This is a genomic window from Argonema antarcticum A004/B2 (assembly GCF_023333585.1).
In the GTDB taxonomy this organism is placed as follows: Bacteria; Cyanobacteriota; Cyanobacteriia; order Cyanobacteriales; family Aerosakkonemataceae; genus Argonema; species Argonema antarcticum.
Genome location: NZ_JAIQZN010000012.1, coordinates 1 through 57,188, shown reverse-complemented (window position 1 = coordinate 57,188; position 57,188 = coordinate 1). Strand labels below are relative to the sequence as shown.

Here is a 57,188-nt window from a genome sequence, read left to right as displayed (position 1 = left end):
TGTTTTTCTTCGATACAATAAACAGAAATTTTAAATCAAAATTTGTGATGATTTGGCTGATGGAAAATATCTTGCGTGAAATTAAACAAGGCGTTCACGATTGGAGAAAGTTCATTAAACCAGAGGAACTTACCGATTTAATGAAGGAACGGGGTTTTACGGATATAGATATCAAAGGTTTTGATATGTTTGGTGAAGCTTTAAAGCTTAATTGGGCTAGCTATAAAGAATTCAAAAGCACAGGAGTAGTAAAAGTAAAAATTAATGATGATACTTCAGTGATGTATATCGGCAAAGCAGTGAAACAGTGCTTTTTGAGTGCTGAGTGCTGAGTGCTGAGTGAAGATTCTGACTCAGCACTGAAGAAGTGCTGTTTTGTAAGAGAGATGCGATCGCTTTTATGGTAAACTGAAAATCATGTTTGCCAATTTTCTCCCGTATTTAGTCGAGCAACTGACAGAACCCGCATCAATTGCTCTTGCTCAGAACATCCAGCGTCAGGCAGTAGCAACTCCTTTGAGCGAAGAATCGATCGCAACCACCTACGTTCGTCAGGGTGACGGCGAAGGGCCGATCGTGTTACTCCACGGCTTCGATAGTTCGATATTCGAGTTTCGCCGCCTGCTGCCGCTTCTAGCCGCCAATAACGAAACTTGGGCGATCGATCTCCTGGGTTTTGGGTTTACGGAAAGGGTTGCTGGATTGCCGTTTAGCCCAAGTGCGATCGCGACTCATCTATACTATTTCTGGAAAACGCTGATTGAGCAGCCGATTATTTTAGTTGGGACTTCGATGGGAGGCGCAGCTGCAATTGATTTCGCCCTTACTTACCCACAAGTAGTCAAAAAGTTGATACTAATTGATAGTGCTGGCTTTGCTAAGCCGCCTGCTATTGGGAAGTTTCTGTTACCGCCTCTCGGTTATCTGGCTACCTCCTTTTTGCGTAACCCCAAAGTCCGTCAAAAAATTAGTATAAACGCTTACCATGATGAAAAATTGGCTTCTTTAGATGCTCAACTGTGTGCGGCATTACATTTAGAAATGCCCCTGTGGAGTGAAGCTTTGATTGCTTTTACTAGAAGTGGCGGTTACGGATATTTTGGCGATAAACTGGCACAAATTGTGCCGCCAACCCTGATTTTGTGGGGGGAACGCGATCGCATTTTGGGTACTGCTGATGCGGGGAAGTTTGAGAAGGCGATCGCAAATAGTAAATTAATCTGGATCGAAGATTGCGGGCACGTCCCTCACCTGGAAAAGCCCCAAATCACCGCCCAGCACATTTTAGACTTCAGATAGGTAACCAGGCATTTCAGGGAAATTACTGAGGAAACGATAAGAAATTGAGGAAAAGTGGGTAACTTTGATGTAATAACCGGAAGTCGAATCTGCGTATATTACCCAAAATCCTCAAAATTTCACCCCAGTACCCAGGTAGCGAATTATGAGTACAGTTCTAGTTGTGGAAGACTCTCGCAGCCAGCGGGAGTGCATCTCGCACCAACTAGCGTGGAGTGGACTCGACGTTATCCAGGCGTCTGATGGTGTCGAAGCACTGAAGAAAATTCAGAAAAACAGTCCCGATCTAGTTTTACTAGATGTCGTGATGCCCCGGATAGATGGCTACAATGTTTGCCGTCTGCTCAAAGCCAACCCCCAAACCAGAAATATACCTGTAGTATTTTTAACAGTAAAGGTGCAACAGTTGGCTCTTTACGGAGGTATAAAACTTGCAGAAGCATACATTGGCAAACCTTGGCAGCCGAGAGAACTAATTGGCACGGTAAAACGAGTGTTACTGGGCGCTAAAAATTGGGCTGACAGCGCCTCTGCGGATGCCTGGACTGAATACGGTGTTTTAAACCTAAATTTGATTAAACTATACGAATGCCGTGCCGATGCCTGGACAAAATACGGTTTACAAATTACCATGTTTTACGAAGATGCTCTTGCTGCTTTTGAGCAAGCATTGCAGATTAATGCAAATCACTCGGATGCGACTAAATACCGGGCTAATCTTGAAAAGGACTGGGCTATTTTGCTGCAAAAGTTAGACCAAACTAAGCCTTGTCACGTTTGTCACTATTACTATGGTAAGGACGGGATAAACTGTGCCTTATATCCATTCGGCCCTCCTGAAGAAATGTGTCGCGATTGGGATTTTAAGTAAGTTGCTAGTAAGAAGCATTAATTAAACCCCTGCGAACTAAACCAGAACAATCGATTCCGAATTTGTTCTCGCCACCCCAAACATATTTAGTTCCTTCGTAGTAATTGAGTTCTTGTACGTAGGCTTCGCGCAGAGTGCTTCCCTTGACCTCGTAACCGGGCAAGATAGTTATGCCGCTAACGATCGAAGCTAGGCAAATGCAGCATAATCTAATAACTTTTCGATTCCAGAATAAAAATATAGCTCCTAGCCAAAGGAAAAAACCAAGTATGACAATTGCTAATCGAAAAATGCCATAGCCGATCGGGTACAGAAGTAATATGATGAACAGAAACAAAGCCCAATTCCACAAGACGAATACGTAACGCCGCTTGACTTTTGTAAATAGCATTTCTGCTGCTCCAGTATTCTATTAAACCCTTGTCATCAATGTCCTAGAGCTAAGCGCCGTTTCATATTCGACTTTGCAAATGAGTATTATTAATCACCTAAATGTTCAACACTTGAGCTGTTCGCACATCCGCTGCTCTAACCGTTCTAACAATGTATTCACATCCGTGGCAGCTTGCTCAAAGCAAACTGGTGGTGGGGGTTCCGGTTCAAACTGAACTAGCTTGATTTGAGCGTTTCCTATGCCGATAAGGAGAACTTCTTGTTTGGGATTATGAGCATCCAAAATTCCCAAGATCTCCTGAAGCTGGTTATCAACTTTGTGATTGAGTGCTTCAATAGCTGGTCTGGCACAATAGATAAAATGCGGCTTTGGTTCGAGATCGATCCCCAGAGTATTATTGTCGCTCTCTCCTCGTTGCACAAATAATCCCCAAGCTAAAGCAGCCAATTCTTGCTGATTTGCTTTGACGAATTCGTTTAACTGGCTTCGCCAGCTATTTTCACCCCGATCTGACTGGGTAGTACTAAACATTACCATTGTCTGCTTTCCGTCGTTGCCAATATCATTTCAAACCCGACTGCACTCGCCACAAGCTAGCATAAATCCCCTGTTGCTGGAGCAGTTCTTCATGTCGTCCCGATTCTACTAATTTGCCATGTTCCATCACATAGATACTATCGGCGTTGCGGACGGTGGAGAGCCGATGGGCGATCGCGATCGTAGTCCGATTTTGGGTAATTCGTTCCAGAGATCGCTGAATAGCCGCTTCTGTCTCATTATCCACTGCCGACGTAGCCTCATCGAGTATCAGAATTGGTGGATTTTTCAAAACAGCCCGTGCGATCGCAACCCGCTGCCTTTGCCCGCCCGATAACTTCTGCCCCCGTTCACCCACAATGGTGTCATAACCTTGTGGCAGTTGCATGATAAAGTCGTGAGCTTCGGCAATTTTAGCTGCCGCTCTTATTTCTTCAAAAGTAGCATCAAAACTACCATAAGCAATATTTTCTGCCACAGTGCCATGAAATAAGAATACATCCTGGCTGACTAATCCGATACACGATCGCAAATCTTTTAGCTTTAGCTCTCGCAATTCGATGCCATCCAGGGTAATTGTTCCCGCTTGAACCTCGTAGAGCCGCAACAGTAATTTTACCAATGTACTCTTGCCAGATCCAGTGGAACCGACGATCGCGATCGTTTTCCCGGCGGGGATGTGGAGGGAAAGATGCTCCATGACTGGCTTGCGCCCATTGTAGGCAAAAGTCACATCCCGCAGCATCAACTCGCCCCGCACCTGAGCGATTGGCAAGGGTCTATCTCCAGTATCAATAGCAATTGGTGTGTCCAAAAGATTCATCACCCTATTGGTAGATGCCATTGCCCGTTGATACTGGTCAAATGTATCTCCCAATCTTGTCAAAGGCCAGAGCAAGCGCTGAATTAGGAAAACTAATACGCTGTAAGTACCCACAGACATTTTGCCGTTAACCGCTTCCATACCGCCATAAAGCAGCAATGCCGTGAATCCTGCCAGAATGATCATCCGAATTAAGGGGACAAAGGCAGCAGAAAGCGCGATCGCACGGCGATTGCTTTGCCGATAACCGTCGCTTTCCATCCCAAGACGCCTTGCTTCGTATTCCTCTGCCGTATAGCTTTTAATCGTCATCATTCCCGACAGATTATTCGCCAACCGACTGTTGAGGAGACCCACCTTTTCGCGTACATCCGCATAGCGGGGGGCAAGTAGTCCCTGATAATATACCGATCCCCAAACTATCAACGGCATGGGCAGCATTGCCATCCACGCCACGCTGGGTGCCAGGATAAAGTAAGCGCCGCCAATAATTATCACCGTTGCGGAAACTTGGATTAGGTCATTGGCTCCCACATCCAAAAAACGTTCTAGTTGGTTGATATCATCGCTGAGGATAGACATCAACCCGCCCGTACTGCGCTCTTCAAAATAGGCGATTTCCAGTTCTTGGATATGGTTATAGGCATCTAGGCGCAATTCGTGCTGTATTTTCTGAGCCAGATTCCGCCATAATCGAGCGTAAGCGTACTCAAATACCGATTCCAGTATCCAAATGATGGCCGTGAGGATGGACAGAATTAAGAATTGCCCAAAGGTATCTTTGACACCCCAACCAGCAATGATGGAATCCTTTTGGTTCACCACGACATCCACGGCAATGCCAATTAAGGCGGGTGGTGCCAAGTCGAAGATTTTATTGAGGATGGAACAGCCAGTTGCCAGCCAAATTTGCTTTTGATAGTCTTGCCCGTAATCAATTAGCCGCTTGAGGGGATGCACGGAACTGGAGCGCTTCCCCCTAGAGGATGATTTGCCAGGAGTGATAGCTTTGATAAATTGTTTGAGCTTGAGCGGAATTGACACTAGATTTAATTTGAACCTACTTTTATATTACCGTTCCTAAAAATGTGCGATCGTTTGGGCAAAGGGAAAGTGCGATCGCACACGCTTGTTGGTTGCTCCCATCGATGGAGTTGTGGAGTGACTCAGTTTATGACTCAATGTTGCGATCCAATCATACGCCCTTCAAAAGGGAGAAAGAAAGGGTTGTGAGGGAGCGATCGCACGGGTGTTGTCAACCCCATATTCCTTGTTTAAATATCTTCCTCTTCTGAGTCAAACAATTCTTTTAGATTGCGCGAATCATGCACTACCCGGAGAATTTCTAAAGTGTTAACTGACGCGCTTGGCGTAATTTTTCTTGCAACTGAGTTACCACTACCTCCCCATCAATTCCTTCCCCTCGTCTGAGTTCCTCAATGGCTACATCCACTTTTTCCCGTGTTTCTTCTACCCAAGTTCTATCCTCTCGATCTCGTCGCTCTAATAATTCTAAAGCCGCACTAATTACTTCATCAGCATTGTTATATTTACCGCTGTTGAGTTTTTGTTGGATTAACTCTGCTTGTTCTGGTTTTAAAGTGATGTTCATATTTGTTAATTCCTCGATATAATCGATAATTGTGGTAGATAGTTGAAATCAAAGCCCAGTCGAAACAGCATCTTGACACTCTCCCGTCACAGCTACGCTGTGACGGGAGATTCTTGCTTCACAGAGGATTGCTTTTTGACGCTTGCGCCACCGAGTCTTACACCCTCTCCACAAGCTTGAAATACCGATTGTCCATCGGTATTTGTTGACAGTATCCTCAAACCTTCTTCCCTGATATTCTTTGCTGCGTTCTCATCTCTATCATGGTGGTTTTGGCAATTCGGACAAACCCATTCGCGAACACTTAAGTTTAGTGAATCGTTTTTAAACTTGCAGCAATTACAAAGCTTTGTACTAGGGAAGAATCTGTCAACCTCAACTAACTTCCCTCCCTCTCTTTCCAGTTTGTAGCTCAATAAATTTAGCAACATCCCGAAACCAGCGTCCAATATTGACTTAGCTAATTTGGTACGTGCTAAACCTTTTATACAAAGGTTTTCAGCCACAATGACTTGGTTTTCGTCAACGAACTTTCGTGAGAGTTTGTGCAGGAAGTCAAGTCTAGTATTAGTGATTTTTTCATGGACTCTAGCCACCCTCTTAACTTGTTTCTTACGGTTGTTAGAGCCCAGATTTTTTCTAGACAAAGATTGTTGCCTTCGTCTTAACCGTTTGGCATATTTTCTTGTCGGTTTGATTGGATCGACTTTGTAGTACTTTTCTCCATCAAACACAGTCACAAAACTGGTTAATCCCAGGTCAATCCCTGAAATTTTACCTGTTTTGGCATTGTTAAACTCCTCAGTCTCAAACAAAATAGCGGCAAAATATTTATCTGTACTTGTTTTTGAAACAGTTACAGATTTGATTTGGCAACTTATAGTTTTGGTTAACTTAGCTTTAACAATTCCTAATTTGGGTAGCTTTACACCATTACCTTTAATTGAACAACTTTCAGGGTAACGAATTGATTGCTTGTTATGTTTGCTTTTGAATTTAGGAAATCTAGCCCGATGGTCAAAAAAGTTCTTGAATGCCGTCTCCAGATTTCTTAGTGATTGCTGTAATGTGCCAGCGGTAGCTTCTTGTAGCCATGAGTATTCATCAAGCTTCTTAAGTTGGGTTAAGTTTTTCGCCATGTCGCAGTAACTCAACCTTTTCCCCGTCTCCTGATACTGAGTGGTAGTTTTATTTAGGTAGTAATTCCAAACAAAGCGGCAACAACCAAAGTTTTTGGCTAAGGCTACTTGCTGTTCTTTGTTAGGATAAAGTCTTACCTTTAAAACGTTGAACATCAGTCAATCAAGGCTCAATTAATGCTATTATATGCTTACTGTATGTGAAAAATCAAGGTCAATCCGCATCGGATTCGCTACGCTCAATTTATTAGTAGGTCGCAATTCATCTCCCGTTACAACGAAGTTTAACGGGAGATGAATTGCTCCACTAAGATAGAAGTTAGGCAGTTACAGTAATTCTGATGTCATCAAACTTTTTGTTATACGGTGCCAACGGCTATACTGGTGCCCTGATTGCCAGACTAGCAGTACAGCGCGGACTTCGACCCATCCTAGCGGCACGAAATCCCGATAAGATTGCGCCGCTTGCAACAGAACTCAGTTTGGAATATCGCGCCTTCTCTCTGGATGATGAAGCCGCTGTAGACGAAGCTTTGGCGGATGTGCCAGCAGTACTCCACTGTGCTGGGCCATTTTCACGGACTTCTAAGCCAATGGTGGATGGATGTCTGCGGACAAAAACCCACTATCTGGATATTACTGGAGAAATCGGCGTATTTGAGGCGATCGCATCTCGCGATCCCGAAGCCAAAACCGCCGGAGTAATGCTACTCCCTGGTGTTGGTTTCGATGTCGTACCCTCAGATTGCCTAGCCGCACACCTCAAAAGACGCCTCCCAGATGCCAAGCGCCTTTCCCTCGCTTTTCAAACACAGGGAGGTGTTTCGCGGGGAACTGCCACCACAATGGTAGAAGCTCAGAATAAAGGAGGTTTGGTGAGGCGTGGCGGCGTTCTCACCCCCGTTCCCACAGCTTGGAAAACTCGCATCATAGACTTTGGAGAAGGCCCAATCGAAGCCACGACAATTCCTTGGGGCGATGTGTCCACAGCTTACTACAGCACCGGGATTCCCGACATCGAGGTCTATGCCGCATTTTCCGCTTCCACGCGCAAGGCGATGGTTCTGAGCCGCTATATTGGTTGGTTGCTAGCCTTACCCCCCGTGCAAGAATTCCAGAAGCGCCTGATTCAGAAACAACCGCCTGGGCCAAACGACTCTCAACGGACACAGGGTAGAAGCCTGCTGTGGGGAGAGGTGGAAGACAATGCTGGTAAAAAGTTAGTTTCTCGACTACAAGGCCCGGAAGGTTATACTCTAACAGCTATGACTGCTTTGGCGATCGCGCAAAATGTCCTGGCTTTCCAGGTGGATGTGGGTTTCCAGACCCCATCAAAGGTTTATGGAGCCGACTTTATCCTAGAAATCGAGGGCGTCGTGCGAGAAGATTTATAGCAAAGTGCTGAGTGATGAGTGCTTCTGGAGTGCTGAGTGAGGAGTCCTGAGTGATGAGTGATGAGTGATGAGTCCTGAGTCCTGAGTAAGAATTCTCTCTCTTCCCCTCTTCCCCTCTTCCCCTAGCCCCTTTGCCCCCTCCCCTAGCCCCTCTTTCCCTACTGTCGATCGAATTATGAGTATCTTTACACTGCAATCGGTCAAAAAAGACTTTGGTATCAAGGAAATCCTCAAAGACGCCTACTTTAGTCTCAATCCCACTGATAAAGTCGGACTGATTGGCACCAATGGTTCTGGCAAATCCACTCTCCTAAAGATGATTGCCGGTCTAGAATCGATTGACAGCGGTCAAATTTTAGTAAATTCTGGCACTCGCATTGTCTATTTGCCTCAGCAACCGGAGTTAGATGAAAATCGCACGGTTTTAGAGCAGATTTTTACTGATAGCGGCGAGCAAATGGCTTTAGTCCGCGAGTATGAGGAACTTTCCGATAAACTAGCGCACCATCAAGAAGATAGCCAACTCATGGCTCGTCTATCTGTGGTCATGCAGCGCATGGATGCTACTGGCGCTTGGGAAGTAGAAACTAATGCTAAAATTATCCTCACCAAGTTGGGGATCGAAGATTTCGACGCTCGGATTGGCAGTTTATCGGGAGGATACCGCAAGCGGATTGCACTAGCAGCTGCTTTACTTTCTGAGCCAGATGTGCTGTTGATGGATGAGCCGACAAACCATTTGGATGCGCTATCTGTCGAATGGTTGCAAAGTTACCTGAATCGTTTTCGGGGCGCGATTTTGCTAATTACGCACGATCGCTATTTTCTCGATCGCGTCACCAATCGCATCGTCGAAATTGACAGAGGCGACCTCTACACCTACGATGGTAACTATTCTTATTATCTGGAAAAGAAAGCCCTCTCTGAAGAATCTGCCGTCAGCAGTCAGCGCAAACATCAAGGCGTATTGCGTCGTGAATTGGAATGGTTGAAGCGCGGGCCAAAAGCTCGCAGCACGAAACAAAAAGCCCGCATCGAACGCATACGCGATATGCAGGGTACTGAGTTTAAACAAGTTCAAGGAAAAGTTGATATAGCTACCCCTGGACGTCGCATTGGCAAAAAAGTTATCGAGATGGTGAATATCTCTAAAGCCTACGACGGACGCACTTTGATCGACAATTTCACCTACAACTTTAATCCAGAAGACCGCATCGGTATTGTTGGTGGCAACGGTGCTGGGAAATCGACTCTAATGGATATTATTACAGGTCTAGTTCAACCTGATTCAGGTCGTGTTGAGCTTGGTTCTACAATTCTCATCGGCTATTTCGACCAGCATTCTGAAGCATTGCTCGCGGCGATGAACGAAAATCAGCGGGTAATTGACTACATCAAAGAGGAAGGAGAATTTGTCAAAATTGCCGATGGAACTCAGATTAGCGCCTCGCAAATGTTGGAGCGTTTTCTGTTTCCTGGCAATCAGCAATATGCACCCATTAATAAGCTTTCTGGCGGTGAAAAACGGCGTCTGTTTCTATTACGAGTTTTGATGAGTGCGCCTAATGTGCTGATTCTGGATGAACCTACCAATGACTTGGATGTACAGACGTTGGCGGTGTTGGAAGAATATTTGGAAGATTTCAACGGTTGCGTAATTGTAGTTTCTCACGATCGCTATTTTCTCGATCGCACTGTAGATACTATCTTTGCTTTAGAGTCGGGAGGGAATATTCGCAAATATCCCGGTAACTACTCCGTTTATCTGGATTTCAAAAAGGCAGAAGAAGACGCATCGCCCAAGCTAGAAACAAAACCTAAAGAAACTCGTTCCAAAGTTAGCGAACAGCAATCTAATAATAACAAGCCCCGCAAGCTTTCCTCTAAAGAAAAGCGCGAATTTGAGACGCTTGAAACTAAGATTGCCCAGATGGAGGCCCAAAAATCAGAGGCCCAAAAAGCGCTTTACAATGCTCCTCCAGGAGAGGTCACTAAGGTGCGCGAACTATACCAGCAGGTGGAAGCTTTGACTCTAGCTATTGATGCGGCGACTGAACGCTGGTTGGAATTGGCTGAGATGGCATCTTGACAAAACGTAAAACCTTAACTTTAACACAATCTTGCCATCCGTTCCAAAACCTACAATATACCCTTGACGCTGCGATCGAACGTTGGTTAGAACTGATTGAGGTGATATAGATCGATCGCCTCCCGCCATACTCGATCGTCGCCCCTACCATTGCCAGACATCTCTCCCAATGAGGCACTTCATTTCTTTGTGGCGATATAATACACTCAGTTATATACCGTCATCTCCCGTAAGGAGTAAAAAAGAAAAAATTACAATCTTTTAATGATTTAGAGGTCAGACAATAAGTTATCTTGTGCTTGGAGCTAAATAAAACCCAGAGGATTGAATATCAAGCTGAATTAACATGAGCGTTTATCTTTGTCAAGCTGCGAACAGCTTTGACACTTTACACTAAATCCTGGCCCTAAAATTTTCTACATAAGGAACCTCATCGTGTCCAAAGCAGCCATGTTTGATTAGGTAAAACTGTGTAAATTGCCACTTAAAAAAGTTACTCTTTACTGAGCCGTCCCAATCTGAAGCAATGCCATAATACAGGTGGACTTTTTAGCAAGCGAACATACCCAGGAGTTTGTTTGGCTTTGCCAAAATAGCCTATTTATGGAAAGATCAATTTAGACAAAAGTAAGCAAGGCACTGATGGAAATTTTTTAATCGATCCAAGGTAGATATGGTCGAGTTAGTCTTTAGATTTTGTTAAAAAATGTTTAATTAAAGGAGGAGAAATTAAATAATGTTAAGATTTTGTAAGTCTTCTAGAAGGTGTAATTTAATAAAGTTACTCTCGGCATCATAATCTAAAAAAGCGGCTGCTGTTGATTGGACATCTCCAAAAAATCTTGTAGAGACGTTTCATGAAACGTCTCTACAAGGAGCCAAGGCATTAAGTAAACGATGACATTAGAATGTAACTGTAGGATAGAAAATGGCATACTACTACAAAAACGCGGTTTTAGAAGATAAAGACCTGCAAAACGCTTTAAAAAGCCTCAATCCCAAATTTGGTGATTTTGTTACTCGCGTAGCAGGCGAAGTATGGGGTCTACCTTTGATTGACCAAAAAACCAAAGCTATAATAACGATCGCAGTTGACGTTGCCAATCAAGATCAAAAAGGCCCAGGCAATCCTTTTGGAGCCCATATAGATATGGCGCTCAAGCAAGGAGCCACCCGCGAAGAAGTCGAAGCCGTGCTTTTGTTCTTATGCGTTTATACTGGATTCAATAAAGTCGCCAGTTGTTTCGGTGCGCTCAACGAGTTTTTTGATAACGTAAATCTTCAACAATATCCACCACCAAGGACAGCAACAATGGTGAAAACGGCCAACCCGATTTTGGATAATCTAGCGCTGCAAAAAGATTTGAAAAGCGTTAACCCCCAATTGGGCGATTTCAGTATTCGGGTAGTTGGTGAAGCCTGGAGCCTACCATTAATTGACATTAAAACCAAGGCTTTAATCGCCCTCGCAGTTGATATTGCCAATCAAGATCATGTCGGCCCAAACAATCCTTTTTCACTCCATTTAGATATCGCTTTTCAAAATGGAGTAACTCGTGAAGAAATCGAAGAACTGCTTTTGTTTTTGTGCGTTTATACTGGATTCAACAAAGTCGCAGCCGCCTTCGGATCGCTTAACGAGTATTTGGCACAAAGGAGAATTTAACAAGCACTAGCATTGGACAAAGGAAAACAAGATAATGAGAAAGGCAGATTACGCCGTTCGCGATGAAAAAGGAAAAGTCGCCTTCTACGTTCTCCTGTGGAAACGAAAAGGCATCACCTTACAACTTTTCGATGACTACTGGAGAGACGTTCATGGCCCGGTCTGCGCCAGACTACCAGGACAGTACCAATACTGGCAATTTCACCTAGCACACAATCAAGGTGGTATTTGGCCGCAAAATAATGGCATAAATTACATTACTGCGGAAGAAGATCAATTTGATGGCATTGCCGAACTAACATTTGAAACAGAACAAGACCGTCAGACATGGTTTAAAGCAGCAGCTATACTGATGGACGACGAACACAACTTGTTCAGCAAAGCGATCGGCTATAACAGCAGTCCCGGTAACTCCAAAACCTACGCTGACGGCATCCCCACAGGCGATCCCAACGGTGTATTGGGGATCTTAAAGTTCCACGTCCTAGTCGCCAAAGCCGATGGCATCAGCGTCGAACAATTTCGCTCCTACATGAAAGACACTTTTGCGCCAACTGTGGTGCAAAACGAGTCAGTCCTCAAATTCCGACTCCATATATTTGATGAAGTAGACAACTCGCGTCCCGACGCGGCGGGAGTAGTTCATTACGAACCGCCTCAGAAGCAATATCAAGCCGCCTTTGAAATTGCCTTCTCTAATCCCCTGGAAATGGAAAAATTCTTTGCCTCCAAAGAGTACGCTACTGCCGTAAAAGACCAGACAAAATACGTCAAAAATATCTTCCCATTTCCAGAGCGAACAGCTTACACATTTGTCTACGACAGCAAGATGACTTTAGCCGGTCAACGCAGTTCTACTGTTGCGGATTTAATCGTAAGTATAGGCGCAACCAATCAACTGAGAGACGACATAGTTTCTCTGATGCTCGACCAAAAACTTATCCTTTCACAACCAAACGGTTCTACTAGCAGCACAACACAAACTATGCAAGCAAATCAAACCAGCAAACAACCACTGAACAAACGAGTTAATTTCTACAAAGATTTGTCAGCCGATTATTCTCGGCCTGGACTTGTTAGTTCTTATGTGGCTAAAAAACTGATCGAAGATGCCGAAAGGTTTGTGGCAATGAAAGAAAGGACATTGCCAGAACTTGGCCCTTATTATACGCTCCAACAAATCGAGCAAGAAAACAAAGATTGGTGGCCTACTCATTGCGAAGCATTGAGACAGGGACGCGGTGATATTTTAACTGGCGAATATCGCGAGGATCTCGTTTATCTCTGTCAGGATGGCCCTTATTTCGGATTGGAACAACAAAAAGAGCGCGAAAAACATTGGTGGGCGTTGATTGCTCAGCCTGGAGTAACCATGTGCTGGCCGATCGTGATGTTTCACGGTGAAGTTACGTATTTTGAATGGAAGTGCGTAGACGATGCTACCAACGAAACACTGGCCAAAGGAAATGTAACTTGGGTTCGACGCGGACACCGAGGCGGGTGCCACCTAAAAACCGAGCAGCTAACATTCTACCGCGATGTTTTTGCACCTAACGAACTAATCAGGTTGATCACCACAGGTTGAGATGACAGAGAACAAAGAATACCAAAATGCAGTTCTCGACGATCAAGAACTTCAGGCGGGTTTAAAAGGTGTCAACCTGAAGTTCGGTGACTTTGTTACTCGCGTAGCAGGCGAAGCATGGGGGCAGCCATTCATTAGCCAAAAAGCCAAAGCTCTAATTACGATCGCAGTTGATATTGTCAACCAAAATCAAAAAGGTACTGTCAATCCTTTGCGATCGCATATAGACATGGCTCTCAAGCAAGGAGCCACCCGCGCCGAAATCGAAGAACTGCTTTTTTTCTTGAGCGCTTACACTGGATTTAACAAGGTCGGAGCTGCCTCCGGTCTAGTTAAAGAATTTTTTGAGGAAACGAGCGTTCCCCAAAGTAAAACTCCAGTTAGGCAGGTTGATTATGCCAGCCGCGACGAAAAAGGAAAAGTCGCCTTCTACGTCCTCTTGTGGAAACGAAAAGGCATCACCTTAGAACTTTTCGATAACTATTGGAAAGACGTTCATGGCCCAGTGTGCGCCAGACTACCAGGACAACACCAATACTGGCAATTTCACCTAGCACACAATCAAGGTGGTATTTGGCCGCAAAGTAATAGCGTAAATTACATTACTGCGGAAGAAGATCAATTCGATGGCATTGCCGAACTAACATTTGAAACAGAACAAGACCGTCAGACATGGTTTAAAGCAGCAGCCATACTGATGGACGACGAACACAACTTGTTCAGCAAAGCGATCGGCTACAACAGCAGTCCCGGTAACTCCAAAACCTACGTTGACGGCATCCCCACAGGCGATCCCAACGGAGAAGTAGGCGTTCTCAAATTCCACGTTTTAGTCAGAAAAGCCGATCGCGCCACCGTCGAAGAATTTCAGTCTTACATGAAAAACAGCTTTGCACCAGCTGTTGTTCAAAACGAATCAGTTCTCAAATTCCGACTGCATATATTTGATGAAGTAGACAACTCGCGTCCCGAAGCGGCGGGAGTAGTTCATCACGAACCGCCCCAGAAGCAATATCAAGCCGCCTTTGAAATTGCCTTCTCCAATCCCCTGGAAATGGAAAAGTTTTTTGCCTCCAAAGAGTACGCTACTGCCATAAAAGACCAAGCAGAGTACGTTAAAGACATCTCTCCATTTCCAGAGCGAACATCTCACACATTTGTCTACGACAGCAAGATTACTCTGGCGGGACAACGCAGTTCCAGGGTGGCAGAACTGATCCTAAACATAGGCGCAACCAATCAACTGAGGGACGACGTAGTTTCTATGATGAGCGGCAACCAGAATAGTAAGAAAAGCTTAGGTCATTACTTGCAAGGAGTGCAACACTTCGGTATCACAGTTGATAATATGGCAAAAGCCATAGAATTTTACACCGAAGTGTTAGGGGGAAAAATCGCCATTAGCGGCGATGGATTTATTGGCCCAGTGGTACACAATACTCTCTTCCAGAAGGAAGATATTGAGGCAATTCAACGAGGTATCGACCCCAGAGAACTTGGCGTAGCAGACTTAAGAGATGGGACGAAAGAAGCTTTGGACGTTAGGTTCATTTCCTTTGGCAACACCGTAATAGAGGTGATACATTTCAGAGATGCTAAATTGAATGTAAATGCACCTAACGTTTACCAAAAAGTTCCTTCCTGCGTAGGTTTCGCGAACGTACCCCACATCTCTTTCCACGTAAAAGATGATGTGGATCTCAATATGTTCGCCAAAATCTTGGAAGAAGAATGTCAAAGCCGAGGGATGACAGGCGTCATTTGTAACCGAATTATTCACGTTAATTCGGAAGAAGAAAGAAGAAAAGTAGCGCTCAAATACTACGCCAACAAATTCTGGAACGAGCCTGAATATTTTATCGAAGGATACTCGGATGCAGAATTTGGCGACTTTCACGGTTGGTCGCTGTTTTATTGTAAAGGGCCAAACGGCGAACAGCTGGAATTTAACCAAGTAACTCGCAAAGCCAATCAAATGTTCCGCAGAGCGCAAAAGGAATATAACGAAGCGCACGGAACAAGCTTCCCTTGGGCTTCAGATACCATCACAAAACCCACCTCCGCTTGGCTAGGATCTCATACCATAAAAGAACCTACGATCGCAACGCAGGAAAAAGCTATGACAAGCGAAAGATTTCCCGGACAGCTGACACAGATAGTCAAGGAAATGTTCAAAGCAGGCGAATCCATGAATGTTGACAATTTCGTCAAGTTCTACACCGACGACGCCCTCTACCAATTTAGTAACTTCCCAATTGTATACGGCCCTAAAGGAATCAAAGATGCTTCAACAGCTTTCATTCAGACAGTTGAGGCTTTATATCACAAAATCAAGCATATTTGGGAAGTTGGAGCAGACACGGTAATCTGCGAAATGGAAGTTACATACATTCGTTTTGATGGCAAAGTGTTTACGCTTCCCTGCTGCGACACCATCCGCTTTAAAGGAGACAAGGTTAGCGAATTGCGGATCTATATGGACATCTCTCCTGTCTTCATGTCTTAAACTTTTCAACAACTTTCAAATCCACTCTGTAACTTTAGTTGGTAAAGTGCTACCAACATTTACACTGAAGTCTTTTAAAACCTATGCTTTACGCCACATGGAGCGCTCCTGTTAATGCCTCGCTAGAAACAATATGGAATCATTTGTTGGATAAAATGGAAAATCCCCACAAGTATATTCCATATGAAGTTGAGTTTTATAAGGTCTGGGAAAAATACCCGGATGGAGGCATTCTCCGAGAAATAAAAACCTCGGAGATGCACATGAAAGAAAGAACCTATGTGAACAAAGAAGAAGGTTCGGTAACATTCCATCTGGTAGATCACCCGATTTTTACAGGCACGATCGCTAACAAAGTAACTTCCCCTGAAGTTCACAAATCAGGGCCTGTGCCGATAGTCACTTACACCATTGACCTCAAGCCTAGCAGCAACACAGCAGAACAACACCCGGATGCTAAGTGGTTTATTGAAGCTGCCAAACCAAAAAAGATCCAAGGCGCTGTTATGCAGCTCAAAAGTATCCTAGAGGGTGAAAATACCAACAATCAAGCACCCGTTCCATCTGCATTAAGACCGCCAGCAACCACGACAGCAGGAAGTTCGGGTGAAATGTCAAATCTGGTCAGACAGCTGTTCAAAGCTGGCGAGTCGATGAATATAGACAACTTCGTCAAATTCTACGCCAATGATGGGTTGTACCAGTTCAGTAATTTTCCGATCGTATATGGCCCCCAAGGCATCCGGGAAGCTTCAGGTGAATTCATCAAAACGGTTGAGAAAGTAATCCACCACATCAAAAATATGTGGGAAATTGGAGAAGATACGGTGGTTTGCGAAATGGAGGTTACCTACATCCGCTTTGATGGCAAGGTGTTTACGCTTCCCTGCTGCGACACCATCCTCATTAAGGGCGGCAAAATTCAGGAATTGCGGATTTATATGGACATTTCTCCTGTCTTCGCGGCCTAATTACTCTAGTTAGTTGCGATCGCATTCCTCATACCAGTTTACCTCTGCACGATTCCCAAACAAACTATACAAACCTACGGAGGATTTATGTCAATAGAGAGATTTCCAGGCGTAATGTCAGAAATAGTGAGAAAAATGTTCGTCGCCGTCGAAACCAACGACGTAGACAAAACCGTCTCCTTTTTCAGTAAAGACGCATTTTATAAAGTCGCCAACAACGATCCTGTCTACGGACACCAAGGTATTAAGGACTTAGCAGGTCCTGTCATGCAAATGTTCAAGAAAGTTTCCCACGAGATCAAAGCCATGTGGGAGTTGGGAGGCGATACAGTAGTATGCGAAATGGTGCTTAGTTACACCCGCCAAGACGACAAAGTTTTTAAGCTTCCCTGCTGCGATACCATCCGATTCGACGATAACAACTTAATTCGGGAACTGCGAGCCTACCTAGACCTTAATCCTTTATTCGCCAAGGATGAAGAACCAGTTGATACGCAGTCCAACTTGGAGTTTATCAAAGGGTTGTACGCGGCATTTAAACGGGGCGAGATCCAGCCTTGGCTAGACGCTATGACAGAGGAGAGTACTTGGGAATTAATTGGCCCAACAGAAATCCCCTTGTGCGGTTTGCGTAAAGGCAAAAAGCAAATACTAGACTTCCTGCAAACGCTGGTTACTACACTTGAAGTTAAGAATTCCGTACAACACAAGTTTATCGCCGAAGGGGATACGATCATTGTCCTGGGATACGTTCACAGTATGGTGAAGGCTACTAGCATAGACTTTAAGTCCGACTACGTTCATATCCTCACCGTCAAAAATGGCGTATTGTTGAGCTATCGCGAATTCCTCGATAACGCTCAATTATTAGCAGCCTATAAGGGGCGCTAGTATAAGATGGACTAGAGGCTAGTGCCGCTACGCGGAAGTCAAAAGTCAAAAGTCAAAAGTCAAAAATCCTTTGAGTGTAAGGCATTTAACTACTTCTGAACTGGTGGATTATTTCTGCCGCGCTGCACTAGAGGCTAGAGACTAGGGGAAGAGGCAAGAGGGAAGAAACAAGGATAATACTCAGTTATTAGCAACCTATAAGCGGCGTTGATTGGTCAAAAAATGTCAAAAAAGCTTCCAGGAGACATAGCAAAAATAATCAAGCGTTGGCTGGAGGAAAGCAACTCTGCGGATGAATTCGCATCTATTTTTACTGAGGACGCAGTATACCAGTTTGGCAATACTGAACCTACAATCGGACGTTCTGGCATTCGCGATTCTTCGGTTCTTTTCCGCCAGAAAGTGAAAGCCGTATCTCACAACATCAAATCGATCTGGGAGACGGGAGACACAGCGATTTGTGAAATGGATGTCACCTACACCCGTCATGACGGTAAAGTGTTTACGCTTCCCTGCACCGATGTCATCCGTATGGAAGGCGACTTAATTCGGCAACTGAATATCTACATGGATATTACGCCGGTATTCGCCCCATAAAGGGGTGTAGCGATAAATACAAAAAGCTAAGAGTCGCGACGCAGCAAAGACCGATCGAGAAACAAATTTCTGGCGAGTCAGATTAAGAAAATGAGTGCAATTGTGACAGCCTCCCAGTTAAGTGCTTTAATATGAAATCCTACGATGCCAAATTTGTAGGGTTTTCGGTAAGCGCGTAACTTAATCCCTTGATATAAGGAGTTAGGATATCATGACAGATGAGATCAAAGGAAAAATTGGTGTAATCATTGAAGAACACTTCGATCCCACGGAATATCGCCGCTTCAATGAGTACTTTCCTCAACAAGGATATGAAGTCGAGTACATCTCTCATTTGTGGGGCAATAAAGAATTAACCTTTGGCTCCAACCCAGAGAATGACAAAGTAGAATATCATGCGACTGTCAGCACAGAAATTAACGATATTGACCCGGCTGATTATAAAGGCATTATTTGCATTGGTGCCTATGCGATGGATCGGTTGAGATATCAGGTTAATGTGAAAAAAGGTGAGAAAAGTCAAGCTCCGGCTGTAGCTTTTATTAGAAAAGCTATGAGTGCAGAAAATGTGAAAATAGGCACAATCTGTCATAGCTTGTGGCTTTTATGCGCCGATTCCGATTTACTCAAAGGTCGCCAAGTTACTTGCGCCCACAACATTATTTGCGATGTTGAAAATGCGGGTGCCGATGTTGTCTATGATGGTGACATAACTGCCGATCTGGTTATAGATGGCAACCTAATTACTGGCAAGCATCCCGGCGTTGTAGATGAATTCATGGATGCTTTTGTAGCCGAAATTGAAAAGTAGTAAGTAGCGTAGGTAACTGATAAATTTTGATGTGTTGATTAGCCGTTAACTGCTTTGTTAAAACATCCAGGAGGCAACCCCAATGGATCGCATGAGTTTTTCATTTTCGGATACGATCGGTGGGTACGTGACCCACTTTAATCGCCAAGAAAAATGTTTCGGCATTAAAACATCAGATGGACGGGAATACACGGCGTACTTGACCCCGACTGCATGGGGTCGGATTTCCCAAAATCTAGAAGAATCTTACATTGATGCTACCCAACGGCTCGGCGAATTATTAACCCCCGGTCAGCACGTATTTGCCTATGGTGTTTTCTACCCGCAGGCAGACGGACATAAGTTTGACGTCAAGTCATTTGTATTTCCGGGTGAAGCTCCTGACAAATATCGCCATGAAGAACCGGATTGGTGGCTCAACCAGATTCGATCGATCGCAGACTCTTACCTAAAGTGGCAGTTTGATTATCCTCGTGAGCCGATCGATTACCGGGAATACCGCACTTTCCTCAACCTATCTGGCGGTAAAAAGCGCGACGATTATCTGCAAGAAACTGACACCGTTTCTCGACTGGTTTATGGTTTTGCCTCAGCTTATCTGATGACGGGGGAAGACCGCTTCCTGGAAGCCGCTGAAAAAGGTACAGAATACCTGCGGGATCATATGCGATTTTATGATACCGAAGAAGATTTGATTTACTGGTATCACGGCATTAAGGTACAAGGCAATCGGGAGCTAAAACTGCTCGTCTCCGAGTTTAGCGACGACTACGACTGCATCCCAGCCTACGAACAAATCTATGCCCTAGCAGGCCCGATCCAAACTTACCGGATTACTGGCGATCCGCGCATCATCAAAGATGCGGAGATGACGATCGATTTGTTTAACAAATTCTACTTGGATAAAGAGAAAGAAGGCTATTTCTCCCACATCGACCCCATCACCCTCGACCCGCGTGCTGAGTCTTTGGGTCGCAACCAAGGCCGCAAAAACTGGAACTCAGTTGGCGACCACGCCCCAGCGTACCTGATCAACCTGTATCTGGCAACCGGCGAACAGAAATACGCCGATATGCTGGAGTACACTTTTGACACGATCGCAAAATACTTCCCAGACTACGAAAACAGCCCGTTTGTCCAAGAAAAATTCTATGAGGACTGGAGCCACGACAAAACCTGGGGTTGGCAGCAAAATCGCGCCGTCGTCGGGCATAACCTGAAAATTGCCTGGAACTTGATGCGGATGAACAGCCTGAAACCCAAAGATAACTATGTGGCTCTGGCAGAAAAAATTGCCGCTGTCACACCCGCTGCGGGTAGCGACCAGCAGCGCGGTGGTTGGTACGATGTGGTAGAAAGGGTTCTGGGCGAAGGCGAAGAACAACACCGCTTTGTTTGGCACGATCGCAAAGCTTGGTGGCAGCAAGAACAAGCGATTTTGGCCTACCTGATCCTGCACGGGATCAACAAGCAACCCGAACACTTGCGTCACGCTCGCGAGGGAGCAGCCTTCTACAACGCACACTTCCTGGATCATGACGACGGCGGCGTCTACTTCAACGTCCTGGCAAACGGACTGCCCTTCCTGATGGGTAACGAGCGTTTAAAAGGCAGCCACTCAATGAGCGGTTATCACTCAACGGAACTGTGCTACCTGGCGGCGACTTACACTAACCTGTTAATTACCAAGCAGCCGATGGACTTGTACTTCAAGCCGCAGCCTGGGGCTTTTAAGGACAATATCCTGCGAGTATCGCCAGATATACTGCCCCCCGGCAGTATAGGCATTGGCAAAGTCTGGGTAAACGAAGAAGAGTATACCGATTTTGATTCGGACGCCCTGACAGTTAAGCTGCCAGACACCCAAGAACAAGTCAAGGTTAAGGTGCAAATCGTTCCTAAATAAGTCATAGTCATTGGGCATTGGGCATTGGGCATTGGGTGACTGATGACTAATGACCAATGACTAATCAATCGTTCTGGTCAGGGAAAAAAGTAAAGCAACATGGACATCAATATAAAAACGCTTCCAGAAGAAGTAACTGTGGTTGAAATGGCTGGTGACATTGATGCCAGTACAGCATCAGCAGTGCAAGAAAAAGTTTTACCTCTGGCTCAACCAGGGAGCAAAATTATCCTGGATATGACCCAGGTTCCGTATACTTCCAGTGCTGGCTTGCGATTTTTGCTGTCGCTGTATCGGCAGGTAACTGGCAACGATGGAAAGTTGGTGCTAGTAGGTGTTTCTGAACAAATTCAGGACACCATGTCCATCACCGGATTCATCGACTTTTTTACCAGATGCGACACGCTGGATTTAGGGTTAGAAGCACTCAAGTAAGGCAAAAGGCAAAAGGCAATCAAGTAAAAGAAAGCATCTTTTTCTTTCTCTTACTTTTGACTTTTGACTTTTGACTTTTGACTTTCTCAAGGGGTAGGTAATGGTATTTGCGCGAATAGATATTCAACCCACGCATACTTACGGAGACTTCAAGCTGCGTCGTGGGCGTCCATTTCCTTTCGGAGCCACCCTGGTGCCGGGAGGCGTAAATTTCTCGATTTTTTCCTCTCATGCTAAATCCTGTACGTTAGTGCTGTTTAAAAAGCACGCTAAAGAACCGATGGCGGAAATTCCGTTCCCAGACGAGTTCAGGATTGGCAACGTTTTTTGCACGATCGTATTCGACCTGGATTACGAAAATATCGAATACGGCTACCGGATGGAAGGGCCTTTCAACCCTAAAGAAGGCCATTGGTTCGATTCCAGTAAAATTCTGATGGACCCCTACGCCAAGGTGATCGGCGGTCGGGATGTTTGGGGAGTAACTCCTGATTGGAATGACATTTATCACCATCGCGCTCGGATCGTTTTAGACGATTTCGATTGGGAAAACGATCGTCCTCTGGAAATTCCACCAGAAGATATGGTTGTTTACGAAATGCACGTCCGCAGCTTTACCCGTCATCCTTCCTCGCAGGTGAAGCATCCGGGGACGTTTGCTGCCATCCGCGACAAAATCCCCTACCTTAAAGAGTTGGGTGTCAATGCGATCGAATTGATGCCTGTCTATGAATTCGATGAATTTGAAAATTCCCGCCCCAATCCCCAAAATCCAGATGAGTTGCTGGTAAATTACTGGGGCTACAGTACGGTAGGCTTTTTTGCCCCCAAAGCTGGCTACGCCGCTACCGGAAAAATCGGGATGCAGGTTGACGAGTTAAAAACGCTGGTCAAAGAACTGCACAAAAACGGCCTTGAGGTGATTCTCGATGTCGTGTTCAACCACACCGCAGAAGGCAACGAGTACGGCCCGACAATTTCTTTTCGGGGTGTTGACAACAAGACGTACTATATGCTAACGCCGGAAGGATACTATTTTAACTTCAGCGGCTGCGGCAACACCCTGAACTGCAATAATCCGATCGTGCGTAACATCGTGCTGGATTGTTTGCGCTACTGGGCGTCAGAATATCACATCGACGGCTTCCGCTTTGACTTGGCCTCTATTTTGGGACGCGACCCTTCGGGCGCTCCCCTGGCTAATCCACCATTGCTGGAAACCCTCGCCTTTGACCCCATCTTGGCTAAGTGCAAACTGATTGCCGAAGCTTGGGATGCTGGCGGACTCTACCAAGTTGGTTCCTTCCCAGCTTTCGGACGTTGGGCGGAGTGGAACGGCAAGTACCGGGATAGCATTCGCAAGTTCATCAAAGGAGATGGCACGGTGGGCGATATAGCCCAGCGCCTCCAAGGTTCGCCGGATCTCTATGCTTGGGAGGGTCGGGGGCCAGCGACATCCATTAATTTCATCACCGCCCACGACGGTTTTACCCTACTGGATTTGGTTTCTTATAACGGGAAGCACAACGAAGCCAACGGCGAAAACAATAACGACGGCAGCAACGATAACGATAGTTGGAATTGCGGTTGGGAAGGGCCAACTGACGATGCCGGGATCAACGCTCTGCGGCGGCGGCAGATCAAAAATGCTGTGGCTATTCTGATGGTTTCCACAGGCGTGCCGATGATTCTCATGGGAGATGAAGTGGGGCGCACTCAGTATGGCAATAACAATACTTACTGCCACGACAACGAGCTAAACTGGCTGGATTGGACGCTTTTAGAACAAAACGCCGACCTGTTCCGGTTTTTCAAGAACTGCATTGCTTTCCGTAACGCTCACCCAGTACTGAGAAGTAAATATCATTTCAGTAATAGCGATTACATGGGCAGCGGTTATGCTGATATTACCTGGCACGGCACTAAGGCATGGAATGCTGACTGGTCGGCGTCTTGTCGCACGATCGCGATGATGCTCTGCGGCAAACACGCCAAGGCGGGAACGGTGGAGGATAATTATGTCTACGTGGCAATGAATATGCACTGGGAAGGTCTCTGGTTTGAAATCCCAGGTTTGCGAGACGGGATGAAGTGGCACGTTTTTGCGAATACGGGAGCTACTGCACCGAACGATATCTGGTCACCGGGTCAGGAACCTGTGCTGGAAAATCAGCATGGGATGTTGGTGGGCGATCGCTCTGTGGTTATCCTAGTCGGCAAATAACCAGGTCAGTAGTAAAGAAAAATTGACAACTGACCACTGACAATTGACTCAAAACTAAATCTTCAACTCAAAACTTTTCTAACTATGGCTTTTAACGCAACACTGGAAACAAACAACGACACCGCTACGATCACTTTGTCTGGAGAACTGGATGCGAGTACGGCACCTCAATTCAAGGCAGAAGTGGAAAAAGCAGCTACTCAAGGTGCGAAACGCCTCGTACTGATGATGCAAGACTTGGAGTATATGGCTAGTGCCGGTCTGCGGGTGCTGATATTTACTAAGCAAAAGATGGGGGCTAGTGCTGACATCTATGTTGTTGGCGCTCAGGAGATGGTGCTGGACACCATTAATAAGACTGGATTCAATCAGGGTGTAATTATCCAGGATGAGTATAGTCCGCTTTAATAGCAAACCCAGTCAGTTGTCAGTAGTCAGTATTAAAGAAAAATTGACAACTGACAACTGACAATTGACAACTGACAATTGACCACTGATTTTATTCTGTCATCTATGGAACCTCTAACTTTACGGGGCAGTTTAGACTCTTTGAGTTCGATCGCGCAATACATAATGACAGCCGCAGCCACAGCAGGATTGGACAAAAAGGCATCCTATAGGCTGCGTCTGGCGGTAGACGAAATCGCCACTAATATCATAATTCATGGTTATGAAGAGGCCAATATCCAAGGCGATTTAAACTTGCGAGCAGATCTCGACGATGATAGTCTTACCATATCGATTGAGGATTGCGGAGGAGCCTTTGACCCCTTCTCTAAATTAGCTTTAGAAGAATCAAAGCTAAATCTGCCAATGGCAGAAAAACCTATGGGGGGACTGGGAGTTTATCTCGCTATTCAAGGTGTCGATAAGTTCTTCTACGAAAGATTCGGCGCTCGCAATCGCAATACTTTTGTAGTCAATCGTCATCATTGATTGTTGATTGTTCGTTTGGTCACTAAGGACAACTAAGAACTAACAACTAACCCTAACGACTGACTAATAACTAATGACAATTAGCTATCACCAATGAACATAAAAAAAATATTTATAAGCTCTCTAGGTTTCCGCCTGACAGTCTTGATTTTGGCTTCAGTAATTCCTCCTATGCTGATAGGAATATTATTTACCAGTTACCGTGCGGAAAAGATTTTGCGCCAAGATGCTAAGGAGTTGTTAGCAGCTAAGGGTCAAGCTGTGACTAACCTGGTAAACCAGTGGGCCGATCTGTATACTATGGCTTTGCGTAACCTAAGTATACAACCTGATATTATTAGCATGGATGCCCAAAAGCAGAAACTGATTCTGACTAAAGCAGCCAGCGTCTATAAAGATATCACTATTACTACAACTGGAAAAAATGGTATTGCTGTAGCTACTAGCGATAGAATCAAAGATACTCAAAATTACAGCGATCGCGAATGGTTTAAAAGAGCAATACGCGGTCAGCTATTCACTCGCCAGACACTAATTAGTAAAACGACTCGTAAACCGCGCCTATGTATATCTACTCCAATTAGGGCTGAAAAAATACCGCAAATCGTTGGAGTAATGGTGTTGTGTAAAGATCTGGCAACAGTTGCTAACGCAGTCGGTTCAATTACTTTGGGTCAGACGGGTTATGCCTTGCTTGTAGATAACAAAGGTCAGGTGATATCTCATCCGAACCGAGAATTTATCACAGAGCTTAAGAATTTCAGTAATTATGCACCAGTAGAAGTTACCTTAAAGAAAAAACCGGGTTCGAGCGGTTATTTTTCCTTCACTGAGCAAGACGGCGTACAATGGATGTCTTATATTACTCGGCTGAAAAATGGCTGGGGTGTGGTGGTTCAGCAGCAAGAAAAAGATGTTTTACAGGAGGCAATACAGTTTGAGCGGATAGCCATCGGTATGGCAACGCTCGCGGTTTTAGGAGTTGGCGCTTTAACTTGGTGGTTAGCCAGCAGTCTGGTTCGCCAATCGCTTCAGCAATTACTTTGATGGAAACGCTTCAGGCAAGTTTAAAGCTGCATATTGGCGTAGCAGATCAGTTTGACGACATTACGATGTTAGCTGTTAGGCGGGCAAAAGATAGTTAGTAGATAGGTGATAGGTGATGGTTGATGGGTGATAGGTAAAAAATAACTGACTAATGGCTAATGACTAATGACTAATGAAAATTTCCTTAATTTACGCACCAAGAAATCTTAACAATGGAACCATTAACTGTACCAGGAACCCTAGACTCTTTGAAACCGATCGCAGAATATGTGATGGCAGCCGCCGCCGCAGCTGGCTTAGACAAAAAAGCTTCCTATAATCTCCGTCTAGCGGTAGATGAAATAGCCACGAATGTCATTATTCATGGTTATGAGGAAGCGGGGCGAGATGGCAATTTGGTCTTGCAGGCCGAGATTGACGATCGAGTCCTAAAGTTTACCGTTGAGGATACAGCTACCTTTTTCGATGCGACCCAAAAAGCAGACCCCGATGATTTGGATCTGCCCCTAGAAAAGCGGCAAATAGGCGGTTTGGGGGTGTATCTAGCTATTAAAGGTGTTGATAAGTTCCTCTATGAGCGATCGGGAGACCGGAATCGAACCATTTTTATCGTGAATCGATTCACAAGTTGAAACAGTTAGCATAAAAAGTATGAACGATCGCGATAAATCCAAAGAACAGCTGCTAGAGGAATTGGAATCCCTGCGCCTAGAGGTTGCAGAGCTAAGAACCGTCGAAGCAGCTTTCAACGTTCAAAGCGAGCTGCTGGAAAACTTGGTGACTATGGCACGAAGTTCAGCAGAAGGGCAGCTGCTAAAAGCAACCTTAAAAAATACCTTGGATGTTGCCACTAGGTTAAGTGAAGCTGAAAGGGGCAGTCTATTTTTACTAGATAGCAATGGTGCGATCGCTGCTAGTCTCCTGACGCGCAAGAATGCTACGGCGGAAGAAAGTTCTCAACTAATCGGCATTGTCCTTGACAAAGGACTGGCTGGGTGGGTTAGCCGCCACCGCCAAGTAGGTTTGATCGCCGACACGGAACAAGACGATCGCTGGCTGACACTGCCCAATCAGCCTTACGAGGTGCGATCGGCCTTAACTATTCCCATTCTCAGAGGCCAAGTATTGCAGGGCATTCTCACCCTGCTACACTCCCAACCTGGGCATTTTGGCACTAAAGAAGCCCTTCTGATGAAGGCTACTGCCGAACAGATAGCCCTAGTACTCGAAAATGCCGAACTCTACACAAAACTAGATGAATCTCACAGCGCTTTAACCAAGACTAAAGAAGCACTTCAAAATGAATTAGAAAAAGGTAAGCAAATTCAGCGAGAATTTCTGCCCGATAGCCTAGTACAGCCACCAGGGTGGGAAATTGCAGCTTGTTTCTATCCTGCTCGCGAAGTGGCTGGCGATTTCTACGATGCTTTTGAACTTCCCGGCGGCTATGTGGGGCTAGTCATTGCTGATGTCTGCGACAAAGGGGTGGGAGCCGCCCTTTTTATGGCTCTCTTCCGCAGCTTAATCCGACTTTTTTCCGGTCAAATCAGTTTGCTGGAATCAGACAACTTGCCGGAATATCTGTCTGGCGCACCGGAATATGTAGTTAAACTGCATTCCCCCAACTACTCAGCCGAAATCGACGCCCTTAGAGCTGTCGAACTCACTAATAATTACATTGCCCAAACTCACTGGCAGATGGGTATGTTTGCCACAATGTTTTTTGGCGTTCTCAATCCTGCCACCGGGTTGTTGACTTATGTTAATGGTGGCCATGAGCCTCCGATTATTATTGGCTTATCTGGAGTCAAAAAGCGTCTCCAACCCACGGGACCGGCTGTGGGTATGATGCCTAAAATGAAGTTCAAGACTCAGCAGGTTCAGCTTGAACCCGGTGACACTTTAATAACTTATACTGACGGCGTGCCTGAAGCTCGTAACCCTGAAGGCAAATTTTTCACAGAGGCAAAATTGCTGTATCTGGTAGAGCAGCATTGTTCTTGTGCTAATGACTTGCTGGGCAGCATTGAAATGAGCTTGCGCGAACATATAGCCGACACAGCTCAGTTTGACGATATTACTATGCTGGCGGTACGCAGGGCTGAGTAATTATATCGTTTCCGGTTGTGTCTGAATCATCAGGGCTCCAGAGGGGCAGAGGGGCAGAGGGGAAAAACAAACAATTCCGACGCAGACGGATTTGATATACAAATTACTCCCTTCCCGCCACAAGATTATGTAGGGGCGAAGCATTCCGGCAATAATCTGTCGCTTTACACATCAGCTTTCTCACCGAATGCTTCGCCCCTTCCACCATAGGAATTCTTCCAGCAGGAAAGGAGTAAAATTTAACGTAAGTACGGGAGAGCCAGATTTGGTATCAGCCAAATCCCTCTCCCATCTTTTTAATGCTGTTGACAAATTGCTCCTAAGTATGATTAGGTATATCTGCAAGTACAAATACTTAGTAATTATTACTTACTATCAAAAGTTCTCGATTTCTACTCGATTTCCTACCCATTATTTTTACTTTTAAGCTGTAATGTCTCAAATCAAGGCAGTAAATTAACTGTCTAAAGGAATAAAAGTTAATTAATCTTAGGAGAGCTTGACAAAATGCTTGACGCTTTTTCCAGAGTTGTTGAACAAGCTGACAAAAAAGGTGCTTACCTTTCTAGCGATGAGATCAACGGTCTTTCAGCGATGGTTGCGGACAGCAACAAGCGTTTAGATACAGTCAACCGACTCACCGGCAACTCTTCCACCATCGTTGCCAATGCTTATCGGGCTGTAGTTGCCGAAAATCCCCAAATTTTTAATGCTGGCGGTGCTTGCTTCCACAATCGCAACCAAGCTGCTTGTATTCGCGACTTGGGCTTTATTCTGCGCTATGTCACCTATTCAGTGCTAGCAGGCGATACCAGCGTGATGGACGATCGCTGCTTGAACGGTTTGCGCGAAACCTACCAAGCGCTGGGCACTCCTGGTAATGTGGTTGCTTCCGGCATCCAAAAAATGAAAGATGCCGCGATCGCGATCGCAAATAATTCTAACGGGATCACCAAAGGCGATTGCAGCTCTTTGATGTCTGAATTAGCTGGCTACTTCGATCGCGCTGCCGCCGCTGTTGCGTAAAATTTCTCTAGCATAAACCATCCGCTTTTTTAAAGTCTTTTCTCTCAATTTAGGAGTTTAAAACCATCATGAAAACGCCTCTCACCGAAGCAATCGCAGCAGCTGACTCTCGTGGCGCGTACTTGAGCAACACCGAAATCCAAGCTATTTTTGGTCGTTTCAACCGCGCTCAAGCAGGTCTGCAAGCCGCTCAAGCCTTCACAGCCAATGGCAAAAAATGGTCTGAAGCAGCAGCCAATCACGTCTATCAAAAATTCCCTTACACCACTCAAATGCAAGGGCCTCAATATGCTTCTACCCAAGAAGGCAAAAATAAGTGCGTGCGGGACATCGACCACTACCTGCGTACTATCAGCTACTGCTGCGTAGTCGGTGGTACTGGCCCTCTCGACGAATATGTTGTAGCTGGCTTGAGCGAACTCAACAGCGCTTTGGGTCTGTCTCCCAGCTGGTATGTTGCAGCTCTGGAATTCGTCCGCGACAATCACGGTCTGAGCGGTGACGCGGCTGGCGAAGCCAACATCTACCTCAACTATGCCATCAACGCTTTGAGCTAACAAAGCTTTTGGGTCTGAGATATAGGCAATTGTTGATGAAGATGAACAATCGCCTATATCTCAGACCCAAATTTGATTAAAAGGTAGATGGTCAAGCGAAAAATTGGAAGAGAGGATAAAAAATGAGTAGTTTAGGCGTCGAAGAGCGGCTGGGATACAGTTCAGTTGCAGATAAAAAAGTTGAACTCCGCCGCAATTGGAGCCCGGATGAGTTACGTCAGTTGTTCCGGGCGGCTTACGATCAAGTATTTGGTCGCCAAGGCGTATATGCCAGCGAATTGTTTAGCAGTGCCGAAGCTTTGCTGCGTAATGGCAACATCAACGTGCGGCAATTTATTCAGATTTTGGCTCAATCCGAACTTTACAAAGAGCGCTTTTTCTACAATAACTCTCAAGTTCGTTTTATCGAATTGAACTACAAGCATTTGCTGGGACGCGCTCCATACGACCAGTCGGAGATTTCCTACCACGTAGACCTCTACGCTTCTAAAGGTTACGAAGCTGAGATTGATTCTTATATCTACAGCACAGAATACACCAATGCCTTTGGTAATGATGTGGTTCCTTCTTACCGTGGCTTTCAGTCCTTGCCGGGAATGAAGACGGTTGGATTCAACCGGATATTTGAGCTTTTTCGGGGCAGTGCCAACAGCGACAACGCTCAGTTTGGGGGTAAAAATTCCCGACTGCGGCAGCAAGTGTCGATGAATATGGCTAACTCGATTAAAGCACCCTTGTCGGTTGCAGGAAAGTCTTCTGGGTCGCTAGGAGGAACGTTAACCAGTGCTGCGATTCGGGGAGATACGAGGGTCTACAAAATCGAAGCGATCGTGGGTGGAGTTGGCACTAAAGTAGCAGTGCGTCAGAGTAAGCGGGTTTATACCGTGTCTTATGACCAACTTTCAACTACATACCAAGAAATTCACCGTCGTGGCGGTAAAATCGTTAAAATTGAGCCAGCTTAGAAACTGAGATCGTTTCCGCTTGCTTAATTGATTTATTGTTTTGTTAGTAGTTAGTAATTAGTTGTTAATGAGATTGCTCGCTAACAACTAATTACTAACTACTAACAACATCCAGTTGAAAATTCTTTTCTATTACCTTTGAAATTATTTGGTTTGGGAGCCTGCCGGATTAATCCGTGGGATCGATCCTAATAATTCAAAATCCAATCATCCAAAATCGAATGACTGCTACTTCACCTCCTGAGTCGATCCTTTCCCCAAAAGCTGCTGTAGCTGCCTTGCTGGGAGACGATAACCAACTCCGCTATTACGCTGCTTGGTGGCTGGGTAAGCATCAAGTTCATGAAGCCTGCGAGGTACTTTGCTCGGCACTAAAAGATGAGCTATATCGCACGGAACAAGGGGGATATCCTCTGCGGCGTCAAGCGGCAAGGGCTCTCGGTCAACTCAAAAATACTCAAGCTGTGCCTGCATTGCTCCAAGTGCTAAACTGCAAAGAAGATTTGCGTCTGCGGGAAGCTGCAATTCAAGCATTAGCAGCCATTGGCGACTCAAGAGCGGTTGAAGGTTTGCTTGAACTTTTAGAATCGCAGCAGGAGCAGCCTTTAGAAGCTCTGATTGAAGCGCTGGGAACTTTGCAAGTTTGGTCAGTTCATCAGCAAATCGAGGTTTTTTTGGCGCATGGTTCTGAGCGCGTACAATGTGCGGCGGCTCGATATTTATATCTTTTCAGTCAAGAGCCTCGGTACATTGAACGAATTGTTAAAAATCTGACTCATGAAAATATGTATTTGCGCTGGTCGGCGGCATTTGATTTAGGCTCGATCGGACATTTAGAAGCTGCACAGGCGATAATTAATGCTAAAGTTGGCAATAGTTTGAAGCTGTTGAATTTGAAGCGAATTTTAGAAGCGGTGCTGGGTAGCGATCGCTCTAATCAGCAAGACAACGAGAAAACAACTCGCTTATTGCTGAGTGCAATTGATGATTTGTTGATTCAGCTTTGATAAAATCACAATTTAGTTAATTTTGTTTAAATAGCAGTTTAAGGATGAACGCATTTAATAACGATTTAGATACTGCTTGGTTGATTCAGCAGTTACGCCGCGCTTCTACTCCAGTTGATGCGGTGCAATTAATTCAGGCTTTAACGACTAAGAAAACAACAGTAGGGGATGGCGAAGAAATTATTGCTGTTTTGATTGAGATGTTGAGCCATCATCATCCTTCTGTACCTGCGGCGGCGGTGGAAGGACTGGTGCAACTAGGGCTAGATTCTGTAGAACCATTAATCGCTGCCTACCATGCTTCTGTAGATCATGGACTCCAAGCTTACATTGTTCAAGCTTTAGCTAAAATTGGTGACTCCAAAGCCCTGGATTTGTTGCTGGAAGTGGTAGGGGTGGAAGTAGCAAATCACTGCCAGGGTAACGTCCGGCGAGTGGCGGCGAGGGGTTTGGGACGCATTGGCAGTACAGCTAATGACCCGGAAGTTGTGAAGGGTGCGATCGCAAAATTAACTTGGACGTTGCAGAAAACTGAGGATTGGGCCCTGCGTTATGCAGCTGTGGTTTCCCTGCAAGAAATTGCTACACTTGATGCGATCGCGACTTTACAGGCGGCTTTGGCCCAAGAACAAGATAGTGTTGTCCAGGTACGGCTCAAAACAGCGCTTTCAGAATTATAAACTTCATTACTGCTAGCCAGAAACTAACTCGTAGCCTGTTGCTCCCTTATCCAATATTTTGGAGTATCCTAATCTTTCCAAAAAGTCAATAATATTTTTTTCTTCGGGAGAGTTAGCCGTCTCCCAAAACACAGTTTTGATGGCTTTCGCTTCAAACAGCGGTTTACAACTCTCTAGAATATTAATATCATACCCTTCAGCATCAATCTTCAGTACGTCGATTTTTTCTTCATTATATTTATTCAACAAAGACCTTAAAGTCAGCATTGGAACTTTACGAGTATTAGGGTTATTAGCCGGATCTGTTACTACTTTGCTCAGCATAGTGGGGTCTCCCAAAGTGTCCAAGAATGCTACACCATCGCGATCGCCGATACATCCATCAAAAACTGCATATCTCGGCTCATAACTTTTTAAATTCTCATGTAAAAGCTCAACATATTCTTGTACTGGTTCAACTGCGATCGCCCTTGTGTTTTCCTTTTGTAACCACAAAAACGGGTAATAACCAAAATTTGCACCAATATCAACAAAGAGACCTTTCCTTCCTGGCGACAAAATTTCTTTTGTCAGATATTCCTCATAATACCCACTGACTACAAAGAACCGTGCGTGCAAACAATTTGGATTAACCTTTACCTTTTTATCCGGGAATTGCCGAGGTATTCCGTAGGTATATTCAAACTCTAATTGAGAATTTACTGGAAATTCCGAAAGAGTCATCCATGTTAAAGGGAATGCGTATTTAGGAGGTACGAAACGCAGCCAGGACTTAATAAAATTTAAAGCCGTAGCCTTTCCCAAGGATAATTTTAATAACTGCCAAATTAATTGAATTGCTTTTTGTTTGTAATTCATAAAACCCTCTGTAATTTATTTTTGAACATCCAAAAACTTTGCATAAACATCCAAAGTCTCTTTAGCAATTCTGCTCCAAGAGAAAATTTGTGCCACTTCAATGCAGCGTTTAGAGATCTGGGAATAACTCACTTCGTCCATAGTCAGCAGTTTGACTATTTGGTTACTAAACTGTTCGACATCACCGGGAACAATCATAAAGTCATTATCAAAATGACGCAACATTTCTCGTGGGCCTGGAACATTATACGCCACAGTCGGAAGACCGCAGGCTAATTTTTCCAGTACCGCAAAACCAAATCCTTCAATGTAGCTGGGGAAAGCTCCCACCGTTGCTTTGCTCAAAAGTTTTGGCAGTTCCTCACCCTCGAAACGCGGCACGATCTCAATCCAATCATAAGCTGGCAAATTGAGATCGGCCAAAACTGCTTCCGGGCTAAAAGCTGTACCTAAAAATAAAAAGCGCACTCCTGGAACTTCAGCCTTTGTACGCATCATAATTTCTGCCCAATCTCTAGCCCCCTTGCGCGAGCCCCAAGTACCGATGAAAACTACCTGCTTGTTTGCTAAGCGCACTGTAGCAGGCCCAAGCGCTTGAGCCAATGCTTGTTGTCGCAGCAGGGACAATCCGAAAGGAAAGACAAAACACTTGTCGCCCATACCCAGGACATCGCGGACGTAGGCTTGTTCGTCGTGGTTAGGTACGTTGATTAAGTCGCTCTTTTGCAAACTGCGGAAGCAGTCAGGGGTGTCTCGCCTAGATAGCCAAGAACGCAGCCAGTTTCCAAGCAAAGTTTTCTTTGTTTTTGGTGGCCATTTGGTTTTTTCTAGCTTGGCAAATTCCTCATAAAAGGCATACAATCCCACGGAACGGGCCACGAGTAACCCTTTAATTCCCAGTTCTTGCTTAGAAAAAGGTAAATTGCCTTGATGCGCGTCGATAATATCAAAGCGATGAGCATTTGCCTGCACAAAAGTTTTTGCCTTCGTCGAAAAGCTGGGGCGAGTTAATGTTTGCAGAGGAGATGAGGCTGCTTGAGGAAAGGCATCGCAGTAGTCAAATTTCTCTACTTCATGCCCCATTTTCTGAAATTCGTCTGCCAATTCTAGCTGAACTCGCGACCCACCCAAATTGCGATCCCAAGGCATATGCAGCACCATGAGAATTTTTAATTTTTGTTCATCTTTCATAATTTCAGGGCTGTTTTAATAAAAATGTCTTGCTATTTTTTCAATCGCCCAGTCTAAGTAACTTTTTGAGCAATAATTACTAAATCCCAAGGCTTTCCCCATTTGAAATGCTTATCGGCATACCCAAATCCACGAACCAGAAATAGTGGCATAAAACTACGTTTGCCTCTACCAATAACAAAAAATTGCCATTGCCACAGATAAGATAAAATTCTCATCAAAATATGGAAGCAATAAGCATAATGCTTGATTATAAAATTACTCTTTATAAGTATTTCGGAAAGTTCTTCTAGAGTATAACCTTCACGCACGTGTGCTGGATCGTTAGGTGCCGGAGGAGTTGGTACACTTATCAATAAAAATCCTCCTGGCTTGAGAACTCGCGCTAACTCGAAGATGGCTTGACCATCTTCTTCTATATGTTCGATGACCTCCGTGCAAAGACAAGAATCAAAAGTTGCATCTTCAAAGGGAACAGAAGTTAGAGAACCCTGATATGCTTTGTGTCTTTTATCTGCTCTTTGTTGAGGAATAGAAGGCATATCTATATCCAAGTTAACTATTTCAGCTATCTCTTTAAATGACTCCAAAAATTCAGAATACAGACCTTCGCCACATCCTGCATTTAGGCATTTTCCCTTTAACTCTTTATCTGTAACAAGGTTTTTAAATGTATGAGTTTGTATAATTACTCTCGCTTCATCCAACCAACCGGGTCTCAAGTATTGGAGCCAAATTGATTTAACCGATCTTTGTGCTAAAGTTTTGATCATAAACATCCTAAAATATCTAAAATTATTAAATTTAAAAATTGCTAAGATTTAAATTACCCCCGCTAACCAAAACTTGTGTCTAACCGGGCTAACATAATGCCTCAGAGCAATTTTGTTGCCAGCATACTTGTCTGAATAAATAAACTGATCGTCAAGTTGTACAAGAAATTGGCGAGCGCATAATGGTTTCGCTTGGTTGTAGTGCATGGTCAAATGTATCATAGTCTGCTCGGTGAAATAATTAGGAACATCTTTAGACTCGACAAAACGCTTAATTGGTATTTCCCAATTTAAAGGTTCTTGTAATAACATAAATCCGCTATTCACGGGACTTATTTTTTCAAATTCATTATGAATAAAACGCCGATCTAATGCCAAAGCGCAGTCCAGCAAACATCTAGGTTGCCGTTCGACTGACTGAGTTAGGGTAATTAAGCCTTTAGCTCCAGGAAAAAATAAAATATCTGAATCGGCATAGATAGTCGCCTGATTAATCGGGATTGACATTAAAACAGCCAGTTTTTTACCTAATGGATGGCTATCGGCATAAGCATACACGCACTGAGGTAAGTCTTTTTTCAGAATACTTTCCATATCTACCACGTCTACACAAGGACTAATTTGACGTAGTAACTGGCAACTAGCTGGAGAATAAGTGCCATCAGAAATTACGATAAACTCGTCAGGAATACCAACATAGCGGATAAAAGAGCGAATGCTAGCTACCTGTTCGGGTAAATCGCGATCGCATGAAAATGAATAGACTGTTATTTGAACTTTGTAAGTTTGTGGAATCGGTAGTTTTACTATCCAGGGAAGGAAGGAAGTATAAAGGGAACGAAAAAGATGTCCCTGCATTCTAGCTGCACGATAGCCAATATTAACCATAAATTTAATTTGCTTGCCTAAATAGTAGTAAAAATGATTTTTTTGTTTTTTTTAGCCTACACTATATTTTCCTCCTGACAACAGCTTGAATAATTAGTTTCCAAAAAATCGGCCAGCACACAAGGGTAGGTCTAGAAGCTAACAAAGCAATTATCTTAATAGGATCTTGCAATGCTTGACTATAGATCGCAGGTTGGAGTGTCATATAATCTTCTAGTTCTCTTAAAAACCAAAGCCTGGCCAGAGACGGAAGTTTTTTTGACTCAGATAATGCTACTTTGTAATATTCTGCCAAGGCACCAGAATAATTTTGTTCGGTCTTGCTATTTCCGTGATATTTTACTTCCGTCCAAACTTGATTTATATAAATGGTTTTTGGATTTTGAGAAATACTTCTCAGAAAAAATTGATAGTCCATCAAACCATAAAGTTCTTTATATAGAGGAAAACACTTATCAGCTATTTTTTTTGCCACAAACACAGATGGTTGCGGCAATCCCCAAAATAACCAAAACTTAAGGTACTGGTAAAAATCAACAGGAAGGGAATGAATAATTTCTTCCCGACCATCAAGAAATAGGTTACGACAACTTCCAGCAATAAATTCATATCCACTTAAATACAGCTTGCTCACAGTTTGCAAGCAAGTTGTATTTGCATAGGAATCATCAGCATTCAGCCATACAAAAAGATCGCCTGTACAGTGCTGAAAGCCCTTATTGATCGCATCTGTTTGCCCAGCATCTGGTTCGCTGATCCAATAATCAAGATACTTTTCATACTTTTTGATAATTTCAACAGTGTTATCTTTAGAGCCACCATCAATAATGATATACTCTAAATTTGGATAGCCTTGCAGTAATACGGATCGAATAGTTTCTTCAATAAATCGACCGTAATTATAACTAGGAGTCACGACACTAATGCGAGGCCACTCAGAACCATCAGGCATTCGTTCTGATAATGGCTGATTTTCTTCAGTCCAAGGCCATCCGGTTTTTTCTGGGGGTGGAGGAGGTAGATCCTTTAAAGTTAAACTATTAATAATCATCGGCATATTTGACCTATTTTTGCAATAATTGACGATACAATTCAATATATCGGTGAGCCTGTAGTTCGAGACTGTATTCCTGAATAGCGATCGCTCTACACTGCTGACTCATGCGATCGCGTAGATTTTCATCTGACAACAGTTGGACAATCCCATTACGTAAGTCTTCAGTATCCTCCGGTGGGGCTAAGTAGCCCGTGATACCCGGACGAACCAGATCTGGCACCCCACCTATTTTAAACGAAACCATCGGTGTACCGCAAGCCATGCTTTCTTGCAGCACCAGGGGTAGATTATCGGCACGGGTGGGAAAAACGAACAAATCAGCAGCAGAATAGGCAATTGCTTTGAGCCGATCGCCGCTGGCAAAGCCAAGATTCACAGTAGGCAACTCAGCAGCTTCAGCCATTGCTTCACCGCCATCACCGAGAATCAAAAGTACGGTTTCGGCTTTTAACGATGCAGGTAGGCTTTCCAGCGCTTTCAAGAGCAGGTCGTCGCCTTTGCGCGGATCTTTGAGACTGCCAGCACAAAACACGATCACCTTTTTCCTCGTCGGTATGCCGAGCATAGAGCGACATTGTTGTGGATCGAGCGGTTGGTAGATTTCTGTGTCGATACCGTAGGGAATATTATGAATAGGAAAGCGATTGAGCATACTTTGCTTAACTTGCGCGGTCAGCCAGGTACTGGGTGTAACAATTGTTAGATTTGAGCGGCTGTATACCCAGTCTTTTAGCTTCCACTCTATTTTGGTATTATCTACATTAATGCCGGGATAAGTATCGGGGTAAGGACACTTTCCACAGCCTATTTTCCAGCGATCGCAGTCATAACTATAGGCACAATGACCTGTAAAGCTCCACATATCGTGAAGGGTAAAAACTGCTGGTTTTTTGGCTGTCAATGAGGGAATCGCCAGGTAGTTAAAATAGCCGGTATGAAGATTGTGAAAATTGAGTATATCTGTTTTTTGATAAAAGGCGTGTTTAGGAATATCGAAGCTGCTAACCATGTGGATATGGTTAAAGCCAAGACGCCAACTAAAGCGATAAATTTGATCTTCAATACGCTTCTTCCTGGTTACGACAGCGACGCGATCGCTGCTTGTTTTGACTTCTCCGACTAGCAATCGCGAATCAACCCCTTGAGCTAACAAGCCTTGATGGAGTCTGTAGGCTGCGATCGCCGCTCCCCCAGCAGTATCTGACTGATTGATGTGAAGGACATTCATCTCTTTGCTTATTTATTCCTCAAAAATTTGTTTCAATCCAAACATCAATCTCTTATTAATATCTTCTGGAAGCCATCTCAAAATTTTACCTACTGTTGACGAAGGTGTTTTTGGTTTATTTATCCAGGTTTTTGGCATTTCTAGATAAGCAAACATATCTCCATCTATAATTTCTAAATCTTTAAAATAGCCAGCTAGTTCCAATCCATAATCAAAACATTTCATTCCTTTGCAAATTAGCAAAGACTTAAGAGCTTCCTCCAAACTAGGTTTTTTGTCCTGACCGATATAATCGAATAGCCACAAAGCTTCACACCAAAGCGGCTGGTGCTTTCCATATTCAGCTAGAGAATTCTTACGGCAAACTTTGTAAATTTTTGTGTCAAACATCAAAAATCCTTTCGATCGCAGTAATTCATCTATTTGGGCATAAGTGGTTTCTCCTATGTAATTTTCTACAAATCCCGTTTCAGTTTCCACACAAAAAGCATTTTTCAAAAGTAAATCTCCAGACTTTAGAATAGGCAATTCTAACCCTTGAGTGTCAATTTTTATGATGTCAGCCTTCAAACCTTGTTCGCTGGATAATGCGTTTAAAGTCGTACAGAGTACAGAATCTGTTCCCGTTTCTTTGAACAAATCGTGAAAAGAGAAACGGTTTAACCAGTTGTGATTTGGGCGTAGTAACGACGAACAGCCAATTCTTTGGGTCAAGTAGATTGTTTTTGTTCCCTCTTCGCCCCCAATAGCGTAGGGAAGGTATTTCGCTGTCTTATAGGGGTGAGGTAGACTGCTCAAGCGATCGCATTCTTCCGCATTTGGGTCAAATCCTGTATACGATAGCAGCGGAAATAGCTGCTCCCACTTGTCTTCTAGAGACCCACTACAGCCTATATCTACAAAATCAATTGATTCAACTTGCTGAAACGGATTTTTCATGGTACCAAGCATTAAATATTTTCCTTATTCACGAAAACCAAAAATATTCAATATCATATCCATACCTGAGTAAATGTCAAGTTGATAACAAGGCTGAGGAGAGGGACGCATCTGGTGAATATGCAGCCTAAAACCAGCTTTTGTCAGTATATTCAATATAAGGTGCAGAGTTTGAGGTTCATTTGCAAATGAATGATATTCAACAAACAAATTCTCTACATTGACTAATAAATCTTCACAATCTTTTATTACCTCCGTTTCCGCACCTTCAATATCTAGCTTTAGAAAATCCACAGGTTTACTCAAGTACTCACCCAGGCGAACTGTTGAAACTTTGTATTTTTCTTTGTCTTCCTCAAGTTGAATTACTCTTCCTGCATCTGCACCCTCAGACATAAATTCAAGGGTAGTTTCTGACTTCCAAACTGCTTTATTAATTAGTTCAACCTCAGATAAGCCAAACCTATGTACATTACTTTTTAACACATTAAAAACTTTTATATCTGGTTCAAAGGCGACAATGTTACTTTTGGGATAAACTTGTTTAAAGTATAAAACACTTAAACCTATATTAGCTCCACAATCTAAAATAAAGGGATCTGACTTTTTAGTTTTAAACCTGTAAATCTGCTGCTCAAATATCTCTTTATACATAAAAATAAACGAAGCACTATCTACTAATTCTATCTCTTTTCCCAGTATATCACTTGAAGTGTGTGTATAACGCGGTGTCTTTATCAATTTTTGTACAGCCAACTGATATTTTCTGTAATCAGGTCGCAGGAACAACTTACCTAAATGCTTCAAATCCCTTAAAAACATGATATTAATTTTCCTTTGATTGATGACAATCGCCGCCGCACCTGGTTAATTAAAGTGTAGCTTTCTCTTATGTTTTTTCCACCAAATAGATATTCAAATGTGTAACTGTCAGCCTCTCTATGCCTAAATATAAATGGGGGGTGTTTTATTTCGCTGATATCATTTATTGGCAATTGCGCCCAAGGACTATCATAACAGGTATGCGTTCCGTCATTGCCGAAGCCAATATTTGAAATCAGGTTACAGTTAGGAATTATTGTTAGACCATTTTGACACCAACAAGTATAAAGCCATTGATAATCCCAGGTATCTATACCACCATCAAATACAAGGTCAAATATGTCTGTCCAGTATTTTTGTTCGACGGGATCTTCGCAGACTGAATAAATAAAATCTAGCTTTTTGTATTCAGGCCACGATTTCATTTCAACATCATAGTGCTGCCAAGCTCTTCTCCAAGAAGCCCAGCCCCAAATGTGGGTATATTTTGAAAAATAATAACTATACTCAGTCCTGCTATTACCTAACTGAAAATTATCGCCGCTAATCATCATAACCCGCTCATCATTACGGTAGCGATTTAGCATAGTTTCGCAAAAACCAAAAAACGATGGGTCTGGTAAACAGTCATCCTCTAATATAATCGCTTCTTCTACTTCTGAAAAAACCCAATCTAGCCCACTAGACACTCGATATTTGCATCCCCGGTTTTTCTCTGAAAAATTAGTTAATACCTCGCATTCCCAATCTATCTTATCGATAACTGCTGCCCTAGCCTTCTGGCACTTTTCGTCTTCTTCGGGGAAGCGTGGGCCATCTGCAACGATTAACAGCTTTTTAGGTTTCGCTTTAGCGATCGCCTCAAAAACTATCTCCGTCAGAGCAGGACGATTGAATATGAAAAAGGCAATAGGTGTGGATATAGACATAGCTTATATCATTATTATATATTTTCTGTTACACAAAATTACATTTTTCGTGCATTTCCCTGAACCCCAGTTCGCCAATCTATATAATAACACAAATTATTGCCTACTATTTTGTATTCTTCTAATCCCTTCCCTAATACCTACCTTAGCTTTCCAGCCCGGTAATAGGGCTCCTTTGTTCCACGGTACCATCACCTCTCGATTTCGATACGGTCTACCGCCCCATTTAATCGCCACTTTTCTCCCAGTTTCTTGCTCATAGACTTCCACAATTTCTTTTAATTTTAACGGCGAACCTGTCGATACTTCATATTTTTCATGCCCCTGCACTTCTTTACTTTGCAAACGGGACGCGGCGACTATATAAGCATCAACTACATCGTCAACATACACCAGCTCTATCAACTGTTCGCCGGGAGACATGGCCAATTGTTTTGAGTATTTTGCCGTTTTTTCGAGCAGAGTAAATAGGTTTTCTCTGGGATCGTTAGGCCCGTAGGTGTCAAATAGTTTAAGAGTGATTACTTGTAATGGTGTCGTTTCTATATAAAACTGAAGTATTGCCTCAAAAGCTTCTTTGGTCGCAGCATATAAGCAAACCGGACTGTATTCCTTGTTTTCGTAATGCTGCCATGACGTACCTGTGTTCACCAAATAGTAAATTTGATGCGCTACCATTGCTTCAACTAAATGAGTGGCAAAGCTGATATTGCTCTCCAACATAGGCAAAATATCGGCTGGTGTATGTTGCGCCAGACATAACGATGCTAAATGAAATACCACCGTGGGCCTGACTGCTTCAACAATGGCAAACAATCCCTCTGTCGTGCCATCATGAGTATGGATAGCGATGCTATCTCGAAGACGCTGTAGATGTCCCAGTGTAGAGCTTGGACGGATAACTATATGTACCCGCCAGCCTAACTCTACCAGCTGATGTGTTAAGTGTGACCCTATAAAGCCAGTAGCACCAGTCACTAGGGCAATATTTGATGATTGTTTAGCCACCATGAGTAGCTTCCTCGGTGTAACGAAAGGGACTCCAGAAATGTTTATATGCGATCGACTGGTTTGATTTTACTTGTAAAAGTACAGTTTGTTCGATCGAATCTCTGTTAAACATCATTCTATAGTCTTTATAGACAGCTATTGGGCAGAATCATCGGCTCTAATACATGAGAGGAATTAATCTGAATTAATACAATTTTCGGGAAAAGGTAAGGGAAAGGATGACAAGTTTAAGCAAATGTCGCTAGCTTCGTTCAAATCAACTGCGATCCATCCCTCTAGCCGCTTTTGCGATTCACCCAGTTCAATATTAATTGGTTGACTGCCTTTTATTAAAGTGTCTATGATTTTTATATTACTTATCAAAATTCTTTTCTCTCTTTCTCTTTGGTAAATATAAGCTTTAATTAATTTTATAAAGTCTATAATAGTTTCGGGTAAAATTTTATAAGCAACAGGTTTTAATTTATTTGTCAGTGACATAACGCGCTCCAATTTTGTTAATATTTTCTCAAATGCTTTGTGCAGTTAGCTAGTAGACCACTCTGCCTTAGCTAAAATTTTGCAGTGACTTGGAAGTCCGGGACTGCCTGTACCAAAGAAATCTCCTGCTTCTATACTTACAGAAGCAGCATCTTCGATGTAATCGAGTATTTCTCTATCTGCATCGGATATAAAAATAGAAAATCGGTATAAACCATTCGTTAGGGGAAGATTTTTGATTCTACAGACGATTTGTCCCCGATCAGCCTTAAGCTCAAGATTACTGTTTGTAAAGTTAGTTCTTAATAGAAAAACTATTATATCTCTTTCATCATAAATATCCAGACTGACAACAACGTCTTTAATAATAATTCCTGTGTGATTATGATAGCCTATTTCAAAGTAATAATCTTTGCCTGATTCTAAAGAAACTTCTTCTCTACCTTCTTCGTTCAAAATTCTAAAACTATACGCCCTTACCTTTCCCGAACCACTGCGATCGCGCCTTTGAGACAGCGGCGTCCCTCGTGCAACGCTAAAAGCCTTGTTTAGATAAATCCTACTAGCTTCTTCCGCAGAAGTGTCTGAACATAGAGTTCCAGACTCAAGCAAAATTCCCCGATTGCACAAAGATGTCATAGTGTTCATGCTATGACTAACAAACAAAACAGTTCGTCCGTCTCTGCCAACATCCTCCATTTTCCCTATACATTTTTTTTGAAATCCTACATCCCCCACCGCCAAAACTTCATCCACCAATAGAATTTCTGGTTCTAAATGGGCTGCTACTGCAAAGGCCAGCCTAACATACATTCCTGATGAATATCGCTTTACTGGCGTATCTAAAAACTTTTCCACTTCGGCAAAGGCGACAATTTCATCAAATTTCTTTTTAATTTCGGTTCGGCTCATCCCCAAGATAGCACCATTAAGATAAATATTCTCCCGTCCTGTTAACTCTGGGTGAAATCCGGTTCCTACCTCCAAGAGACTTGCTACTCGTCCTTTGATAGAAATACGTCCGGTAGTAGGTTCGGTGATGCGGCTTAAAATTTTAAGGACTGTGGATTTTCCGGCACCGTTTCGACCTATAATACCAACTCGATCGCCTTGCTTAATCTCAAACGATACATCCTTTAAAGCCCAAAATTCTTCATAAGCTGGGTTGGGAACTTTTTGGCCAAAAGGTTTGAGTAAATTTCGACCAAAAGACTTTGCTCCTCTTACCATTGACTCACGCATAGTGTTGTAAGGCAAGCGCTGCTGATGCCCAATAACGTATTTCTTACCCAGATTCTCTACAAGGATTACTGTATCAGACACGCCCTCAATTCCTACCTAAATTACACTAGCCGACCTAATTTGTCTAGATAGACTTTAAACTTTTTGCTTAGTCTTTCCAAGCAATGCTTTAACTATGCTGCTTTTTGTCTTACCCCTATATTTTTATCCTTCCATAGTTTCTCTTCCTTTATTTTTGGTTTCTAGGAGTAACTTAAAATTGCGATACGTTAAATACCAAGGTACTAACAGATCCAACCAGATAAAGTGGTAATTTTTATTTTGTTTTAAATCTCGATATAGCAGAGATATTAAAACTCCTTTTAAATGCACAAAGTAAGCATTGTGCAAAAACCATTTGAATGTAATATCTTTATAGGTGGGATAGCTAAATCTTAAGTATCTCCAGTACGTATCCAAAATAGAAGGAATACTGTCATGGCGAAGATGGTTAACAATTGCACCTGGTTCATATACAGCGTGGTAACCTTTCTCGTAAATTCGCTTTGACATATCTACATCCTCTCCATTTGTTCTTAACTTCTCGTTAAACCATCCGACTTCTTCAACTACAGATTTGCGTACAAGACTGTTGTTGCCATACATGAACGGAGGGTTATACAAACGATTATCTCCCCAATCTTGAGTCATGTGTACTTTGCGCCATCGATCGGCCCATGACTCCTGTATAGCCTCCACCAACCTACCACCTGCGACGGCAATTTTTTCGTCTTCTTCTAACGAGGCGACTAACTTCTCAAGCCAATGAGAATCAGCTACACAATCGGCATCTAAAGATGCCACCCATTCATTGCTTGCATTCCGAAAGCCTGTATTGCGGGCAGCGGAAAGTCCTTTATTAACCTCATGTTTGATGATTCGTACCGGGTATTGCTCAGCAATTTCCACAGTCCCATCCTGGCTACCATCATCGATCACCAAAATTTCATCTACCGGATAGGTCTGATTTAATATTCCCTCAATACAACGCGCAATATAGTTTTCTACATTGAAGCTGGGAATGTATAGTGAAATTTTTGGCATTTTATCTTTCATTTGGCTAAACTATCTCCTGCTTTAGACTAATTTCTTCTGAGATCCTCCACTAAAACTTGCATTTTTTTGCTTCCGTCTACTTCTCGTTTGTAATTTGAATCTATCTCCGCTCCCTCATACTTTTCGAGTTTGCCCTGTTTTCGGAGAGTATAGAGTGGGGTTCCCTCAATTTCAGCAGTTCCTGATTCTTGGAAGCTATCAAAGGGCAGGGAAGCTATGAAGCGTTTTGTGTCCAGCATTTCCTCCTTCGTTTCTCCCGGTAAACCATAAGTGAAAGTGCCGTGAACAGTCATTCCGATTTGCTTTAACTCGCGAACTATCTGCGCGGCATACTCCAGATCTAGGTGCTTATTGACGATCTTGTCTACCACCCGTTGATTGCCACTTTCAAACCCTAACTTGACACCAAAACAACCGCTTTCTTTCATCAATTTCCACGTTCCCATTTGGATGGTATCAGCTCGACACATGGCTGACCAAGGAATGCCAATTCGAGACATCACTTCGCACATTTTTACCACATGGCTGTTGCCCAAGTTGAATGTGTCGTCATCGAAGTAAATGCACTTGTATTGGAAGCGATCGATTAATTCTCGAATGAAAGCCTCCATGTACTCCGGTGAGTAGTGGCGTACTGTGCGTGTTTTGGTACCGTCTGGGTCGTTACCAGTCATAGCGGCAGGCCATACACAAAAAATACATTTGAATGGACACCCACGACTGCTCCAAATCTGGGCATGAGGTGCTACTTGCCCAACTGGATTGCCGTCCCAATAACGGTAGGCGTGAAGTTCATCAAAATAGGGAAACGGCGCTGCGTTCATTTCTGCTAAACTTAGCAGGTCAAAGTCAATAATTCCAGACTCTCCATTTAGGACACGCACGCTGCCTTTTTCGTATTCACCTCTAATGCAGGCGTGAACGGGATAATTAGTGAGGATTTCTTCAGACTTAATAGTTGTAATCGGGCCTGTTACTACAATTTTAGTTTCTGGCAGACGTTTGTGGATTTGCTCGATCAATAAGCGATCGTGTTCCCAACTCGGTGTGGTAATTTCAATGAATATGTAATCGTATCGTTCCTCTTCTAAGTTTCTAAAGTAACTGTTGTACGATTCCCGTAAAGCGATACTGTCACGGAAACGCACATCATATCCCGTCTCTTTTTTGGCATAAGTTGTGGCGTATCCCATGAAAAATGGGTAAGGTAGGTATTCGCCAAACTTAAAATTATCTGGGCTACAGTTACTCACGTAGGTAAAAGGCCATCGCGAACCTGCTCTTACCCCAACACGCCAGTATTTTTTCCAGAACCAGAGCCTTCCTTCTTTTTTTTCCCACCAAGGTGGGTTGCTAAATAAAACTTTCACGATATTCTTCTCCTTTTGTTAATCTTAAATAAATAGATTTTTTTGTTTCCGTTCAACCAGTATTAATTCAATTTTTAGATCTATCATTTTTCCACTTTTCCTCGCTAAATTACATCAGCAAAAGTGCGTTCCGTCTTGCGGAAATACCAAACACCACTGGCAAATAACAAGGCTACCAATGCTAATGACAAGATGAATTTCGGCCAGTCAAGTTCGACCTTTCCACCCAATATAGCCCAGCGAAAGCCGTCAATCACCCCCACCATTGGATTCAATGAATAAATCATACGCCATTGTTCTGGCACAATGCTACTGCTAAAACCGACTGGAGATATATACAGACCAAACTGGACGATAAAGGGTACAATGTAACGAAAATCTCTGTATTTTACATTTAGCGCTGCCAACCATAAACCAGCACCCATTGCTGCTCCAAAAGCAATCAAAATAAACAGCGGTAGAGTTATGATACGCCAATCGGGGACAAAATTGTACCAGGCCATTAGCGCCAACAAGATTATGCCAGAAACCAGGAAATCTACAAAACTGACAATCACTGCGGAACCAGGCACAATTAAGCGAGGAAAGTAGACTTTAGAAATTAAATTGGCGTTGCCGATTAGACTGTTGCTGCATTCCGAAAGCGCATTGGCAAAGAATTGCCAGGGTAGCATAGCTGCAAAAACTAGGATTGGATAAGGGACACCTTCTGAGGGTAACTTGGCTAGCTTGCCAAACACCACCGTGAAAACAACCATTGTTAGAAAAGGTCTAATTAAGGCCCAGGCAATGCCGATCGCGGTTTGTTTGTAGCGTACCACAATATCCCGCCAAGCCAGGAAGTAGAATAACTCCCGGTAGCGCCACAGGTCTTTCCAGTATTGCTTTTCGGTGCGACCCGCCTCAATTATTAATTCAGTTTTATCTTCATAAGTCATAAATGCAGGCAAGTTAGGTAATTATTTTGACAAATAAAGGCAGAAGCAGAGGGCATAAGGAAAAACATCTAAATTCACTAACATCATCAGGCTCGATCCCCTGTTGGCTGGCCAATCAACTAAATCCGTGTGTTATTGAGCTGCGATCGGCTCTCGAAGTTCACCCATCCTTAATTAAGATAGCATCCTTAACAAAATGGTCAAGTTTGATAAAATGCTTCTATGCTTTCTTCAACATCTTTATTTACATTTCTATAAAGTACACCCATACCACTTGAAGTTCGTCGGAGTAGTCTGTGTTTGAAATCATTTTTTGCTCCAAGCTCTGCTATCTTTTGCCAACCCTCTAGCATATTCCAGTCTAAAACATCATGAAAAGCGACTACACATGATTTAGATAAATAGGGTAAGCTTACTTCAAAATCCAGGAAAACTTGTTCGTTGGTGTGTAATCCATCTATGAATAAAAAATCTATTCTTTCAACAAGCTCTCCTAAAAATTGCGGTACATCTTGGGGAGATGAACCTATATGAATCTTTAGATCTATGTTCAATTTTTTAGCAATTTTCCTGGTTAAATCTAACCCTTCTTTAGCCTGTCCACCTTCCGTGAGATTATCAATTCCATATAAGGATATGGATGGATTAATTAAACCCAATGCAATTGTAGACCACCCAGCTGCTATACCTATCAAAAACCCTTTCTTGGGCTGTAATTGTTTTAAAACATTCTCAAAAAAATAAATTTCATCAATAGCTATTCCACCACCAGTACTAAGGTATTGCACCTCTTCTTCCCTCCCTCCTTTAGATTTTTTACTATCTCTAATTGCTATTATTTTATACAATTCTAGAAGAAAATGATTTTTCTTTAAAACAGCTTTTATAGCTTTAAACAAGAAGGCAAACTCTCTACCTTCGTATTCACTTATATAAGGCAGAGGCAGTGATTTTGCGGCATAATGACTGTCTGGCAACTTTTCCAATTGGTTCAAAGAATCAGACAATATCAGAGAGGCAAAAGGGCCTCCCGGATTTTCCCGCCAAGGATTCAGACCAACCCGGACTGTGTAGCCTTCTTCAGCATAAGCTTTTAATAGCTTAACTAAAACGTTTTCACCCATAATTAATTACATCCTGTTTAAAACAAACGTATTCTCATCATTTTTTTAGGCAATTAGCAAAGAATTGCCAGGGTAGCATGGCGGCAAAAACCAGAATCGGGTAGTTTACGGTGGGAGTCTTATATGTTAAAACTGCCAGCTTGCCAAAGACAACCGTGAAAACAACCATTGTTAGAAAAGGTCTAATTAAGGCCCAGGCAATGCCGATCGCAGTCTGCTTATACCGTACCACAATATCCCGCCAAGCTAGGAAGTAGAGTAACTCTCGGTATCGCCACAGGTCTTTCCAGTATTGCTTTTCGGTGCGACCCGCCTCAATGATTAATTCTGATTGATTCATAAGTGCGATGAATGGCAAGTAACAATTTTTTACTCTTAGAGGCGAGATTTGCCGATCGCTCCTTGGAACCGATCGATCGCGTATCTTCAGTACCGATAGGCTTCATAGCTTCCATTTCGGACAAGGAACGGCTTAAAGTCTGAGTACTGTTGAGTCTTGTTTGACTCATTAGGTTTCTGTATCCCACACTTAAGATAGCACCCTTGGCAAGGCGATCGACTCCATTAAACCCAGATCTCGCACCAATCTCCCACCAGTCAGGAAATTAACGATCCTGGCTAAGTTCAGATCTTACTTAGAGTTTCTGCACATCTATCTTAAGGAGTATTTTGGCTTTTGTGAGGATCTGGGAACTTACACTTTACCTCAATTTCAAAGTTGCTCTCTGCTGAACCCTCTGTCAGAAAAGGAATGCCAGTTTTGCCACCCAGTTTAATGCCAAATTTGATTGTGACTTCTTCTACTTCGGCATCGCTAAAATCTTTGAACGCACCTATCACAAATTTGGTATAGCTGCGAATCTTTTTGTGAACGTCCTTGATGTTAACGGTGGGTATGCCAGCGCGGGTTCCTGGGCCATCATATTCTGCATCGGGGACATCATAATCTGTGTCTGACGGTGCGATGAAAAGTTCTTACTCCGTACCGTCTTCATCTTTGACGAGTAGGCGTTCTACTTCTGACATAAGTAACTTTGGTTATTTGCTGAGGACCAAAGTAGCAGAAATTCCCGACTCGCGGTTGGCAATTGTGACGACAATGCGGGCGGATTTTCTGGAATATTGTTTGAGTTATGAGTCGCTGACTGAGTTGATTCAAAATCAAGCCGTATATATGCCGCCTTTGTTGGGGGCAGAATTAGAGGAAGCAATAGCAAAACCTGCTAATCTTCAAGGTTATGATCTGGAAACTGGTTTGCTGGGAGCGATTTTGGATGATGTGGGGAAGGAGAAAGACTGTTTACCTTTGTTGCAGTTTGCGCTGACGGAACTTTGGGAACGCGACAAACAAAAGCATCGGCTAACTTTAGAACAGTATCGGGCGCTGGGGGGAGTAACTGGGGCGCTGAACCGTCACGCGGAAAAGGTTTATAGATATAAGTATGGTTCTTCCGTACTTGATGTGCTAAAATATTAAGATAAAGTGGCAATTTAGAGTAATTAAGAGCAATTATGAAAAGGGTAATGACCAAAATATTAAATTTACCTGGGGTGATAGTAGAAGATAGCAAAGAAACAGCCGAAACATTAATATTATCTGTAAGAGTAGAGAAAAAAACAGGGGCTTGCCCGCGCTGTGGTCGGATAAGCCATCGTCTTCATCAAAATAAAGGTCATTTGGTAAGAGATTTACCCATAGGGGGTAGAGAAGTTATTCTAAAAGTAAATCGGCGACGATTCAAGTGTGAAAATTGCCAAAAGCCTTTTAGCGAGACTTTAGACTTTGTAGGGAATAAAAAAAGTTTTACTTATAGATACGCCCAATCTGTGACCGAGCAAGTTATTCATAGTGACGTCAGCAATGTAGCTAAAAATAATGGATTAACCGAAGAAGAAGTCTGGTCAATGGTAATATCGGTAGCCAAAAAAGTCATACCCATTAATGTAGAGAATTTAAAGATATTAGGGATAGATGAAATTAGTTTGGTCAAAGGACAAGGAAAAATAATCGTAGTTTTAGTAGACTTAGAATCCCATAAGCTACTAGGATTAGTGCCATCTCGAACCCAATCACAAATAGAAAAAGTGATGCGACAATGGGGGGGGAAAGTCCTATCACAGATAGAAGAAGTAAGTATGGATATGACTGGTAATTATAAATCATTAGTCCAAAAAATGTGTCAGAATGCACAAGTAACAGTGGACAACGATTAAGCGTTGGTTCCCCGAGGTAGTGGGTTACTTTGAAAAGCGAACAACCAATGGAATAGTAGAAGGCATTAATAACAAATTAAAATTATTAAACCGATGTGGTTTTGGCTTTAATAATTTCCATAACTTTGAAATACGGGCTTTACTTTTCTGGCCTTATCCTCCTAATTTAGCACACTAAGTACGGAAGAACCACAATTTCGCTGGATTGTTGTGATTAAAGAAAATCTCGAAATTTTGTTTGCCAACAACGATGATGTCTTTGTCGCCGGAGATCTTCTTTGGTATCCTGTTCAAGGAAATAATACCATTCGCCTAGCACCTGATGCAATGGTCGTCTTTGGCAGACCGAAAGGTGACAGAGGTTCCTACAGACAATAGCCCCATCACCTTCACAATTCTTTATTTTCCCCTCTTCCTCCGCTAGCTGACACAGGTCACACAATCCAATAGGCTGATAAAAGTGGCAATTTTTCCATAACTCAGTTCTACCCACCAACAAAAGTGGGTATTTTTAACCGAATACATATCAAGCGCACTTTGTCAACAACTAGGTATCAGTCAAATGTCTCTCAAAATCATCGAAAATTTTGATGGCAACTTCACTCTTGAGCCAGAGGCTAAAGAAACTTTATTTGATTTACTAAAAGCTGAAGCCTTCCGAGAGCAAATCGCCGAACAGGTTAAATCCGAGCAGGTTGAGTTCACAGAATTACTATTTCAACCCGTACCTTACAGCAGCGCCACCCCCAAAGGAATGCCAGTGGAATTCGAGCCATATTACGAATCTCCCGAACACGCTATCATCAACGTTCCACCTAATTTCATGTTCAAAGCCAAGATTTTCAAACCCAGCCGACTCTGTGCAATTTATCGGAAAATCGGATAATAAAATCGCTGAATTCAAACAATGCTCGACTCCCAATACGGATACAAACCACCGGCTTAAGTCGCGCACAGAAAATTTTTTCCTTATTTGAGCGACCCGGATTTATCGGGTCAATCCAAAATCCCAAATCTAAAATCTAAAATCGAATGACAACTCAAACAGATATTACCTCTCTCGCTAGCTTAGAAGATATTCCCTATTTGGATGAAGCTGGCAAATTACCTGATATGTTGCAGGCAAAGATTGGGGTATACGCGATTTTTAACGAAGAGAAAATACTGCAATTTGTCGGCTATTCTCGCGACGTTTATCTCAGCTTGAAACAACACATTGCTCGTCAGCCCAAAAATTGTCACTGGCTGAAAGTCCAAACAATTGAAAAGCCTAACCGGACAATCCTAGAAAATACCCTAAATGCTTGGATTGCCGAAAATGGTACTACCCCATCTGGGAACGGCGAAGATAAGGAAAAATGGACAGAAGCCATAGATGTCAAACCGCTGATGACAGATGAGGAAAAGGCGAATTATGAGAAGACATCGTGGGATGAAGTGGCGCAAGCAAAAGTGCTAAAAAATGTCGCTCGACGAGTCGAAGCGGAAATTTTAGCTGAGGTAAAATCCCGTGGTTGCCTAGAGGATATTCGCTTTAATCCGAAACTCAAAGACAGCGGTTTACTCGATCTAAAATAGTTGGCATGACTCTAAAGCTCTTAAACAATCGCTATCAACTCGTCCAAGCGATCGCAGATGGCAAACCCGTTTTAATTGACTTCGGCGCAGTCAAAGAAACGATGACTACGGTGGTAAATGCCCAAGGCAATCCTACTAATTCAATGGTGATTGGCACTCCTGGTTTTATGCCTTCGGAACAGTCATCAGGTAGACCTATCTACTCTACCGATTTGTACAGCTTAGGGCTAACGGCCATCTATTTGCTTACCGGAAAATTGCCCCAAGAATTAGACATAAACCGGCAGACAGGTGAGTTTATCTGGCGTCAAAATGTCCCGAATATTAACTCCAACTTAGGGGCGGTTTTAGATAAGGCGATTCAGTCTCATCCACGCGATCGCTATTCTACCGCCCGCCAAATGCTCGACGCCTTACACAGTAACCTTTCTCCCGTTGCTGGCGTTCCACTTTCCCAGCAAGCAACAGTAGCGGTATCCCCAGGCGGCGCATCCCAACCAGTTCAAATTCCCAATTCCTCCATCCGTTCCGGCGAGTGGAAAAAAGCAGCGATAATTGCAGGCGGGATCGTTGGCGCTGCGTTTATCATTGGGATTGCGATCGCCAAAGTCCGCCAACCAACCCCACAACAACCCGTAGTACAAAAAAATACTTCGCCCCCTATTCTGAGTTCTCGCACTCCCTTATCATCTCCTTCTTCTCCGCTAACACCCGCCGCTTCTTCTCCCCCTCCCACGGAAGCAACCCCTTCGCGAGAACCAACTCAAGAACCGATCGGGAAAAGCTCATCTGCCAGGATTTTAACCCGTGGAACCGTACCAGCATTTCCTATTGGTACGCCAGAAGACACTGTTAGAAATACATTGGGAAATCCAACCAAAATTACTAAAGGCGTCTGGAAAAATACCCGCGCTGTACTTTATGAAGATTATGTACCGGGTGAAGTTAGCTTAGGTTATTTATTTGACCGAGATACGCAACTTTTGCGCCAAACCGAAATAGCATTCGATCCTTCGATAGACTCGGAAACTATCTTCAAAACTATCAATGAAATGTTAGGCGGTACGGCTTCGCGGGAGATAAAACTACAGCTAGAAAGAGTATATCAAAGGCAATCGAATAGATACTCGTTTCTGACAGGTTCTTTAAAAGGAGTAATTGAGCGAAATAATCGCGATCGCATTTACATAGGCATTTGGGAAGCAGATTTACACTAAATTAGTCATTGGTCAGCGGTCATTAGTTATTGGTAAGTAGATAATTTACAGCGGCTTGCAGCCGAGTGAGGTACGTTACCATTTCGTGAGTAGGGGCGAAGCCCGCCCTACAATTTGTCTGTACCTCACCCATTCGCAAGCCGCTGTATTTCTGATTACCCATTACCCATTACCCCCAAATCAATGACTAATGACTAATGACAAGTAATAAAAAAGAGTCCCAGCGGGACTCCTTAAAAACAAGGTAATAACTCCAGCGATTACTTAACAGTAACCTTACCGCCTGCTTCTTCGATCTGCTTTTTGATGTCCTCAGCTTCTTCCTTCTTAACGCCTTCCTTAATCGGCTTAGGCGTAGATTCCACCAAATCTTTAGCTTCCTTGAGACCCAGACCAGTGATAGTCCGTACCACCTTAAGAATGCCAATTTTCTTATCGGCAGGGACTTCTTCCAGAATAGCGGTAAATTCTGTTTGTTCTTCTACTGGTTCCGCAGCAGCAGCAGCAGCAGCAGGCATCATCATCATGCCACCAGCAGGCGCAGCAGCACTGACGCCAAAGGTTTCTTCAATTTGCTTAACAAGCTCGGCGGCTTCCAGCAATGTCAAAGATTTCAGTTGTTCGACAATTTGATCGGTAGTAGCAGTCATTGATAAACTCCTGAGAATTTTTTACAGTTAATTGAGGGAAATGAGATTTTAAATTGAGGAGCAATCTAAAATCTAAAATCAAGCTAAGCGGCTTCGCTTTCGGTAGCGGCAGTGTTTTCCTTGTCCTTATCGGCCACAGCCTGAAGGCCACGAGCCAGAGAAGCAGGAACTTCGTTGATGGCGATCGCAATTTTGGCAGTCACAGCATTGAGAGCGCCAGCAATCTGAGCGATCAGCTGTTCCTTGGATGGGAGGTCTGCCAGGGCCTTTACATCATTTTGAGACAAGGCGCGACCTTCCATTACAGCACCGCGAAGTTCACTCTTCTTGGTAGCTTTTTGGAACTCTTGGTAAGCCTTGATAGCACCGCTGATGTCTTCCTTAACTAGCAGGAAGGCTGAAGAACCATTGAGAAATTCTTCCATTGCCTGCCAGTTGGCGTCACCGTCAACGGCAATTCCCATCAGGGTGTTTTTGGTCACTTTGCAAACGGTGCCGGTAGGACGCAGCCGCCGCCGCAAATTGGTGATGTCCGCAACGGACAGTCCTTTGTAGTCGATCACCACTGCCATTTGAGACTCGCTTAAGCTTTGCTTAAGCTCTGTGATAATCGCATTTTTGCCTTCTCTTGTTCTACCCATAAGTGTTTCACCTCCTTAAAGTGGGTGCAGAATCGAAAACTTGGATCGGGGCTAAGGGCTAGAAAAGTCGAAAGAAAACAGGGGCTAGGGGCATTTATAATTCTCGACCCCTCTTGCCATCGCCTCTTTCCAGGCCAAACCAAATTAAAAACCCCAGCTTTTGAGCGGGGGTGACGCGATCGCATTTTTGATTTCCTGCCAATCCCACATAAATGGGTCGCAGGCCAAAATGCTATCTTTGGTGTCAACCTCGGCAGGAAATTAAGCTATTAGCTCCTGCTTTCTTTGGCTTTGCCTATTTAGTTTGAAAACAAGCCCTAGCCCATAGTTTTACGCCACTTCGCTGAGTTTCAAGTCCCGCAGCCCGCTGACATCAACCTCAATCGATGGCCCCATCGTCGCCGATACGTATACAGTGCGCCAGTAGCGGCCTTTGGCTCCAGAAGGACGGTTGCGATCGATCGTTTCTTGCAATGCCTTCAGGTTCACCAACAGATCCTGGGTCGAGAAGGATGCCTTGCCAAACAGAATGTGAACAATCCCGGTACGGTCTGCCCGAAACTCTAGTTTACCAGCTTTGAATTCTGCGATCGCCCCTGCCACATCGCTAGTTACCGTACCGCCCTTCGGCGAGGGCATCAAACCGCGTGGCCCCAACAGCTTACCCAGCTTTGCCACCATCGGCATCACATCCGGCGTAGCAATCAGCTTATCAAAATCCATCCTGCCTTTGAGAATTTCGTCGATTAGCTCCTCCGAGCCAACCAAATCTGCACCTGCATTACTAGCTTCGTTTACTTTTTCACCGCGAGCGATTACCGCCACCCGCACCGTCTGACCAGTTCCCTTGGGCAGTACCACCGTCGTCCGCAGCTGTTGATCCGCGTACTTTGGGTCAATTCCCAGCCGGATGTGCGCTTCTGCCGATTCGGGAAACTTAGCTGTGGCGGTTTCCTTTAACAAATTTAGCGCGTCTAACGGCTGATAAGCCCGAACTTCTACTTTCTTACGCAGATCTTGCATTCTGCGCGATTCTTTTTTCATTCTTTATCTCTCCTGGGGTTCTTAGCGAAGCCTAGCTTCTCCCCCGATAGCGTTAACAACAGTCTTGCCTTTTGGCTAATTTTCAATTGCAGATCTAGATTTAAATAAAATCTAAAATCTAAAATTGTTCATGCCCTAATCTGTGACTGCAACACCCATATTGCGGGCGGTTCCTTCCACAATCTTCATGGCTGCGTCAATGTCATTTGCATTGAGGTCAGGCATTTTAGTCTGGGCAATTTCTCTCAATTGCGCCCGCGAAATTGAACCAGCTTTCTTGCGGTTGGGTTCGTTTGAACCTCTCTCAACTCCAGCTGCTTTAGTGATTAGAACCGAAGCAGGAGGGGTTTTCAGAATAAACGTGAAACTGCGATCCTCGTAGACAGAGATTTCTACAGGAACCACCATTCCCACTTGGTCAGCCGTTCTGGCGTTGTACTCTTTGACAAACGCCATAATATTCACCCCATGCTGACCCAATGCTGGGCCGACAGGAGGAGCTGGGTTGGCCTTCCCTGCTGGCAAGGCCAACTTAATAATCGCAACAACTTTTTTGGCCATTTATTCTTTAGTTTTGTTTTTGAACCTGATTGAACTCCAATTCTACGGGTGTATCGCGCCCAAAGATGGAAAGCAACGCCTTGAGTTTGCTACGTTCGGGACTTACTTCAATCACCTCTCCTTCAAAGTCTTTGAAGGGTCCTAAAAGTACCAGGATTCTGTCTCCCACAGCCATATCGATTTTGACGACTGGCTCTTGCTCGCGAGTTTGCTTAAAGATTCGTTCTACTTCTGCATTACTCAACGGCATTGGTTTGACGTGGCCTCGGCCTCTTCCGTAGCGACGTTTTTGTTCAGCCCCTACAAAATTAATCACATTTGGCGTGTTTTTGACAACCTGCCAACTTTCATCGTCCATAATCATCTGGACAAGGACGTAGCCAGGGAAAACTTTTTCGTCGCTTTGGTGTCTGCTGCCATCTTTGCGAATCTTGACAGCTGGTGTCTGAGGAATTTCTACCTGTAAAATTCGATCGGCCACATCCAGGGTTTGAATCCGCTGCTCCAGGTTGGTCTTCACTCGCTTTTCACAGCCAGAAGCAACCTGAACGGCATACCAACGGGAGCCTTCTTGCCCTTCTTCTTGCGAGTTTTCTGTCAAGAGCGATGTTTCCCGCTGATTCCAATCGCGTTGTTCGTCTGCTGCAAAAGTCATCCGAACACCTTTGTTGATGCCCAACTAAAAAAGTTATCTACTAAATAGATCAGAAGTGCAGAAAGAATCACCATTAAAATGACGGCAGCCGATTCGCTGATTAACTGCTGTCGGCTGGGCCAGACCACTTTATCCAGCTCTTCTTTGGTTCCCTGTAAAAAGTTTACGAGGCTAAATCCAGCTGTTGTTTGTTCAGTCTCTGCTTCGCCTTTTTTTGCCACTGCTCCTTAATCCCCCCTTTCTTCTTTCTATCTATGACTTTTGCGACATAAAATTGACACGAAGCGGAATATCACGGTACTTTCTGTGACACCACTTCAAGTTTCGATCGCTCTTTAACCACCCAAATATACCATTATACACACAAATGGTTTCCATAAGACTTACGCAACGATCGAATGCTTAAGTTTTATTCGATTTACTTGGGCACTCAGAACTAAAACCACCCCCAAACAAATGTTTGGCGGCGGTTTGTTCTTATTCATTATTATAGCCTGAAGGCAGATACTTTAGAACTTCCGCTTTTCGCCCCCTTGCCCCTTGCCCCTTGCCCCTTGCCCCTTGCCCCTTGCCCCTTGCCCCTTGCCCCTTGCCCCTTGCCCCTTG

At 43.7% G+C, this 57,188-nt stretch carries 62 protein-coding genes, 1 pseudogene and 1 other annotated feature (1 of these 64 running past the window's edge); of the genes and pseudogenes, 32 read left to right on the top strand and 31 right to left on the bottom strand.

Going from position 1 to position 57,188, the window contains the following annotated elements:
- The 3 genes from ubiG to LAY57_RS07825 all read left to right on the top strand — a co-directional run.
- Positions 1-332, top strand: the 3' portion of a protein-coding gene (gene ubiG, locus LAY57_RS07835; protein WP_249065849.1) for a bifunctional 2-polyprenyl-6-hydroxyphenol methylase/3-demethylubiquinol 3-O-methyltransferase UbiG. 424 nt of this gene lie to the left of the window's left edge; only the last 332 of its 756 coding nucleotides appear in the window; the start codon falls outside the window, past its left edge; its stop codon occupies positions 330-332.
- 85 nt (positions 333-417) lie between these two features.
- On the top strand, positions 418-1,299 hold the full coding sequence (locus LAY57_RS07830) for an alpha/beta fold hydrolase (RefSeq protein WP_249065848.1): 882 nt from the start codon (positions 418-420) through the stop codon (positions 1,297-1,299).
- A gap of 145 nt (positions 1,300-1,444) precedes the next feature.
- Positions 1,445-2,170 carry a response regulator gene (locus LAY57_RS07825; protein ID WP_249065847.1) on the top strand — a complete coding sequence of 242 codons (726 nt, stop codon included), beginning with the start codon at positions 1,445-1,447 and terminating at the stop codon, positions 2,168-2,170.
- Positions 2,171-2,174: 4 nt separating this feature from the next.
- On the opposite strand, the gene LAY57_RS07820 is transcribed toward LAY57_RS07825, so the two are convergent.
- From LAY57_RS07820 to LAY57_RS07800, 5 genes are all read right to left on the bottom strand, one after another.
- Positions 2,175-2,561, bottom strand: a complete 387-nt coding sequence (locus LAY57_RS07820) for an NlpC/P60 family protein (protein WP_249065846.1) — start codon at positions 2,559-2,561, stop codon at positions 2,175-2,177.
- Between the two features lie 105 nt (positions 2,562-2,666).
- Positions 2,667-3,095, bottom strand: a complete 429-nt coding sequence (gene ccmS / locus LAY57_RS07815) for a beta-carboxysome assembly chaperone CcmS (RefSeq protein WP_338022372.1) — start codon at positions 3,093-3,095, stop codon at positions 2,667-2,669.
- Positions 3,096-3,126: 31 nt separating this feature from the next.
- The gene (locus LAY57_RS07810; RefSeq protein ID WP_249065900.1) at positions 3,127-4,884 is read right to left on the bottom strand and encodes an ABC transporter ATP-binding protein; all 1,758 of its coding nucleotides are present in this window, start codon (positions 4,882-4,884) and stop codon (positions 3,127-3,129) included.
- Between the two features lie 385 nt (positions 4,885-5,269).
- Positions 5,270-5,536, bottom strand: a complete 267-nt coding sequence (locus LAY57_RS07805) for a ribbon-helix-helix domain-containing protein (protein ID WP_249065844.1) — start codon at positions 5,534-5,536, stop codon at positions 5,270-5,272.
- Positions 5,537-5,628: 92 nt separating this feature from the next.
- A complete protein-coding gene (locus tag LAY57_RS07800) occupies positions 5,629-6,831 on the bottom strand; it encodes an RNA-guided endonuclease InsQ/TnpB family protein (protein WP_249065843.1) in 1,203 nt (400 codons plus the stop codon).
- A 185-nt stretch (positions 6,832-7,016) separates the two neighbouring features.
- On the opposite strand from LAY57_RS07800, the gene LAY57_RS07795 reads away from it, so the two are divergent.
- From LAY57_RS07795 to LAY57_RS07690, 22 genes are all read left to right on the top strand, one after another.
- Entirely contained in the window at positions 7,017-8,069 is a 1,053-nt protein-coding gene (locus LAY57_RS07795; protein WP_249065842.1) for a saccharopine dehydrogenase family protein, read from the top strand.
- A gap of 175 nt (positions 8,070-8,244) precedes the next feature.
- Complete coding sequence (locus tag LAY57_RS07790) at positions 8,245-10,158, top strand: ABC-F family ATP-binding cassette domain-containing protein (RefSeq protein WP_249065841.1); 1,914 nt, start codon at positions 8,245-8,247, stop codon at positions 10,156-10,158.
- A gap of 928 nt (positions 10,159-11,086) precedes the next feature.
- Positions 11,087-11,824, top strand: a complete 738-nt coding sequence (locus LAY57_RS07785) for a carboxymuconolactone decarboxylase family protein (protein WP_249065840.1) — start codon at positions 11,087-11,089, stop codon at positions 11,822-11,824.
- A 34-nt stretch (positions 11,825-11,858) separates the two neighbouring features.
- On the top strand, positions 11,859-13,409 hold the full coding sequence (locus LAY57_RS07780; protein WP_249065839.1) for an EthD domain-containing protein: 1,551 nt from the start codon (positions 11,859-11,861) through the stop codon (positions 13,407-13,409).
- Position 13,410: 1 nt separating this feature from the next.
- Positions 13,411-15,915 (top strand): EthD domain-containing protein, encoded by a 2,505-nt coding sequence (locus LAY57_RS07775; RefSeq protein ID WP_249065838.1) that lies wholly within the window; start codon positions 13,411-13,413, stop codon positions 15,913-15,915.
- Positions 15,916-15,998: 83 nt separating this feature from the next.
- The gene (locus tag LAY57_RS07770) at positions 15,999-16,886 is read left to right on the top strand and encodes a nuclear transport factor 2 family protein (RefSeq protein WP_249065837.1); all 888 of its coding nucleotides are present in this window, start codon (positions 15,999-16,001) and stop codon (positions 16,884-16,886) included.
- 87 nt (positions 16,887-16,973) lie between these two features.
- The gene (locus LAY57_RS07765; RefSeq protein WP_249065836.1) at positions 16,974-17,777 is read left to right on the top strand and encodes a nuclear transport factor 2 family protein; all 804 of its coding nucleotides are present in this window, start codon (positions 16,974-16,976) and stop codon (positions 17,775-17,777) included.
- A 222-nt stretch (positions 17,778-17,999) separates the two neighbouring features.
- Positions 18,000-18,374 (top strand): nuclear transport factor 2 family protein, encoded by a 375-nt coding sequence (locus tag LAY57_RS07760; RefSeq protein WP_249065835.1) that lies wholly within the window; start codon positions 18,000-18,002, stop codon positions 18,372-18,374.
- Between the two features lie 211 nt (positions 18,375-18,585).
- A complete protein-coding gene (locus LAY57_RS07755) occupies positions 18,586-19,185 on the top strand; it encodes a DJ-1/PfpI family protein (RefSeq protein WP_249065834.1) in 600 nt (199 codons plus the stop codon).
- A gap of 82 nt (positions 19,186-19,267) precedes the next feature.
- The gene (locus LAY57_RS07750) at positions 19,268-21,091 is read left to right on the top strand and encodes an AGE family epimerase/isomerase (protein WP_249065833.1); all 1,824 of its coding nucleotides are present in this window, start codon (positions 19,268-19,270) and stop codon (positions 21,089-21,091) included.
- A gap of 99 nt (positions 21,092-21,190) precedes the next feature.
- Positions 21,191-21,526, top strand: a complete 336-nt coding sequence (locus LAY57_RS07745) for an anti-sigma factor antagonist (protein ID WP_249065832.1) — start codon at positions 21,191-21,193, stop codon at positions 21,524-21,526.
- 100 nt (positions 21,527-21,626) lie between these two features.
- Positions 21,627-23,750 carry a glycogen debranching protein GlgX gene (glgX, locus tag LAY57_RS07740; protein WP_249065831.1) on the top strand — a complete coding sequence of 708 codons (2,124 nt, stop codon included), beginning with the start codon at positions 21,627-21,629 and terminating at the stop codon, positions 23,748-23,750.
- An 84-nt stretch (positions 23,751-23,834) separates the two neighbouring features.
- Positions 23,835-24,158, top strand: coding sequence for an anti-sigma factor antagonist (locus tag LAY57_RS07735; RefSeq protein ID WP_249065830.1), 324 nt, complete (start codon positions 23,835-23,837; stop codon positions 24,156-24,158).
- 105 nt (positions 24,159-24,263) lie between these two features.
- A complete protein-coding gene (locus tag LAY57_RS07730) occupies positions 24,264-24,686 on the top strand; it encodes an ATP-binding protein (RefSeq protein WP_249065829.1) in 423 nt (140 codons plus the stop codon).
- A gap of 93 nt (positions 24,687-24,779) precedes the next feature.
- Positions 24,780-25,733, top strand: coding sequence for a cache domain-containing protein (locus LAY57_RS07725; RefSeq protein ID WP_249065828.1), 954 nt, complete (start codon positions 24,780-24,782; stop codon positions 25,731-25,733).
- Positions 25,734-25,945: 212 nt separating this feature from the next.
- Positions 25,946-26,365 (top strand): ATP-binding protein, encoded by a 420-nt coding sequence (locus tag LAY57_RS07720; protein ID WP_249065827.1) that lies wholly within the window; start codon positions 25,946-25,948, stop codon positions 26,363-26,365.
- 19 nt (positions 26,366-26,384) lie between these two features.
- The gene (locus LAY57_RS07715; protein ID WP_249065826.1) at positions 26,385-27,842 is read left to right on the top strand and encodes a PP2C family protein-serine/threonine phosphatase; all 1,458 of its coding nucleotides are present in this window, start codon (positions 26,385-26,387) and stop codon (positions 27,840-27,842) included.
- A gap of 507 nt (positions 27,843-28,349) precedes the next feature.
- Positions 28,350-28,868: a bilin-binding protein gene (locus tag LAY57_RS07710; protein WP_249065825.1), complete on the top strand. Its 519-nt coding sequence runs from the start codon at positions 28,350-28,352 to the stop codon at positions 28,866-28,868.
- A 68-nt stretch (positions 28,869-28,936) separates the two neighbouring features.
- Complete coding sequence (locus LAY57_RS07705) at positions 28,937-29,425, top strand: bilin-binding protein (RefSeq protein ID WP_249065824.1); 489 nt, start codon at positions 28,937-28,939, stop codon at positions 29,423-29,425.
- A 122-nt stretch (positions 29,426-29,547) separates the two neighbouring features.
- Positions 29,548-30,390: a phycobilisome linker polypeptide gene (locus LAY57_RS07700; RefSeq protein WP_249065823.1), complete on the top strand. Its 843-nt coding sequence runs from the start codon at positions 29,548-29,550 to the stop codon at positions 30,388-30,390.
- A 221-nt stretch (positions 30,391-30,611) separates the two neighbouring features.
- Complete coding sequence (locus LAY57_RS07695; RefSeq protein ID WP_249065822.1) at positions 30,612-31,397, top strand: HEAT repeat domain-containing protein; 786 nt, start codon at positions 30,612-30,614, stop codon at positions 31,395-31,397.
- A gap of 44 nt (positions 31,398-31,441) precedes the next feature.
- Complete coding sequence (locus LAY57_RS07690) at positions 31,442-32,077, top strand: HEAT repeat domain-containing protein (RefSeq protein ID WP_249065821.1); 636 nt, start codon at positions 31,442-31,444, stop codon at positions 32,075-32,077.
- A gap of 12 nt (positions 32,078-32,089) precedes the next feature.
- On the opposite strand, the gene LAY57_RS07685 is transcribed toward LAY57_RS07690, so the two are convergent.
- The 20 genes from LAY57_RS07685 to LAY57_RS07595 form a co-directional block, all read right to left on the bottom strand.
- Positions 32,090-32,935, bottom strand: a complete 846-nt coding sequence (locus LAY57_RS07685; protein WP_249065820.1) for an FkbM family methyltransferase — start codon at positions 32,933-32,935, stop codon at positions 32,090-32,092.
- Positions 32,936-32,950: 15 nt separating this feature from the next.
- Entirely contained in the window at positions 32,951-34,126 is a 1,176-nt protein-coding gene (locus LAY57_RS07680) for a glycosyltransferase family 4 protein (protein ID WP_249065819.1), read from the bottom strand.
- Positions 34,127-34,179: 53 nt separating this feature from the next.
- Positions 34,180-34,899 (bottom strand): class I SAM-dependent methyltransferase, encoded by a 720-nt coding sequence (locus LAY57_RS07675; protein WP_249065818.1) that lies wholly within the window; start codon positions 34,897-34,899, stop codon positions 34,180-34,182.
- 48 nt (positions 34,900-34,947) lie between these two features.
- Complete coding sequence (locus tag LAY57_RS07670; protein ID WP_249065817.1) at positions 34,948-35,787, bottom strand: hypothetical protein; 840 nt, start codon at positions 35,785-35,787, stop codon at positions 34,948-34,950.
- A 61-nt stretch (positions 35,788-35,848) separates the two neighbouring features.
- Complete coding sequence (locus LAY57_RS07665; protein WP_249065816.1) at positions 35,849-36,739, bottom strand: glycosyltransferase family 2 protein; 891 nt, start codon at positions 36,737-36,739, stop codon at positions 35,849-35,851.
- Positions 36,740-36,851: 112 nt separating this feature from the next.
- A complete protein-coding gene (locus tag LAY57_RS07660) occupies positions 36,852-38,072 on the bottom strand; it encodes a glycosyltransferase family 4 protein (protein ID WP_249065815.1) in 1,221 nt (406 codons plus the stop codon).
- A 12-nt stretch (positions 38,073-38,084) separates the two neighbouring features.
- Entirely contained in the window at positions 38,085-39,023 is a 939-nt protein-coding gene (locus LAY57_RS07655; protein ID WP_249065814.1) for an FkbM family methyltransferase, read from the bottom strand.
- A gap of 12 nt (positions 39,024-39,035) precedes the next feature.
- Positions 39,036-39,767 carry an FkbM family methyltransferase gene (locus LAY57_RS07650; protein WP_249065813.1) on the bottom strand — a complete coding sequence of 244 codons (732 nt, stop codon included), beginning with the start codon at positions 39,765-39,767 and terminating at the stop codon, positions 39,036-39,038.
- Positions 39,768-39,823: 56 nt separating this feature from the next.
- Positions 39,824-40,762, bottom strand: coding sequence for a glycosyltransferase family 2 protein (locus LAY57_RS07645; protein ID WP_249065812.1), 939 nt, complete (start codon positions 40,760-40,762; stop codon positions 39,824-39,826).
- Between the two features lie 96 nt (positions 40,763-40,858).
- Positions 40,859-41,773 (bottom strand): NAD-dependent epimerase/dehydratase family protein, encoded by a 915-nt coding sequence (locus LAY57_RS07640; RefSeq protein WP_249065811.1) that lies wholly within the window; start codon positions 41,771-41,773, stop codon positions 40,859-40,861.
- A complete protein-coding gene (locus LAY57_RS35765; protein WP_275993720.1) occupies positions 41,763-41,888 on the bottom strand; it encodes a hypothetical protein in 126 nt (41 codons plus the stop codon). Before LAY57_RS35765 ends, LAY57_RS07640 begins: the two co-directional genes overlap by 11 nt.
- Before the next feature lie 59 nt (positions 41,889-41,947).
- Positions 41,948-42,253, bottom strand: coding sequence for a hypothetical protein (locus tag LAY57_RS07635; protein WP_249065810.1), 306 nt, complete (start codon positions 42,251-42,253; stop codon positions 41,948-41,950).
- 45 nt (positions 42,254-42,298) lie between these two features.
- Positions 42,299-43,576 carry an ABC transporter ATP-binding protein gene (locus tag LAY57_RS07630; protein WP_249065809.1) on the bottom strand — a complete coding sequence of 426 codons (1,278 nt, stop codon included), beginning with the start codon at positions 43,574-43,576 and terminating at the stop codon, positions 42,299-42,301.
- A gap of 123 nt (positions 43,577-43,699) precedes the next feature.
- Positions 43,700-44,578, bottom strand: coding sequence for a glycosyltransferase family 2 protein (locus tag LAY57_RS07625; protein WP_249065808.1), 879 nt, complete (start codon positions 44,576-44,578; stop codon positions 43,700-43,702).
- A 38-nt stretch (positions 44,579-44,616) separates the two neighbouring features.
- Positions 44,617-45,960 (bottom strand): B12-binding domain-containing radical SAM protein, encoded by a 1,344-nt coding sequence (locus LAY57_RS36150; protein WP_249065807.1) that lies wholly within the window; start codon positions 45,958-45,960, stop codon positions 44,617-44,619.
- Positions 45,961-46,064: 104 nt separating this feature from the next.
- A complete protein-coding gene (locus tag LAY57_RS07615) occupies positions 46,065-46,898 on the bottom strand; it encodes an ABC transporter permease (RefSeq protein ID WP_249065806.1) in 834 nt (277 codons plus the stop codon).
- A 200-nt stretch (positions 46,899-47,098) separates the two neighbouring features.
- Positions 47,099-48,022, bottom strand: a complete 924-nt coding sequence (locus tag LAY57_RS07610) for a class I SAM-dependent methyltransferase (protein WP_249065805.1) — start codon at positions 48,020-48,022, stop codon at positions 47,099-47,101.
- Between the two features lie 37 nt (positions 48,023-48,059).
- Positions 48,060-48,362 (bottom strand): ABC transporter permease, encoded by a 303-nt coding sequence (locus tag LAY57_RS07605; protein ID WP_338022371.1) that lies wholly within the window; start codon positions 48,360-48,362, stop codon positions 48,060-48,062.
- On the bottom strand, positions 48,337-48,531 hold the full coding sequence (locus LAY57_RS07600; protein ID WP_249065804.1) for a hypothetical protein: 195 nt from the start codon (positions 48,529-48,531) through the stop codon (positions 48,337-48,339). Before LAY57_RS07600 ends, LAY57_RS07605 begins: the two co-directional genes overlap by 26 nt.
- Positions 48,532-48,679: 148 nt before the next feature.
- Positions 48,680-48,988 carry a CU044_2847 family protein gene (locus tag LAY57_RS07595; RefSeq protein ID WP_338022374.1) on the bottom strand — a complete coding sequence of 103 codons (309 nt, stop codon included), beginning with the start codon at positions 48,986-48,988 and terminating at the stop codon, positions 48,680-48,682.
- On the opposite strand from LAY57_RS07595, the gene LAY57_RS07590 reads away from it, so the two are divergent.
- From LAY57_RS07590 to LAY57_RS07560, 7 genes and pseudogenes are all read left to right on the top strand, one after another.
- Entirely contained in the window at positions 48,987-49,499 is a 513-nt protein-coding gene (locus tag LAY57_RS07590) for an nSTAND1 domain-containing NTPase (RefSeq protein ID WP_249065802.1), read from the top strand. The two genes, LAY57_RS07595 and LAY57_RS07590, sit on opposite strands and share 2 nt — an antisense overlap.
- Before the next feature lie 47 nt (positions 49,500-49,546).
- Positions 49,547-50,236, top strand: coding sequence for a transposase (locus LAY57_RS07585; RefSeq protein ID WP_249065801.1), 690 nt, complete (start codon positions 49,547-49,549; stop codon positions 50,234-50,236).
- A gap of 19 nt (positions 50,237-50,255) precedes the next feature.
- Positions 50,256-50,414 (top strand): transposase, encoded by a 159-nt coding sequence (locus tag LAY57_RS07580; RefSeq protein ID WP_249065800.1) that lies wholly within the window; start codon positions 50,256-50,258, stop codon positions 50,412-50,414.
- A gap of 14 nt (positions 50,415-50,428) precedes the next feature.
- A pseudogene (locus LAY57_RS07575) lies at positions 50,429-50,611 on the top strand (Uma2 family endonuclease); the annotation flags it as partial.
- Between the two features lie 187 nt (positions 50,612-50,798).
- Positions 50,799-51,122, top strand: a complete 324-nt coding sequence (locus tag LAY57_RS07570) for a hypothetical protein (RefSeq protein ID WP_249065799.1) — start codon at positions 50,799-50,801, stop codon at positions 51,120-51,122.
- 146 nt (positions 51,123-51,268) lie between these two features.
- Entirely contained in the window at positions 51,269-51,814 is a 546-nt protein-coding gene (locus LAY57_RS07565) for a GIY-YIG nuclease family protein (protein ID WP_249065798.1), read from the top strand.
- A gap of 5 nt (positions 51,815-51,819) precedes the next feature.
- Positions 51,820-53,031 carry a serine/threonine protein kinase gene (locus LAY57_RS07560; protein ID WP_249065797.1) on the top strand — a complete coding sequence of 404 codons (1,212 nt, stop codon included), beginning with the start codon at positions 51,820-51,822 and terminating at the stop codon, positions 53,029-53,031.
- A 260-nt stretch (positions 53,032-53,291) separates the two neighbouring features.
- On the opposite strand, the gene rplL is transcribed toward LAY57_RS07560, so the two are convergent.
- The 6 genes from rplL to secE all read right to left on the bottom strand — a co-directional run bounded on the left by rplL (position 53,292) and on the right by secE (position 56,803).
- A complete protein-coding gene (gene rplL, locus LAY57_RS07555; RefSeq protein WP_249065796.1) occupies positions 53,292-53,681 on the bottom strand; it encodes a 50S ribosomal protein L7/L12 in 390 nt (129 codons plus the stop codon).
- 83 nt (positions 53,682-53,764) lie between these two features.
- Positions 53,765-54,322 (bottom strand): 50S ribosomal protein L10, encoded by a 558-nt coding sequence (gene rplJ / locus LAY57_RS07550; RefSeq protein ID WP_249065795.1) that lies wholly within the window; start codon positions 54,320-54,322, stop codon positions 53,765-53,767.
- 136 nt (positions 54,323-54,458) lie between these two features.
- Positions 54,459-54,629: a sequence feature (ribosomal protein L10 leader region), on the bottom strand.
- Positions 54,630-54,652: 23 nt separating this feature from the next.
- On the bottom strand, positions 54,653-55,366 hold the full coding sequence (rplA, locus tag LAY57_RS07545; protein ID WP_249065794.1) for a 50S ribosomal protein L1: 714 nt from the start codon (positions 55,364-55,366) through the stop codon (positions 54,653-54,655).
- 135 nt (positions 55,367-55,501) lie between these two features.
- Positions 55,502-55,927 carry a 50S ribosomal protein L11 gene (gene rplK / locus LAY57_RS07540; RefSeq protein ID WP_249065793.1) on the bottom strand — a complete coding sequence of 142 codons (426 nt, stop codon included), beginning with the start codon at positions 55,925-55,927 and terminating at the stop codon, positions 55,502-55,504.
- A 7-nt stretch (positions 55,928-55,934) separates the two neighbouring features.
- Positions 55,935-56,582, bottom strand: a complete 648-nt coding sequence (gene nusG, locus LAY57_RS07535) for a transcription termination/antitermination protein NusG (protein ID WP_249065792.1) — start codon at positions 56,580-56,582, stop codon at positions 55,935-55,937.
- Positions 56,579-56,803, bottom strand: a complete 225-nt coding sequence (gene secE / locus LAY57_RS07530; protein ID WP_249065791.1) for a preprotein translocase subunit SecE — start codon at positions 56,801-56,803, stop codon at positions 56,579-56,581. Before secE ends, nusG begins: the two co-directional genes overlap by 4 nt.
- Positions 56,804-57,188 lie beyond the last annotated feature (385 nt).

What these genes read in the sequence shown, in the direction of transcription:
- LAY57_RS07830 (WP_249065848.1), top strand. Translation starts at nt 418, where the DNA reads ATGTTTGCCAATTTTCTCCCGTATTTAGTCGAGCAACTGACAGAACCC.
- LAY57_RS07825 (WP_249065847.1), top strand. Translation starts at nt 1,445, where the DNA reads ATGAGTACAGTTCTAGTTGTGGAAGACTCTCGCAGCCAGCGGGAGTGC.
- LAY57_RS07820 (WP_249065846.1), bottom strand. Translation starts at nt 2,561, where the DNA reads ATGCTATTTACAAAAGTCAAGCGGCGTTACGTATTCGTCTTGTGGAAT.
- ccmS (WP_338022372.1), bottom strand. Translation starts at nt 3,095, where the DNA reads ATGTTTAGTACTACCCAGTCAGATCGGGGTGAAAATAGCTGGCGAAGC.
- LAY57_RS07805 (WP_249065844.1), bottom strand. Translation starts at nt 5,536, where the DNA reads ATGAACATCACTTTAAAACCAGAACAAGCAGAGTTAATCCAACAAAAA.
- LAY57_RS07800 (WP_249065843.1), bottom strand. Translation starts at nt 6,831, where the DNA reads ATGTTCAACGTTTTAAAGGTAAGACTTTATCCTAACAAAGAACAGCAA.
- LAY57_RS07795 (WP_249065842.1), top strand. Translation starts at nt 7,017, where the DNA reads ATGTCATCAAACTTTTTGTTATACGGTGCCAACGGCTATACTGGTGCC.
- LAY57_RS07790 (WP_249065841.1), top strand. Translation starts at nt 8,245, where the DNA reads ATGAGTATCTTTACACTGCAATCGGTCAAAAAAGACTTTGGTATCAAG.
- LAY57_RS07785 (WP_249065840.1), top strand. Translation starts at nt 11,087, where the DNA reads ATGGCATACTACTACAAAAACGCGGTTTTAGAAGATAAAGACCTGCAA.
- LAY57_RS07780 (WP_249065839.1), top strand. Translation starts at nt 11,859, where the DNA reads ATGAGAAAGGCAGATTACGCCGTTCGCGATGAAAAAGGAAAAGTCGCC.
- LAY57_RS07775 (WP_249065838.1), top strand. Translation starts at nt 13,411, where the DNA reads ATGACAGAGAACAAAGAATACCAAAATGCAGTTCTCGACGATCAAGAA.
- LAY57_RS07770 (WP_249065837.1), top strand. Translation starts at nt 15,999, where the DNA reads ATGCTTTACGCCACATGGAGCGCTCCTGTTAATGCCTCGCTAGAAACA.
- LAY57_RS07765 (WP_249065836.1), top strand. Translation starts at nt 16,974, where the DNA reads ATGTCAATAGAGAGATTTCCAGGCGTAATGTCAGAAATAGTGAGAAAA.
- LAY57_RS07760 (WP_249065835.1), top strand. Translation starts at nt 18,000, where the DNA reads ATGTCAAAAAAGCTTCCAGGAGACATAGCAAAAATAATCAAGCGTTGG.
- LAY57_RS07755 (WP_249065834.1), top strand. Translation starts at nt 18,586, where the DNA reads ATGACAGATGAGATCAAAGGAAAAATTGGTGTAATCATTGAAGAACAC.
- LAY57_RS07750 (WP_249065833.1), top strand. Translation starts at nt 19,268, where the DNA reads ATGGATCGCATGAGTTTTTCATTTTCGGATACGATCGGTGGGTACGTG.
- LAY57_RS07745 (WP_249065832.1), top strand. Translation starts at nt 21,191, where the DNA reads ATGGACATCAATATAAAAACGCTTCCAGAAGAAGTAACTGTGGTTGAA.
- glgX (WP_249065831.1), top strand. Translation starts at nt 21,627, where the DNA reads ATGGTATTTGCGCGAATAGATATTCAACCCACGCATACTTACGGAGAC.
- LAY57_RS07735 (WP_249065830.1), top strand. Translation starts at nt 23,835, where the DNA reads ATGGCTTTTAACGCAACACTGGAAACAAACAACGACACCGCTACGATC.
- LAY57_RS07730 (WP_249065829.1), top strand. Translation starts at nt 24,264, where the DNA reads ATGGAACCTCTAACTTTACGGGGCAGTTTAGACTCTTTGAGTTCGATC.
- LAY57_RS07725 (WP_249065828.1), top strand. Translation starts at nt 24,780, where the DNA reads ATGAACATAAAAAAAATATTTATAAGCTCTCTAGGTTTCCGCCTGACA.
- LAY57_RS07720 (WP_249065827.1), top strand. Translation starts at nt 25,946, where the DNA reads ATGGAACCATTAACTGTACCAGGAACCCTAGACTCTTTGAAACCGATC.
- LAY57_RS07715 (WP_249065826.1), top strand. Translation starts at nt 26,385, where the DNA reads ATGAACGATCGCGATAAATCCAAAGAACAGCTGCTAGAGGAATTGGAA.
- LAY57_RS07710 (WP_249065825.1), top strand. Translation starts at nt 28,350, where the DNA reads ATGCTTGACGCTTTTTCCAGAGTTGTTGAACAAGCTGACAAAAAAGGT.
- LAY57_RS07705 (WP_249065824.1), top strand. Translation starts at nt 28,937, where the DNA reads ATGAAAACGCCTCTCACCGAAGCAATCGCAGCAGCTGACTCTCGTGGC.
- LAY57_RS07700 (WP_249065823.1), top strand. Translation starts at nt 29,548, where the DNA reads ATGAGTAGTTTAGGCGTCGAAGAGCGGCTGGGATACAGTTCAGTTGCA.
- LAY57_RS07695 (WP_249065822.1), top strand. Translation starts at nt 30,612, where the DNA reads ATGACTGCTACTTCACCTCCTGAGTCGATCCTTTCCCCAAAAGCTGCT.
- LAY57_RS07690 (WP_249065821.1), top strand. Translation starts at nt 31,442, where the DNA reads ATGAACGCATTTAATAACGATTTAGATACTGCTTGGTTGATTCAGCAG.
- LAY57_RS07685 (WP_249065820.1), bottom strand. Translation starts at nt 32,935, where the DNA reads ATGAATTACAAACAAAAAGCAATTCAATTAATTTGGCAGTTATTAAAA.
- LAY57_RS07680 (WP_249065819.1), bottom strand. Translation starts at nt 34,126, where the DNA reads ATGAAAGATGAACAAAAATTAAAAATTCTCATGGTGCTGCATATGCCT.
- LAY57_RS07675 (WP_249065818.1), bottom strand. Translation starts at nt 34,899, where the DNA reads ATGATCAAAACTTTAGCACAAAGATCGGTTAAATCAATTTGGCTCCAA.
- LAY57_RS07670 (WP_249065817.1), bottom strand. Translation starts at nt 35,787, where the DNA reads ATGGTTAATATTGGCTATCGTGCAGCTAGAATGCAGGGACATCTTTTT.
- LAY57_RS07665 (WP_249065816.1), bottom strand. Translation starts at nt 36,739, where the DNA reads ATGCCTGATGGTTCTGAGTGGCCTCGCATTAGTGTCGTGACTCCTAGT.
- LAY57_RS07660 (WP_249065815.1), bottom strand. Translation starts at nt 38,072, where the DNA reads ATGAATGTCCTTCACATCAATCAGTCAGATACTGCTGGGGGAGCGGCG.
- LAY57_RS07655 (WP_249065814.1), bottom strand. Translation starts at nt 39,023, where the DNA reads ATGCTTGGTACCATGAAAAATCCGTTTCAGCAAGTTGAATCAATTGAT.
- LAY57_RS07645 (WP_249065812.1), bottom strand. Translation starts at nt 40,762, where the DNA reads ATGTCTATATCCACACCTATTGCCTTTTTCATATTCAATCGTCCTGCT.
- LAY57_RS07640 (WP_249065811.1), bottom strand. Translation starts at nt 41,773, where the DNA reads ATGGTGGCTAAACAATCATCAAATATTGCCCTAGTGACTGGTGCTACT.
- LAY57_RS35765 (WP_275993720.1), bottom strand. Translation starts at nt 41,888, where the DNA reads ATGATGTTTAACAGAGATTCGATCGAACAAACTGTACTTTTACAAGTA.
- LAY57_RS07635 (WP_249065810.1), bottom strand. Translation starts at nt 42,253, where the DNA reads ATGTCACTGACAAATAAATTAAAACCTGTTGCTTATAAAATTTTACCC.
- LAY57_RS07625 (WP_249065808.1), bottom strand. Translation starts at nt 44,578, where the DNA reads ATGCCAAAAATTTCACTATACATTCCCAGCTTCAATGTAGAAAACTAT.
- LAY57_RS07615 (WP_249065806.1), bottom strand. Translation starts at nt 46,898, where the DNA reads ATGACTTATGAAGATAAAACTGAATTAATAATTGAGGCGGGTCGCACC.
- LAY57_RS07610 (WP_249065805.1), bottom strand. Translation starts at nt 48,022, where the DNA reads ATGGGTGAAAACGTTTTAGTTAAGCTATTAAAAGCTTATGCTGAAGAA.
- LAY57_RS07605 (WP_338022371.1), bottom strand. Translation starts at nt 48,362, where the DNA reads ATGAATCAATCAGAATTAATCATTGAGGCGGGTCGCACCGAAAAGCAA.
- LAY57_RS07600 (WP_249065804.1), bottom strand. Translation starts at nt 48,531, where the DNA reads ATGAGTCAAACAAGACTCAACAGTACTCAGACTTTAAGCCGTTCCTTG.
- LAY57_RS07590 (WP_249065802.1), top strand. Translation starts at nt 48,987, where the DNA reads ATGAAAAGTTCTTACTCCGTACCGTCTTCATCTTTGACGAGTAGGCGT.
- LAY57_RS07585 (WP_249065801.1), top strand. Translation starts at nt 49,547, where the DNA reads ATGACCAAAATATTAAATTTACCTGGGGTGATAGTAGAAGATAGCAAA.
- LAY57_RS07570 (WP_249065799.1), top strand. Translation starts at nt 50,799, where the DNA reads ATGTCTCTCAAAATCATCGAAAATTTTGATGGCAACTTCACTCTTGAG.
- LAY57_RS07565 (WP_249065798.1), top strand. Translation starts at nt 51,269, where the DNA reads ATGACAACTCAAACAGATATTACCTCTCTCGCTAGCTTAGAAGATATT.
- LAY57_RS07560 (WP_249065797.1), top strand. Translation starts at nt 51,820, where the DNA reads ATGACTCTAAAGCTCTTAAACAATCGCTATCAACTCGTCCAAGCGATC.
- rplL (WP_249065796.1), bottom strand. Translation starts at nt 53,681, where the DNA reads ATGACTGCTACTACCGATCAAATTGTCGAACAACTGAAATCTTTGACA.
- rplJ (WP_249065795.1), bottom strand. Translation starts at nt 54,322, where the DNA reads ATGGGTAGAACAAGAGAAGGCAAAAATGCGATTATCACAGAGCTTAAG.
- rplA (WP_249065794.1), bottom strand. Translation starts at nt 55,366, where the DNA reads ATGAAAAAAGAATCGCGCAGAATGCAAGATCTGCGTAAGAAAGTAGAA.
- rplK (WP_249065793.1), bottom strand. Translation starts at nt 55,927, where the DNA reads ATGGCCAAAAAAGTTGTTGCGATTATTAAGTTGGCCTTGCCAGCAGGG.
- nusG (WP_249065792.1), bottom strand. Translation starts at nt 56,582, where the DNA reads ATGACTTTTGCAGCAGACGAACAACGCGATTGGAATCAGCGGGAAACA.